The organism is Hymenobacter ginkgonis, from assembly GCF_009755225.1.
Lineage (GTDB): Bacteria > Bacteroidota > Bacteroidia > Cytophagales > Hymenobacteraceae > Hymenobacter > Hymenobacter ginkgonis.
The window spans coordinates 576,716-634,386 of sequence record NZ_WQKZ01000001.1 but is presented as its reverse complement, the minus strand read 5'-3'; the positions used below and the strand labels follow the sequence as shown (position 1 = coordinate 634,386).

Here is a 57,671-nt window from a genome sequence, read left to right as displayed (position 1 = left end):
TCATCTAAGCTTAGCTGTACAGAGGAGATGGTAGCTTGAGAAGTGATGCCCTGTCGCATCTTAACTAGGCCAGGCGCTGAAGTCTAGGTATCCTGCCTCTTAGTCGAGGTTATCAGGGCGTACGCCCGGAAGTTTGTAAAGCCACTCAGTTGCGGCCGGGGGTTTGCATAAGATGAGGCAAGCAGCAGTAGTCACTGCGCTCCACTTTGCTTCACTATATCCCATGAAAACTTTCCTGTTTGCCACAATCGCCGCCGCCTTACTTACCACTACTAGCGCCTTCGCTGCGCCTATCGCCAGTCAAGACGGCCGCGGTTACCCGCCGGTCGAGCGCGGCCGCGATACTCGGAATGACTACGGCCGTGAATATCGCCCCGACTTTCGGGAGCGGGACCGCCGCCCTGAGGGCCGCCGCTACGACCGGCAGCCGAACTACAGTTACAACCAGGGCCCGAGCTACGGTTACGAGCAGCCGCAACCAGTGATTTTACAGCCCCGCCGGCCCGTCGGCATCTCCATCAACGTGCAGTTGTAGTTGATTGATATCGATGCTTTATGAAGGCTAAGCCTGCAAGAGCAGTTGCAGAAGACTGCTAGAGAAATAGCCCGTCAAAAATAGTGTTACAAAAAAGCCTCGCCAGCATACTGCTAGCAAGGCTTTTTTGCGAGTATAGGAGCAAGAGTTAATGCTTGCCCACTACCCGGCCCTGGCGGTCGGTCTCCAGCGTTAGAGCACCTTGCAAACTGCGGCCACTGGCTGTAATCTCGACATAGTGCGTGTACACGGCTGGCGCCGCAGCAGTAGCCGCGGGAGCGAGAGTGGGGGTGAAGGAGCGCGGCGAGGAGACGGGCGTCGTATTCAAGCTGGTACCACCTGAGGAACTGCCAGCGCTACGAGAAGGCGAGGCCTGCGCACCAGCAAAGCCCCCTAGCGCGGTCAGGGCAGTGCCGGCTACCAGTTCCGCTAGGCCTTGGCCAATGTTGCCGAGCGCGATATCAGCCACGCCTTTAGCAATGACCATGTGACCATAGTCAGCTAAAAACTTAGCAAGCGTTTGCAGCAGGGCCTGACCGGCGGCCGCCAGCACATCGCCGCCACTGCCCAGGGCCTCCCCAATGCTGTAGCCAATGTTGGTGAGCGCCTCGGCGGGAAAGGCGGCCAGTAGCTCCGATAGGTTTTTATTGAAATCCTCTTGCGCCTGGCTCATGGCGTTCTGACCAGCCTGCTGCGCCGCTAAGCTCTTGTCATACTGCGCCGCGATGGTTTCGGCATCCGGGCTGAAGATGCCGTTCAGGTCGGGCTGCACGAACTCCGGCACCTTCTCCAGCTCAGGTACTTGCAGCTTGAACTCGGGCGTTTCGTTGGCCTTCTCCAGCCCTTTCACTGAGCGAGTAGGCAGTGTATCAATGGCCACGGCCAGGCTTTTCATATCGGCTACGAGCCCTTGCACCGTGGCGCCCATCGGGGCAAAGCCGGCCGCCACCAGCGACTTGATGCCGGCCTCCAGCACCTTGGCCCGGCCCCCGACATAATCGTACTCGGTGCCCAGCGCCCGGCTCAGGTTGTCGTTGAGTGCCAGCTCGGCCCGCAGCTTAGCCAGCGCATCCTGCATCTTAGTGCTGGCTTCGCTTACCACCTTCAGGCCGGCAAAATCCGTGAGTTGGTCGCTGAAATAATCGACTTCCTCGCCCGCCTGGTGCACGACCGGCGGAATGCCCTTGAGCTGGTCGATAAGCCCGCCTACCCCCCGCCGGGTGGCGTACAGGCTCTCCAGCTTGGCTTGCAGATTGGTGACTTCCTTGGCCGTTAGGGCGTAGTACTGACCGCCCTCGTCATCGCCACTGGCGACGAACTTGACGTGGTTGCCCTGCTTGTCCACCTTGTTGAGCTGGGCCAGGGTATTGGCAATTTGCCCCTCGAGCTTGCGGTACTCTTCCCGCTGCTTGGTCAGGTCTACCTTATTAACCTGCTCGGCAATCTCACGCTGCCGCTGGATATAGTCCCAAGCCTTGTCGGTGTTGATATCCAGCACCTTGCCGTAGGCATCGAACTGCGTGACGGTCGTGGGAATCTCAGTCCCAATTTTTTCGATGATGCTGCGCAACTCCTCCTGCTCAGCCGCCGTCAGGCTGCTTTTGGCCTTCAGTTCGTCGTAGCGGGCCAGCAAGGCAGAGTAGGTGTGTACGGCGGACTGCTGGGCCGTAAAGCGCTGGCTGACGTCTTCTACGCTTTCGGCGGCCTCGGCATTAGAGGCTACCAGCGCGGCAGCGCCCAGCGCCAGGGCCGTAAAGGCCGCGACCACGATACCCACGGGCCCGCTCAGCACCAGAAAGCCCGCCTCCAGCGCGGGCAGCGCCGCGCCCAGCGTGCCGACCGCTACCAGCACGGGGCCCGTGGCCGCGGCGATGCCGGCCAGCGCTACCCCGAACTGTAGGATGGCCGGGTCCGCCTGGGCCAGCTCACTGGCCAGGGCAGCTCCCTGCTGGGCTAGGCTGGTAGCAAAGTCCAGGATGCCGTTGTCGGCAATGGCCTGGCCCAGTCCCTCCACCGAGCTTTTGAAGGCCTCAAAAGAGCCGACAAACCCCTGGTTGAGAATCGCGCCCTGAGAAGCCGCATTGACCTTGGCAATGCTAACGGCCATTTGGTCAAAGCCCGCGACGCCTTCCTTGGCTAGCAGCAGGGCCGTGCGAATCGAGTCCGCCCCGAAAATCTGGGTGCCCAGTGTGTTTTTCTGCTGGTCCGAGAGGCCCTTGAACGCCTGTTGCAGCTGGCCGGCAATGTCGCGCAGGGGCCGCATCTTGCCCTGCGCATCGAAGAAGTTGAGCCCCAAATGCTGAATGGCGGCTTCCGCTTCCTTGCTCTGGGGCACCAGCCGCTGCAAAAAGGTTTTGAAGCTGGTGCCCGCATCGGAGCCTGACGAAAAGCCCGAGGAGGTAACGCCGAGCGCCGTATTGAAGTCCTCGAAGCTGACGCCTAGCTGGCCCGCCACGGCCCCTGCCTGGCCCAGCGCCTGCCGGTAGTCATCAATGGCAAACTTGCTGGCAATAGTGGTGCCTTAATTAGTCACCACTCAGGTACCCGCTACGCCACCTGTAATTCTTCCTCGCGGTAGCAATCCCAGTAGCCATCGTCTAACCGGTAGACGTTCACCCGCTGAACTAACCCGGTTACTGGGTGGCGCTCCTTCAACTGGCCCCGCCAAATAATGTGTGCGGGGCTACTTGTTAGCGGCTGCACGAGCCGGCCTACCTCATACCGATGCGACGCAGTAGGAGCATACAGCGGGCCCTCACTTGGCTCTTTGGGCGGCTCTTGCGCAAGGGTTCGATGCACGCCCACCAACGGCTCACAGGCTTGCTCATGCCACGCTAAGGGTTCTCCACAAGTCTGACAAACGGAAGTGTCCTCGTTGGTTTGCGTCTGGTCGTGATCGTCACTATAGGTGAACTCCTCGGCTGCTACGTCTTCAAGTTGCGACTCCTCAAAGAGCACTACGCGCGGGGCAGGTTTCGTCGTTGCCATTCGGATAAAGTTTAAGTATTAGCAAAATATACTACTAAACTACATAGCACCTTTCCACTTGCCAGCAACTACTTACCTACACTACGCCTTTTTCTATCCTACTAAGCATCGGTCAACTAAGAGTTAAAAACTAAACGCTAAAAAGATTTTAAGCTTGACAATCAGAACAAATTGCCAATAGCGTTAGCTTTGAAATAGACTAATTTGGTTGGCATGCGTTTACTTTGACACTTCGCTCTTCCTTTCGCCTTATGTACGACGTGCTTTTAATCCCTATTGCGGCGTCTCCGCGCCCCGCTTTTCTACCAGTCTTTAGCTGCTTGGTACCTGCGGGCTTCCCCTCCCCCGCCAACGACCATATCGATGGCCTTTTCGACTTGAATAGCTTGTTGTTTCGCCATCCCGACGCGACTTACTTAGTGCGGGTCACTGGGGAAAGTATGGCAGGCGCTGAGATCCACGCGGGAGACTTGCTCGCGGTTGATAAGCTGATGGAAGCCGACCACGGCCATATTGTAGTGGCAGTCGTGAAGGGCGATTGCACGGTGAAAAAACTAGAGCGCAAAGGGGAAACGTGGTGGCTCATACCAGCTAATCCCGCTTACCAGCCTTATGAAATTCAGGATACGGAAGACCTGCATATTTGGGGCGTCGTGACCCACGTCGTACATGAGTTAATACCGGGCAAGCTTAACGCTTTGCTCCACAGCCGCGATTAAGGATGTTTGGGCTGGTCGACTGCAACAATTTTTATGTGAGCTGCGAGCGGGTGTTCCAACCACGCTACGAGGGCCGGCCGGTGGTCGTGCTTTCTAATAACGACGGCTGCATCATCTCCCGCTCGGCCGAGGCGAAAGCATTGGGCCTGAAAATGGGCGACCCCTATTTTAAGGTGAAAGAGCGGCTGCGCCAGCACCAAGTGCAGGTCTTCAGTTCGAACTACGCCCTCTACGGCGACATGTCACGCCGGGTCATGTGGTACCTGAGCCAGGTCACGCCGGGGGTGGAAATCTACTCCATTGACGAAGCCTTCCTAGCCCTTGCCGGCTTACAAACACACCTAACCCCATACCTAGGCAGCCTGGAGAAGCTGGCCCACACGATTCGGGCGGGCGTAAAAACCCGTACGGGTATTCCTACCTGCGTAGGCATAGCGCCCACCAAAACACTAGCTAAACTCGCCAATCGGATAGCCAAGAAAGACCCTACACTGGGCGGTGTGCTGTATTTGGATTCGACTGAGCGCCGAACCTAGGCCCTAAAGCAAGTGGCGGTGGGGGACGTGTGGGGCATTGGCCGGCAGTATGCCCAGAAGCTGACCGCAACGGGCATCGATTCAGCGGGGGACTTGGCTCGAGTGTCGGACGCCTGGGCTCGCAAGCACCTGGGTGGCGTAGTCGGTGCGCGGCTCGTCCAAGAATTGCAGGGGCAGCCGTGTTCGGGCCTGCACCCTTCGGAGGATGGTACGCTTAGCCGGCAGAACATCAGTTGCTCGCGCACCTTTGGCCGGCCACTCACGGCTTTCGTCGATGTGCTGGCCGCGGTGACGACATTTCTGAGCCGCGCTGCTGAGAAATTACGGGCGCAGGGTGACCAGGCCTACGTGCTGACGGTGTATGTGCAAAAGAATCGCTTTGACCCGCGAGTGCCTCTCCCGTACTCCCGCTCGGCCACGCTTACACTACCTAGTGGACCCTCTGCTGATACGCTGACGCTAGCGCGGTATGCCGAGCGGCTACTAGCCCGCTTGTGGGAGACCGGTACCGTTTACCACAAAGCTGGGGTAGTGCTTGATGGGTTGGAGCCCCCGAGCACGGGGCAGCAACTAGGTTTATTTGAGAGTCCCGCTATGCAGCCATCTGTCATCACGCCTGCAGCAGCCGAGCGGCATGAATTAATGAGTAAGCTAGATTTGCTCAACCAGCGCTTCGGCCGCGGTACCGTACGGTTGGCGAGCGCTGTGCCTTCTCCGGCTGTGATGGTTGACCAGAAACGCGCACCCTGGCAGGGACAGTCACAATGGCAATCACCACGCGGCTGGAGGATTTGTTAATTGTGAACTAAATCATCCAAATAGATCTACTGTCCCCCATACCGTCCCCTCAAAACGAAAAAAGCCCCTTCCGGGGCTTTCAAGGGGCTTTTTAGTGGCCCCAATTGGATTCGAACCAATGACCGGCTACTTAGAAGGTAGCTGCTCTATCCAGCTGAGCTATGGGGTCAAATCCATGGGGAAACGTGTCGGGGTGGCAGGATTCGAACCTGCGGCCTCCTGCTCCCAAAGCAGGCGCGATACCGGGCTACGCTACACCCCGAAGTGTATTTATGCATTAGGATGTAGAAAATACCTGACGGCAACTTCTACATCCTAATTCAAAGTATGCGGAGAAGGGGGGATTCGAACCCCCGGTAACCTTTAGAGCTACGGCAGTTTAGCAAACTACTGGTTTCAGCCACTCACCCACTTCTCCGTACAAGTGGCTTGCTAGGTCCCTGTTGGTCTTAGCGGCTGCAAATATACGACGGCAAGTGGGAACTCTACAGGTTTTTACTGAAATTTTTACCTGCAAAACTGCAACTAGCTGCTGTGGAACCAGCTGCGTTGCTGTCTTGCAACCCGGATTCCTAGTTTTGCGGCCCGCTATCCGTCATTTGCGTCATGTTCACTTGGGCATATCCCGATTTTTTGCTGGCAGCGGCCGGGCTCGCCCTGCTCGCATTGCTATTGCTGCTTTACACCCGCCGCACGGCGCGGCTGGGGCAGCGGCTGGGCCTGGGGGTAGGCCGCCTAGCCTGGAAGCTGCCGCTACGGTTGGCCGTTGGGGCACTGCTGCTACTGGCGTGGCTAGGGCCGGCACTGGGCGTGCGGCAACAAGCCGTGCGCACCAGCGGCCAAGATGTGTGGCTGCTCGTAGATGTGTCGCGCTCGATGGATGCCGCCGACGTGGTGCCTACTCGCTTGCTGCGGGCGCAGGCCGCGCTTAATGAGCTAGTAGCTGCTTTTCCGGCCGACCGCCTGGGGCTTATCGTATTCGGGTCGGAAGCCTATGTGCAGTGCCCCCTTACGTACGACCAACCGGCGTTGCAGGTATTTTTGAACACTTTGAATACCAAATTGGTACCACCTGGCCCTACCACCCTGCGCGCCCCGCTCGACTTGCTGCTAACGCGCCTGGGGGCTGCGACACCGGCGGGCGCGGGGGTAGCAGCTACTCCGCCCCGCGCCGTAGCCGCTGTGGTGGTAAGCGACGGCGAAGACTTTGGCGAGAACCTGGAGCCGGTGTTGCGAGCACTGGGCCGCACCGGCGCCCGCATCTATACCATGGGGGTAGGCACCGCCATTGGGGCACCGGTGCCCGCACCGGGCGCCAAGGTGGGCCTGCGTGATGCCCAGGGCCGCCCGGTCGTCAGCCGGCTGCGGGAGGCTCCATTGCTCCAAGTAGCGGCCCAAACTGGTGGCCAGTACATCGCCCTCAACGACCGGGAAAATGGCCTGCCTACCCTGCTTGCGGGCTTACGGAGCCTGCCACTACCTGCCAGCGGGGCCACGGCCCATACAGTGGCAGTGGCCGACAATCGCTACCGCTATCCGCTGGGATTCGCGCTGACTCTCCTCTTGATTGACAGTCTCATAACCGTGCGCGTGCTGCGCCTCGACCAATGAAAAGCTGGTTCTTGCTGCTCTTGCTCTTGGGCACCAGTCTACCCGGCTGGCGCTGGCTGACGCGCGTGCAGGAGCACAACACCGCACAGGCGCAGGGCCAGGCCGCAGCCACCTGGGGCCGCGCGGCCGAAGCGGTTTACTACTACCAGCAGGCGGTAGCGCTGGCCGGGCGCGCGGGGCCGAGTCCCGGGCTACTCCTCGACCTAGCGCAGGCCCAAACCCAGGCCGGCCAGGCCGAGGCGGCGCGGGGTACGTATGCTCAGCTGCTAGGCCCGGCCGTACCAACGGGCATTGGCAGCACGGCGCGGCAGCAGCTGGCACTGCTACTAGCCCAGCAGCGCCAATTTGCGCAGGCTATCAGCCTGCTGCGCCAAGCCCTGAAGCTAAACCCAGCCAACGCCGCCGCTCGCTACAACTACGAAATACTGAGTCAGTACTTGGCCACGCAACGCCCCGCTAATCCGCCACTGGCTAGTAGCTCCCCTACTCCTACCTCCCCTTCCAAGCCCAAGCCTACCCCTCGCGATACGGCAGCGGGCAAATCGGGCCAAGCTAAGCGCCCCACCGAGCAGCCCGGTACCGCTCGCCCCGGCGAGGTCCCCGACCCTAGCCAACCAGCGCCCTCCACTGGCTCGCCGCCTGCCCCGGGCCGCCCCGATGCCGCAGGCCAAGCTGACCGCCAACGCCCTACCCCCTCCGCTGGCAGCAACGCGGCGGGTGGCTTCCGGCCGGGCCAGGGCGAAACGCGGCCCCTACCCACCGGTACTGCACCCGGCCGCCAGCACGGCCTTGATGGCGCTGGCAGTGCAGCGGCAAGCACGCCCAGCTTAGCAGGCCGCAGCCCGCGCCCCGGCACCGAGGCAGCCACCGATGCCGACCAGCAACTGCACACCCAGCGCGAACGCCTCAAAGCCATGAACCTTACCCCCGCCCAGGCCCAGCAGTTGCTCGATGCCCTGCGCGAGAGCGAGCAGCAGTATTTGCAGCAGCGCCCACGGCAGCGGCAGGGTGCGGCGCCCACCGCGGGCCAGCCTACCTGGTAGCTGGCTGCGCCGGCCGGCGTACTTTTGGGAGAACAAACGAAGGTTAGTTAGTTTTTGCTGGGTAGGCGCCTGGTTTGTTGCCAAGCACAGGCCCGTAACTTACTCAAAAGGCTAGCAATTACCCGCGTTTCTTTATTCCCACCCTCCCCTTATATGCAAGTAAAAGAAGTAGTTATCGTAGCCGCCGTGCGTACGCCGATTGGCTCATTTGGCGGGGCGCTGGCCTCGCTCACGGCCGTTGAGCTGGGCGCTATCGCCCTCAAAGGTGCCCTGGACAAGGCCGGCGTAGCACCCGAATTAGTCGAGCAGGTTATCATGGGCAATGTGATTTCGGCCAACTTGGGCCAGGCTCCGGCTCGGCAAGCGGCCCGCAAAGCCGGCTTGCCCGATACCGTGGAGTGCACAACCGTGAACAAGGTATGCGCTTCGGGCTCCAAGGCTATTATGTATGGAGCTCAAGCTATTATGCTGGGGCAAGCTGACGTAATTTTGGCCGGCGGCATGGAGAGCATGAGCAACGTGCCCTACTACCTCGACAAGGCACGCTTTGGAGCTAAGTATGGTAATGGCCAGATGATTGACGGCCTGATGAAGGACGGCCTCTGGGACCCTTACCACGACTACGCCATGGGCAATGCGGCCGATGCCACGGCCCAGCACTACGGCATCACCCGCGAGGAGCAGGATGCTTTTGCCCGCCAGAGCTACGAGCGCAGCGCCGCCGCTGCCCAGGCCGGCAAAAAAGCCAACGAGATTGTGCCCGTGACCATCGAGAGCCGCGGCAAAATGACCGTTGTGAGCGACGACGAGGAGTACACCAAGGTGCAATTCGAGAAATTTGCGGGCCTGAAAGCAGCATTCACCAAAGAAGGCACCGTGACGGCTGCCAACGCCTCGACCCTCAACGATGGCGCTGCCGCCGTGCTGCTTATGAGCCGCGAAAAGGCCGACGAACTGGGCCTCCAGCCGCTGGCGCGCATCTTGGGCTTTGCCGATGCCGAGCAGGCGCCGGAGTGGTTCACGACTACCCCTTCGCTGGCGATTCCGAAGGCGCTGAAGCACGCTGGTGTGGACGCGAAGGACGTAGACTTCTACGAAATCAACGAGGCTTTCTCCGTAGTTTCGTTGGCTAACAACAAGCTGCTCAACCTCGAAGGCACCAAGGTAAACGTGTACGGCGGGGCCGTGAGCCTGGGCCACCCGCTGGGTGCTTCGGGCGCGCGCATTGTTACTACACTGCTGAGCGTATTGGCCCAGGAAGGCGGTAAAATCGGCGTGACTGGCATCTGCAACGGGGGCGGCGGCGCTAGCTCCATCGTGCTCGAAAAGCTATAGCCCGGTGCGTGCGCTGTCAGCCTTAGTCACTATTCCATAGCATATTATGCTGACGAAGGAAGCATTTCTACCGTTTCATTCAACGAGGCGGTAGCGATGCTTCCTTCGTCAGCACGACGTTCTATACAGATTCTCGTGCAGAATATCAGGGAGGTTTCGCCAGGTTTTCGGACCCAGCGAAACCTCCTTTTTTATGGTATAAAGCTGAGGAAATTTTTTATTATTTGATAAATCATGAGTAGGTTGGCGGCCTCATTCACCTTCTTCTCTGCTGCTTATGAAACACGCCGTTCTTTCTTTTAATAATTCCTGGTGGCCCGTCGTTTCGGCAGCCTTGCTGCTGGGTGCGTGCAGCCCCAAAGCAGGCTCGGTCGTGACAGCGCCACCGGCTAGCGCGGCCCCGGTGGCAACGGCCCCGGCTCCGCCGGCGGCCCCAGCTTTCCAGATTCCGGTCGAGTACTATACCCTGCCCAACGGGCTGCGGGTAGTGCTCTCGCCCGACCACACGGCGCCCACGGCCACGGTGGCGGCGTACTACAACGTGGGATTTCGCAACGAGCCGCGCAACCGCACCGGCTACGCGCATTTGTTTGAGCACCTGATGTTTCAGGGCTCGCAAAACCTGGGCAAGATGGAGTTTATCAGCCTTGTGCAGAAGAACGGCGGCATCATGAACGGCTCGACGCGCTTCGATTTTACCAACTACTTTGAGGTGGTACCGACCCACAAGCTCGAAACCATTTTGTGGGCCGAGGCCGACCGGATGCGCGGCACGGCCCTCACGCCCGCGAGCTTGGCCAACCAGCAGGGGGTAGTAAAAAGCGAGGTGCGCGTGAACGTGCTCAACCAGCCCTATGGTGGCTTTCCGTGGCTCGATATGCCCCAGAAAGCCAATAAGAACTGGAACAACGCGCACAATTTTTACGGCGATTTGAAGGACCTCGACGCGGCTACGCTGCCCGATGCGCAGGCGTTTTTCAAAACGTATTACTCGCCCGCCAATGCCGTGCTGGCGGTGGTGGGCGACTTCGAGCCCGCGCAGGCCAAGGCCTGGGTGGAGAAATACTACGCCACTATTCCGAGCGCGCCGCGCCCGCCCAAACCCGACCTCACCGAGCCGCGCCAGGAACAGGAGCAGCGCTTTACGCAGGATGATAAGCTGGCTACCAAACCCGCGCTGGCCTTCGCCTACCATATGCCCGAGCGCAACACACCGGAGTATTACGCCTTGATTTTGCTCGACCAAATCTTGCTGCAAGGCAAAGACAGCCGCCTTTACCAGGCAATGGTGCAGCGGCGCGGCCTGACTGACAACGTGAGCGGCGGCATCAATTACTTAGGTAACGCCTTCAATTACAGCGGCCCCATGCTGTGGATGGGCGACCTGACCTACGACCAGTCCATGAAGGCCGACTCGGTGGTGGGCGTGCTCGACCAGGAAATTGGCCGCTTGGCCAAAGGCGGCGTGAGCCAGGCTACCCTCGACCTGGCCGTGGTGAAGCTGCGCAGCTCGCTCTACGACCAGCTCAGCGGCTCCGACAACTTTGGGCGGGCCGATATGCTGGCGGCGTTCGCGCTGTTCGACAACGACCCCAGCCGTATTAATCGCCTGGAAGCTGAGTTTCGGAAAGTAACGCCCGAGCTAATGCAGCAAACCATCCGGGACTATCTGCGGCCCACCAACCGCACCATCATTGTTGTTAACCCCTTGGCTAAGAGCTAATATTGCCCATGAAAACGCTACCTATTGGGCTGCTCGGCGCCGCCTGTTTTTCGCTACTCGCCCTGCCGCCCGCACTGGCCCAAACTGCCAAGCGCCCCGCGCCAAAAACCGCGGCTAAGGCGCCCGTGGCCCCTACCCCCCCCAAGGAAACGCCGCCGCCTGGCTCGGCCCCGCGCGACTTTAAGCTGCCACCCCGCGAAGATTTTACCCTGCCTAATGGCTTGCAAGCCCGGCTGGTGCCGTTTGGGGAAGTGCCCAAGATGTCGGTGCTCATCACTATTCAGGCCGGCAACGTGCACGAGCCCGACGGGCAAGTGGGCATTTCGGACCTGCTCTCGCGGCTGCTGAAGGAAGGCACCACTACCCGGCCGGCGGCCGCGCTGGCCGAGGAAGTAGCCCGCATGGGCGGCTCGCTCAGCATCAGCAATGGCTCGGACGAAACCTACGTGCGCGCCGACTGCCTCAGCGAGTTTGCGCCGCAGCTGCTGACGCTGCTGGCCGATGTGGTGCAACACCCTACCCTACCCGCTAGCGAGCTGCCCCGCCTCAAGGCCGATTTTAAGCGGCAGTTGAACTTGCTGCGGGCCCGGCCCAGCTTCCAGGCCGAGATGAAAATGCGCGAGGCCGTGTACGCTGGCCACCCCTACGGCCGGCCGCTGCCCACCGATGCCCAAATCGATGCCCTGACGCTGGAGCAGGTTAAAGCTTTCTACGCGAAGGAGTATGGCGCCCAGCGCACGGCTATTTTTGCGGCTGGCAAGTTTGATGTGCCGGCATTGCGCCAGGCCATTACGGCGGCGTGGGGCGAGTGGCCCACGGGCCCGGTGCCGCACATCATCGCGGCTAAGGCGCTCACCAAGCCGGCCGTGCTCACCCAGGACCGGCCCAGCGCGCCGCAGTCCACCATCGTGATTGGCCTACCCGTCATCGACCCGACCAACCCCGACTACATGCGCCTGCGCGTGACGAATTCACTGCTCGGCGGCTCGTTCGGCTCGCGCATTACACGCAACATTCGGGAGGACAAGGGCTACACGTACTCACCTTACAGCTACATCGACACCAATTACCACTCGGGCCTGTGGATGGAATCGGCGGACGTGACCACCAAGGACACGTATAATTCGCTAAAAGAGATTGTGAAGGAAATTGAGCTACTGCAAAAAACTCCGCCGTCGGCCGAGGAGTTGAAGGGCATCCAGAATTACGAAACGGGCCTGTTTGTATTGCGCAACTCCACGCCGGGCAGCATCATCAACCAGCTCAGCAACATGCACTTGCAGGGCTTACCCGACTCGTACCTCACGGAACAGGTGCAAAATATTAACGCCGTAACGCCGGAGCAGGTAAGCGCCACCGCCCGTAAATACGTGCGCCCCGAGGCCATGACCACCGTAGTGGTGGGCGACCAAAAGGTGATTGCGCCGCAGCTCAAGCAGTACAAGGATTCGCAGAAGAAAGCGCTGTAGAGCAGTTGTGTAAGGATAGGGCGCACAAGCGCAACCCTTCTACAGAATAAGATAAGTAAAAAGAACGTCATGCTGACGTAAGGAAGCATCTCTACCGCGCCATCGGGGTAATCCAACGGTGTGGTGGAGATGCTTCCTTGCGTCAGCATGACGTTCTTTTGGTTTTGATTAGGTTCAGGCTCGCAAAACGTGCTGTTGAATAAAAACCGGCTTCCTGACGTTCTTGCGCTTATGACCCGTTTTTTGTTTTTGCTACTGCTACTGCCGCTGGCTGCGCAAGCGCAACGCTCCCAGCGCATTATCGTTTATTTTGATTCGACTAAAACACACCCGCGCGAGATTTTTCGGGCCCTGGTAGCTGCCGATACCGTGATGCAGGGCCCGTACAAGCGCTTTTACCCCAATGGCCGCCTCGAAGCCCAAACCCGCTACACCGACGGCAAGCGCGATTCGCTCTACGTAGAGTTTCATGCCAACGGGCAGCGCCGCTTAGAGGCTACCTACCAAGCAGGTGTGCGCCAGGGGCCATTCAAGACTTACTACCCCGGCGGCAAGGTGGCGCAGGAAGGCTCGTTCTTGGATGACGAGCCCAGCGGCACGCTCACGACCTACCACCCTACTGGCCAAATTAAGCTGCAAACCACGCTCACCAAGGGCCAGCCCAATGGCACCGTGCGCGAGCTATATACCAGCGGCCAGCCCGCCGCCGAGGTCACGTACGCCAACGGCCAGCCCAACGGCGCGGTCAAGTTCTTCTACCCCAGCGGCAAAGTGCAGAGCGAAGGCACGCTACGCAACGGCTTGCTGGCCAGCTCTTACAAAACGTATTACGAAACCGGCCAGCTCGAAAGCGAAACCGTGATGGACGAAAAAACTGGCAAGGGCAGCTACCATTCGTACTACCCCACCGGCCAGGTGCAAACCGAAGGCACCTACGCGCCCAACGCCATCCGCGAGCGGGCCGTGAAAAACCCGCTTGGCGACGACCTCACCAAGCGTGTGGCGCCGCGCACCGGCACGGCTGCGCTCGACGGGCCGGCGACTTCCTACTTCGTGAGCGGCAAGGTAAAAAGCAAAACCACCTACCGCCTGGGCGTGCCCGTAGGCCGCGCCACCGAGTACTTCGAGAGTGGCCAGGTGCACGAAGAAACCGACTACACCAACCTGGGCCGCGACCGCAAAGTACTGCGCTACTACGACGCCCCTACCCAGCGCCGCCAGGCCGAGGAGCAGTTTAAAAACAACCACCCGGCCGGCACCTGGCGGCAGTATTATCCCGATGGCATCACCTCGCGCCAAACCGAAACCTACGGCCCTACCGGCAAACTCACCGGCGAGCGCCTCACGTATTTCGACACCGGCAAGGTGCAAACCCGCCAGCAGTTTGATATCAATGGCCTGCAAACTGGCGTTGGCCAGGAATACTACGCCAGCGGCCAGCCGCGCAAGGAAGCTAATTACCTGAAAGGCTTGCTGGCCGGCGCTTTCCAGGAATTTCACGAAGACGGCACGCCGGCCGTAACCGGGCAGTACAAAAACGGCAAGCAAAGCGGCGAGTGGACGTATTACAAAGCCAACGGCCAAGTCATTGAGCGCCAAGTAACCTACCGCGACGGCAAGCCCCAGGGCGCCGCTACCCGCACCAAGCTCAACGGCAAGCCCTACGTAGCGCCAAAGCCAGCCAAGAAGTGAGGGGACAGGCATTTTTGAAAAGTCAGATTTTCAGCCCTTTTACCTGCTGGAAATCTGACTTTTACCTATCGTAAAGGATGGTTTTGCGCATCAGTTTATGGATGAAATAAAGGAGCCCGCTGCCTAGTGCTCCGCGTAGCTTCGCTGGCGCAGCGGCCATTCGGGCAGCGCGCTAGCTACCCGGCACATGGCCCTACTTTACTCGCCACCCGCTTCGCACGGGCATTTTTATTACGAAACGGCGCAAGTGGCCGCTTTTGCGGTATACGTGGCCTTGTTGCTGGGCCAGGGCTATCGGCGCGGCTACCCTTGGCGCAATTGGCTGCCCTTGGTGGCCGCGGCAACGCTGGCGTTGCTGGTGGGCTGCCAACTCGTATGCCTACCCCCTGCCGCGTGGCTGAGCTGGCTGCGCAGCGAGGTGGCCACCCAGCCAGGCATGGTGGGCGGGCCGCGCTCCGTGGTAGGTGGGGCGGCGGCTAGCTTGCTGGCCGTGCTGGCGTTGCGGCGGGCCCTGGGCTTCCGAGGCTGGGCGGTGCTCGATGCTTTTGCCGGGCCGTTGTGCTGGGCGCTGGCGGTGCAGTGCGTGGGGTGCCTGCTAGTAGGCTGCTGCTGGGGCGAAGTGGCTGCACTGGGCAGCCCAGGCTTGCGCTATGGGCCGGGCACGCTGCCCTACTTAGCACAGCAGGCCCACGGGCTTTTGCCCGCCGGGGTTAGCTATGCGCTGCCGGTGGTGCCTACACAGCTGTACCAATTGTTGCTGTGCGCGGGAGCAGGCGTGGTGCTACACATGGGGCGGCGGGCGGCCTGGCCAGGCGGCAGCCGCTACCTGCTGGCGATGGGCCTGCTGTGCCTGGGGCGCTTCTTCATCGAGTTTTGGCGCGACCCAGCCGGCGAGCCTTTGCTGGCGGCCCCGCTGGCGCTGGCGGGCATGCAGCTGCTGGGGCTGCAATGGCTGCTGCTAGCCGAGTCCCTAGCCCTGCTTGGCAGCTGGGGGTGGCTGGTGGCCCGGCAGGTAGCGCCCGCCGCGGCGGCTCCAATAGTAGCCACGTTGGGCTACCCGGCCCTGGTGGGGGTAGGGCTGCTGGCAGCTACCGCACGGCTGGCCCCGGCCTCGCTCAACCGGCCCGAGACGCTGGTGCTGCAAGGCTTGCTGCTGGCCGTGCTAGTCGCTGAAGGCCACTCCGCCTGGGCCAAGTTGAGCCGCTGGGCCCCGCGCTTGGTGGGCTTGCCGCTGAGCTTGCTGCTGAGCGGCGCGCTGCTGCTGAGTACCGCCCAGGCACCGGCCCCGCAGCAAGCGGCTTCGGCCACTCCACCCCCTAGCAAAACACTCATTCTTAGCGGCGGCGTGCTCGGCAATAGCCACGATGCGGAAGAAGACATTCTGGCCAACAGCAGCGGCTGCAGTGGCAGCCAGCCTCTGCGGCTGCACCAGCAGGTGCGCGCGGGCGGCGGAGAAATCGCGGTCGAAAAAGCGTATGCTACTGGCCAGACTAGCACCTGGGGCGGCGGTCTGTGGGTGGGCCAGCAGCAGGTAGCCATCCAGACGCTGCCAACCTCCCACTACCAATTTATCGCCCACGATACCACGCTGCGCTATCTGTTGGCCGACATCCACCTGTACCGGGAAATCCACACCGGCCAAGCTTGGTCCTCCTTCGGCTTTCGGGGTGGCCTGCACCTGGGCAGCCTAGGCTACTACAGCTATTTTGACAATGGCAACACCCGCAACTCCGCCTGGCTCCTGCCCGAACTCATGCTCAGCTATGGCAACCCGCGCCTGCTCTATGGCCAGGCCGACTTTTGCTACGGCGCCGAAAACACGCTCGGCGCCTACACCGGCCGGCTGGCGCTGGGTTCGGGCCTTGGGCAGGCAGGCGGCAGCCAGGTGCTGGCCGGCTATGCGCACTCGCCGCACCGCCCTACCCCTAGCATGGGCTTTGTGAGCGCCACGCTGCGCTTGCCCGGCGGCACTGGCCTGAGCGCCCTTAGCTTGGAGCCGTACTTCGCCACCGACTTTGGGGAGCACCAGCAGTTCAGCCTCAAGCTCAACTACCGGCTGGCCCGCTAGCTTTTTACCCAAACACCGGTACCACGCGGCCTTCGTCTACCTTCAGCGCCGCGTCGTACTTCTTGCCAGTTTTGGCCGAGAGGAAGCCTTTGATAACGCCCGTTTCGCCGCGGCGCAGTAATTGGCGCAGTTGGGTGTCGGTCAGCTTCTTACCCCCCCACTCGAAGGGCACCCGAAATTGGCAATCTTCGCGGAAACGCGAGCAGCCAAAGGCGCTGCTGCCCTTGAGCATGGTGCCGAGCTTGCACACCGGGCACGGAATCTGGCCGGGGTCGGTGGCGGTGGTGGGCTTGCTTTCGGCGGCGGGTAGCAGTTCCAGTTGGTAGTTTGCGTCGAGGGTCAGCGCGCCGTCGAGCTTCTCGCCCGCGCCCGTCATGAAGCCTTTGATGAGTTGCGTACGCCCCTTGGCTAACAAGCTCTTTACCTGCGAATCGCTCAGCTTTTTGCCCAAAATTTCGGCGGGCAGCCGGAACTGGCAGCCCTCCCGGAAGCGGGCGCAGCCAAACGCCGTTTTACCGCGCAGAATGTGACCGGTTTTACAAGCCGGACAGGCGCCTAAGCCATTAGCTGCCGGTTGGCTGCTGGCTTTAGGCGCCGTAGCGGCCACCTTGGGCGCCGAACCATTGGCCGCGGCGCTACCCCCGCCCCCCGCCGCGGGGGGGGTAGGGTTGCCCGCCGATACGGCCCGGCCGCTCCTATCGGTTTTTACTTCCTGCACCATCTCGCGCACCAACCCTTTTAGCTCTTCCAAGAACTGGTCGGGCGGCAGCTCGTTGCGCTCAATCTGGCGCAGCTTCTGCTCCCATTGGCCGGTTAATTCCGCCGATTTCAGGGTCGGGTTGCGGATGAGGCCAATCAGCTCGACGCCCGTGGGGGTGGGTAGGAGGCGCTTCTTCTCGCGCCGGATGTAGTTGCGCTTAAACAGCGTTTCGATGATGGCGGCGCGGGTGCTGGGGCGGCCGATGCCGCTCTCCTTCATGGCCAGGCGCAGCTCCTCGTCGTCGATGTTGCGGCCCGCCGTTTCCATGCCGCGCAGCAGGCTGGCCTCGGTATAGTCTTTAGGCGGCTGGGTCATTTTGCTTTCGAGGCGCGGCTGGTGCGGGCCGCTTTCCCCCTTGGTGAAGCTGGGCAATACCGTGCTCACCACATCGTCGTCCTCGGCGCCAGTGGCGGCCTTCTCGCCGGCGGGGGGGGTAGGCTTGGGGGCCGTTTGCTGATTGGGGTCGCCGTACACCACGCGCCAGCCGGGGTTCAAAATCTGCCGGCCCCGCACCCGAAATAGGAACGCCGCCGCTTCGGCCAGCACGGTCGTATTGCTGACTTCACAGTCGGGGTAGAACGCCGCAATGAAGCGCCGCACGATGATGTCGTACACGCTGCTTTCCATGCCGCCACCGGGCCCGCCACTACCCGTCGGAATAATGGCGTGGTGGTCAGTTACCTTGTTGTTATTGAATACCTTAGTGGTTTTCGGAATCTTATTGGCCAGCAGTGGGCCGGTGAGATTTTGGTACCCGATTCCCTGTAAAATACCCGGAATTTTGGGGTAAATATCATCGGGCAAAAACGTAGTATCGACCCGCGGGTAACTCACGGCTTTCTTCTCGTACAAGGCCTGCACAATCTTGAGCGTGTCCTCGGCCGAGAGGCCCAACTGGTTGTTGCACTGCACTTGCAGCGACGTCAGGTCGAACAAGCGCGGCGGCGATTCGCGGCCCTTCTTAATCTCGACGTTCGTGACGGTGAGCGGCGCGGGGCGCACCGTTTCGAGGGCAGCTTTGGCTTCGTCTTCCTTCACGAAATAGCCCAGCGCCCGCAGGCGCGACTGCTCATCGGGGGCGTCCTGGGCTTCTTTTTGCTCGGCCTCGGTGTTGATGCGCGTGAAGGTGGTGTCGCGGTACTGCGTCTTCAGCACCCAATAAGGCTCGGGCTTGAAGTTGGCAATTTCGTGGTGGCGGTCCACGAGCAGGGCCAAGGTAGGCGTTTGCACCCGGCCAATGCTCAGGAGCTGCTTGTCTTGGTAGCTGGTGTACTTGAGGGTGAAGAGGCGGGTAGCGTTCAGGCCCAGCAGCCAGTCGCCCACGGCGCGGCTGCGGCCCGCCTGGTACAGCGAGTCGAACTCCTTGCCATCGCGCAGGTTGTTGAAGCCCTGGCGAATAGCTTCCTCGGTGAGCGACGAAATCCAGAGGCGCTTCACTGGCTTGCGGCACTTAGCTTCGTGAATCACCCAGCGCTGAATGACCTCGCCCTCCTGCCCGGCGTCGCCACAATTGATGACTTCGGTGGCCTCGTCGAGCAGGCGCTTTATCGTGTTGAACTGCTTCACTACCCCGTCGTCGCGGCGCATGAGCTTGATGCCGAACGAGTCCGGAATCATGGGCAAGTCGTGCAGGCTCCAGCGCTTCCACTCGGGGCGGTAGTCGTCGGGCTCCTTCAATTGGCAGAAGTGGCCGAACGTCCACGTCACCTGGTAGCCGTTGCCCTCGTAGTAGCCATCCATGCGGCGGTTGGCCCCGATAACCTGGGCAATTTCGCGGGCAACGCTGGGCTTTTCGGCAAGGCAAACTTTCATTTAATCGCAGATTTACGCTGATTTTGCAGCTGCCGCAGCTGAAGGCGGCGCATGCGCTAATCAACAAAAATACGGCGTAAAAAGGTCGGCTGGGGCTGCCCGCGGTGCTTTAGCGGGGCCTACCCCCCGTGGGGGGCCGACTGCGGGAGTTCCTGAAAATACGCGGGCTTGAGCCTGCGCTTTAAGTAGCGTGGCACCTTATGCGCCTGGAAATCTTCCACCGCTTGCCGCTCGCTTTTTTTGTTGTAGTTCAGCGCAGTAATTGTTTCTGCTGTGAGGGCGGGCAGGCCTACGAAGGCAATAATAACTGCCCCAAGTGCGGCTTGGGCCAGCCCATCCCAACTCGACGACGCAGTCCCTATCACTACCCCCCCCACCGCGATGACGCCTACTGTGCCGACAAAAAAGTGGCTGTTCCTTTTACGCTTGGCGGCAAATAGCCGGTGAATAGCCGCCACGGTATCGGGCGCTGGCGCCACCAGGGCTACCGAATCGGCGGGGGTAGGGTGCGGCGTAGCTTGGGCAAAAACCGAGCTGCCGCTCAGCAGCAAAATCAGCAGGAGTAGAGTAGCACGCATGGCGTAAGTAGTAAGTTGACGGGGCGAAGTAAGCAGCCGCTTCGTGCACTACCTAGCGTTCACCAACCGAATCAAAATCCTTTTTTACCAAACATAACCAATTAATCTTCAACGATTAACTACCAATACTCCGCTTTGGCATTGCATCGCCAAAAGTCAGATAGTGTAAACATTATAATCCGGCGCAGCCTGGGCCCTACCCCTCCTTTTTTTGCTGAGTAGTGAGGAGCACCACCGACGCCACAATGACGGCCGCGCCGGCCAGCATCTGGCCAGTGAGGGCTTCGCCCAGCACGGCCCAACCCAGCAGCACCGCCACCACGGGGTTGACGTAGGCGTAGGTAGCCACCCGCGCCGGCGGCGCGTGCTGCAACAGCCAGCTATATGCCGTGAACGCCACCAGCGAGCCGCCAATAACCAGGTAGGCAAAGCCGAGCCACGAGGCCGTACTCACGCGGGCCAGGCTGAAGCCGCGCCACTCGCCCAGCACCGTGCCCACCAGCACCAGCAGCGCCCCGCCGGCCAGCATTTGCAGGGCCGAGGCCAGCACTGCCGACTTGGGTGTAGGCGCGCGCAGGCCGTAGATGGAGCCCGCCGCCCAGCAAAACGCCGCGCCAATCACGAGCCCTACCCCCCCTAGTTGTGCCGAGCCAGCACCAGTTCGTAACTGCTCGCCCACCAGCAAATACACGCCGCCAAAGCCCAGCAGTAACCCCAGTGCTACCTTCCAGCTTGGGCGCTCGCCGCGCAGCCAGAGCCAGCCCAGCACCACAATCCAGAAGGGCTCGGTGGCAACCAGCAGCGCCGCCAGGCTCGACGGCAGGTGGCGCTCGGCCAGCACCACGCCGCCGTTGCCGCACACCAGCAGCAGGCCACCTACCACAAAGCTCGTTTTCCAATGCGCCAGGGTCGGCTTTTCGTAGTCGGCCGCTAGGCGGCCGACCACCGCCATAATGCTGCCCGCTAGCAAGAAGCGGGCGCCCGCCATCAGCAGCGGCGGCATAGTGGCGATGGCGTATTTGATAGCCAGATACGTGGAGCCCCACACCAAATACACCGCCGCGAAAGCCGCGATGAGCAGGAGCGGCCGGGCGGGGGGCAGGGCTGGTTTTTTCATGAGTTTGAGGGGAGGGCTGATAATGCGGAAAATCTAAACTGCTGAGTAAATGCGGATAAATAAGAACGTCAGGCTGAGCTTGTTGAAACAACTCGCTCGAATCGCAAGGGGTAGTAACCTAGCGGCGCGAGCGAGCTGCTTCGACAAGCTCAGCCTGACGTTCTTAATTTAAATGTTTTATGTGTCAAACCCTACTTGCGCAGCGCTACGCGCACGCCACCCATGAGCCAGCGCGTGGGCATTTGGGCGCCCAGCAAGTCGGCATATTTGGCATTGAATAGGTTCTGCACCTGCCCCGTGAGCCAGAGGCGCTCGGGCAGCAGCGCCAAGTCGAGGCGCGCATTGAAGACGGCGTAGCTCGGCGTGAGCTCGCGGCTAATGGCGGTGGCCGCCTGCGCGTCGCGCTTTTTGTAGAGCCCTCCCAACGTGGCCGTGAAGCGGCGGTGCGTGAGGCTAAGGCTGCCCGCCACCAAGTGCCGGGCCACGTTGGCCAGGTACTGCGAGGCAACGTTGCCCTCCGTGTTGAGGTGTATCCAGGTGTAGCCCACGCTGCCGTCGAGGCGCAGGCCGGCGCCGAGTTGGGCGCGGGTCGTTACTTCGGTTTCGATGCCCTGGGTAGTAACGGCAAACAGGTTTTGGGCAAAACGATACGTGGCGTTGGCGTTGAGGTTGGTGAAGCCAGTGGCTTCAATCACCTGGCTGCCCGACTGGTTGACGTAGTCAATCAGGTTGCGGCCGTAGCGGTTGAAGTACGTGCTGCGCACCGTGAGCGCCCGCCAGGGCTGGTAGTCGAGGCCCGCTTCGTAATTGATGGTGTGCTCGGCTTGCAGGCCAGGGTTACCTACATTGAAGCCAGTGGGCACGATGCCGGGGCGCACATTGCTGGTGTAGCGTTCGGTAAAATCGGCGGCCCGGATGGCCCGGCCCACGGCGGCGCGCACGGTCAGCTTGTCGCCCACTTGCTGGCTGGCGTTGAGCTGCGGCACCAGCTCGGTGCCGTAGGCTTGGTCGTGGTCGAGGCGCAAGGCACCGGTGAGGTTGAGGCCGGGGGTAGGCGCCACGGCCGCCACCGCAAACGCGCCGGCGTGCCAGGTTTGGTGGTTGCCGCGGTCGTTGCTCTGGATGGCGCGGCGGTCTACCTGCCCACCCAGCGTAGCCCGAATTTTACCCGACACCTGCAACTGGTGCTGGCCCTGTATATTGAGGTAGTGCGTGAGGTGGTCGCTAGGCACCGAAGTCGGCGTAAACACGTACAAATCAGTGCTCGACGTGCCCACAATTTGTAGTTCGGTGCGGGCGCGCTCGTTCCAGTCGTAGCGCAGCTGGCCCTGGTACCAGTCGCGGTTGGTGGTTTCGCGGGCCTGGTCGGTGAGGTTGGTGGTGTAGAAATACTGCGCGTTGAAGTCGCGCCTATCGAAGCTGGCGCGGGCGGCGGCGCTGAACTTCTTGCTAATCTGGTACGCGCCCGAGAGCGAGTAGGTGTTCAGCTTCACGTCGTTGCGTTGGCCGTTGCTGGGCGCATCGCGCAGCTGCCCGCTGGCCGTGTTGTTAAGGATTCCGCCTGCCAGCTTTAGCCCCTTATCCTGCCCATAGAAGCCGGCGTTGGTGCTTTTCAGGCCGTATTCGCCGGCCATGAAGGTGCCGGCTAGCTCAGTGCCGTCGGGGCGATGGGTGGCGGCAAACGTCTTGGTAACGATGTTAATAAAGCCTCCCACCGCGTCGGGGCCGTAGAGCGCCGCGCCGGGCCCGCGCACGATTTCAATCTGCTCAATTTCGGCCGGTGTAATGGGCAGGTAGCCCGCAAAGTGGCCCGTAAGCGGGTCGTTGAGCCGCATACCATCCAGCAGCATCAGCACTTGGTTGAAGGTGCTGCCGCGCAGCGTAATATCAGCCTGGGCGCCGAAGCTGCCGCGGCTCTGCACTTCGAGGGCGGGTAGCAGGCGCAGCAGGTCGTCAATCGACGTGACGGGGTAGCGGCTGAGCGCCGCGCCGGGCACCACGGTTACGTAGCGGCCGGTTTGGCCGGCCAGTTGGCCGAGTCGAGTTGCGTACACCGTCACTTCGCTGAGTTGGCGGGCGCTGTCGGCGGGCGTGGTAAGGCGTTGGGCCTGAGCGGCCAGCGGCAGAGCTAGTAAAATACTGGCCGTAACCGGTAAAATTCGGGACATAAACAGACGGTAAAAATGGCCGCAAAGGTAGGAAGATGCCATGCGCGCACCGCAGCTATTCCTGTTTTACAAGGTGGCGTAGGCAATTCCGATTTTTTCAATACATTTGTGTAAGTACTTACCTAAAATTCCGATGGACTTTTTGCAGCAGCTTGGGCCAGTGGCCCTAGGTAGCCGCCTGCGGCGGCTCAGCGAATACCTAACGGGGGAGGCAGCCGGTATTTATGCCGATTATGGGTTGAGTTTTCAGCCGCGCTGGTACCCGGTGTTTTACCTGGTAGCCCACCAGCCGGGCATTGCCAGCAACGAGGTGGCCGAGCAAATTGGCCATACCCACGCATCGGTGAGCCAGATAGTGAAGGAGTTGGTGCGGCACGACCTGCTGGCGATGACGCCCGATGCGCACGACCAGCGCCGCCGCCTGCTGGCCCTCACGCCGCACGGCCACGAGGTGCTGCCCCAGCTGCGCGCCCAAACCGACGACGTGCGGCGCAGTATGCAGGCCCTACTGGCCGAAAACGAGGCCAACCTCTGGCAAGCGCTGGAAAGCTTTGAACAGCAATTGCAGCGGCAGCCCCTCCGCAGCCGGGTAGCGGTGGCCCGCGCCCAACGCCAGGCCGCGCCGGTGCGCCTGCGCGATTTTCGGCCCGGCGACCAGCCCGCGTTTCGGCAGTTGAACGTGGACTGGATAGCGCGCTATTTTCAGCTCGAGCCCGCCGACCTCAAAGCCCTGGACCATCCCGAGGAATACATCTTGGAACCCGGAGGGTGCATTTTGCTGGCCGAGGTGGCGGGGCAGGTAGTGGGCACTTGCGCGCTGCTGAAGATGGAAAATGACAGCTACGAGCTGGCTAAAATGGCGGTTTCGCCGGCTGTGCAGGGGCAAAACATTGGCTATCAGCTGGGCCAAGCGGCTGTGCAGCGCGTGCGCGAGCTAGGCGGGCGGCGGGTGTACCTGGAAAGCAACTCGAAGCTGGCGCCCGCCCTGAGCCTCTACCGCAAGCTTGGGTTTCAGCCCCTGGCGCAGCCCCTACCCTCCCCCTACGCGCGGGCCGATGTGCAAATGGAGCTGCTGCTGGCGTAAGCATTAGCGCCGAGTGCCCTACCCCTGCTTAGAGCTAGGGGGGTAACTTTTACTTAGCGCCCCGCGTTCTGACTGCCACAATCGGCGGCGGCTTCGCCTTTAGGGCGGCGGGGCCGTATAAGCTGGCCACTGCCCGCGTTTGCTAGCTAAGTTTTTCCGTGTCCGATACCATCCTTTATTCGCAGCCGTACGGCGGCATGCTGTTTGCGCCCGAGGTGCCATGTTTCATTGTGGCTTGGTATGGCTTTGCCAACAGCGAGCAGTTTCGGGCGCTCATGGACCACGGCTTGGAGCTGTATCAGGCAGAAGCTCAGCGCACCCAGCCTTTAGGCTGGCTCGCCGACACGCGTAGCTTAGTCGCCATCCGGACCGCCGACCAGCAGTGGCTAGAAGCCGACTGGAACCGGCGCGCTTACGCGGCGGGTATTCGGCACGTCACCTTTGTAGTGCCCGAGAGCGTGTTTGGCCAAATGACGGTGAACACGTATTCCAGCAATGCCAGCGCCAGCGATGCCTATACCATCACTTTCAGCCAGCACCGCACCCTGGCCGAAGCTAAGGCCCGCCTGGGCCAGGAGCTGCACGCTGCTTAGCCCTACCCCCTTCTTTAGTAGCAGGGGGTAGGGCTGGTTTGCAGTGGCAACAACGCCCCAAAAAGGGGCTACGGCGCTTGGCGCCGCAGTCCCTTTTTGGGGCGCAGATTCATTTTTTATACTCAGCAGTGTTAGGCTGGCTGGTCGGTAGCCGGGTCGTGCTCGGGGCCATCGTAGGTGGCGCTGTCCTTGTCGGGGTGAGCCGCGGCCTCAGTGCCGTAGATGTGCTCCAGCTCCTCCATTACTTCCTGGCCATTCACGTTCAAATCTTTGAGCACGCCGTCGGCGATGTCGTAGACGAGGCCGTGCAGGCGCGGGGGCTTGTCGGTGCGCATGGCGTTCTGGATGATGTTGGTTTTGGCCAGGTTATGCACCTGCTCGATTACGTTCAGCTCCACGAGCCGACGCAGGCGCTGCTTCTCCTCGCTGATGCGCAGCAGCTCCGTCTCGTGCAGGCGCACCACGTCGCGGATGTTGACCAGCCAGTTGTCAATCAGCCCGTACTGCTTGTTGGCCGCTGCTGCCGCCACGCCCCCGCAGCCATAGTGGCCCACCACCAGAATGTCTTGCACACCAAGCACTTCCACCGCGTACTGGAGCACGCTCAGCAGGTTCATGTCGGAGTGCACCACCAGGTTGGCGATGTTGCGGTGCACAAACATCTCGCCCGGTCCCGTGCCCGTGATGCCCGAGGCCGGCACCCGCGAGTCGGAGCAGCCGATGAAGAGGTAGCGCGGGGTTTGCCCGTTGGCCAGGCGCTGGAAAAACGCCGGGTCCTCGGCATTCTTGGTGGCTACCCACTGCTTGTTATTCTCTAGGATGTCCTCGATACCTGCCATATAATTTGCGTTGGTAAGGGGAGTATTACGCCCCGGTTCTGAAATAACTTCATTTAATTTTCATGCAAAAATAGCGTCAGCGGGCCGCAACAGCTTTTCGGGCTCTGCTGCCGCCAGGGCTAGCCCTACGCGTAGCGCATACCGTGTCCGTAGGGCTATACGAAACGCCGAAGCCTCGGTATGCTCCTATTCGCTGCGCAATGCTACGGCTCAGGCGAGCATATAGTACCTCGATTGGCCGAAGCCACACCAGCTGGTCGCGAAGCGCTCGATAGTGCCACCCTGTTTCGAGGTGCCGGCCCTACCCCCTACTTCTTGGGCCGCCAGGTAATGGTGAGGCCGGGCGTGCTGCCGTAGAAGGTGGGCGCAAACCCAATGTCGCGGCCAATGGCCTTGCGGCCCCAGCGGTTGCGGTGCGTAAGGTAGGCCAGGTGAGCCGACAAGATGCCGAAGCCCGCGCCCGCCACCACGTCGCTCTGCCAATGCTTGTCCACAATCATGCGCAGGCCCGCCACGCTGGTCGCAATCGCGTAAGCCCCAATGCCATACCACTGGCTTTTGTCCCGAAACTCGGTGTGCACGATGCTGGCCGCCAGAAACGCCTGCGCCGTGTGCCCCGACGGAAACGAAAGATTGTCCGACCCATCGGGCCGCTCCTCGTGGCTGAGCGCCTTCACCACAAAGGTGCTAGAGAGCATGATGGCCTCGCTCTTGGCGATGATGAGCAAGACGTTGAGGCGGTCGTTGCGCGACTCAACCCCCGCCAGCGTCACGGCGCCCAGCTCTAGGTAGGGCGCAAAAATCAGGTAGTCGGCAATGCGGCTTTTCGACGAAGGAAAGAGGCGGTGGATATCGCGCTGCGCATCTTGGTTGGTATAGAAGCCGCCGCCATTGAACGTATACGCCCCATAGCCGATGAGCACGGCTGGCACAATGGCCGCCTTAAAAACCTTGCTTTTGAAGAACGGCTTCTTGACGACGGTCGGCACCCCGGTGGGGTTTTCGTACTTGTGGGTAGTGTCGGCCGCGGCGGGGGTGGTAGGGTTGAGCGGCACCTGGGCTAGGGCGGGGGTGGCCGTAGCTAGGGCCAGTAGCAGCGTGGCGCGGTGGGTAAGTAGGCGAAGCTTCATCTTGGGCGGCGTGGTTCTTAACAATAAGATAAAAACTCCTCTACGCAACTTGGCGTCTTGGTGCCGAGCCCAAATTGCCCTTTTGGCAATTCTGACGAAAATCTGAAGCAGCTAGTAGCCTCTCAAAGCATTTGGATTTAAGTAAAGTAGGGCACCGCACTTCTTTCAAAAACCATACTTTCTGTAGGTTATTTTTTTAGGAGTTGCCCACGGGTAGATAGTCGGTACCCCCCTTTTGGCGGCATCCCTACCCCCTCTATGCGGCTTCGGCAACGTTACCGGTAACGATAACGCAAGTATTTATGGCGGCTTGCTTGTGTAAGCAGCCGCACGGGGTTAGTATTCGGGTGCTGAAATGCTGTTCGGTCCGGCTTGCCATCGCCGAATTGTTTCATTTAGCCTTTCTTTACTCCCTACCCCACCCGCGCGTTCTACCCTACATGAAGCAACTGCTCACTCTCTCGGGAGCCCTCCTGGCCTTGGCTGCGCTGCAACCAGCCTGGAGCCAGGCCAGCCGCCCGGCCCAGCCCGTGGCGATGCCTATCCTACCTGCCGTGCGGCAGGTGCAGTTCAAGGCTGACACGTTTGACCTGCGCAAGTACGGCGCCGTGGCCGACGGCCAAACCCTTAATACACAAGCCTTTCAGAAAGCTATTGCGGCCTGCGCCCAGGGCGGGGGCGGCACGGTGCTGGTGCCCACCGGGCTGTGGCTAACCGGGCCCATAGTGCTGCAAAACAACGTGAACCTGCACTTGGCCACTGGCGCGCTGGTGCAGTTCACGGCCGACCACAGCCAGTATCCGCTCGTGAAAACGACTTGGGAAGGCGAGGACGCCATTCGCAGCCAAGCGCCACTTTCGGCCACGGACGCGCGCAACATTGCCATCACTGGCAAAGGCACGTTTGATGGCGCCGGCGATACCTGGCGGCCCGTCAAGAAGAGCAAGCTCAACGAGGGCGAGTGGAAAAAGCTAGTGGCTTCGGGCGGTGTGCTCAACGATAAAAAGGACTACTGGTACCCGTCGGCCGGCTCGCTCAAGGGCAATACGCTGGCCGCGGCGGGCACGCCGCGCAAGAGCATGAACCCCGGCGACTTCGACGACATGCGCGATTTCCTGCGGCCCAATATGCTGAGCCTCACACGCTGCCACCAGATATTATTAGAGGACTTTACCATCCAGAACTCGCCGGCCTGGACTATTCACCCGTTGCTGTGCGAGGACATTACGGTGCGCCGCGTCACGGCCCGCAACCCGTGGTACGGCCAAAACACTGACGCCATCGACCTCGAATCGTGCCGCAACGGCCTGGTGGATGGCTGCACCTTTGACGTGGGCGACGATGGCCTGTGCATCAAGAGCGGCCGCGACGCCGAGGGCCGCAAGCGCGGCGTGCCCACCGAAAACTTCCTCATTCAAAACTGCAAAGTCTACCACGCCCACGGCGGCTTTGTGATTGGCTCGGAAATGTCGGGCGGCGTGCGCAACATGATAGTGCGCAACTGCTCGTTTCAGGGTACCGATGTGGGCCTGCGCTTCAAGACGGCGCGCGGCCGTGGCGGCATGGTTGAGAATATCTTCGTTGATGGCATCACCATGACGGATATTGCCGGGCAGGCCATCTTGTTCGACATGTACTACATGGCCAAAGACCCGGTGCCGCAGGCCGGCGAGTCGAGCGCGCCGCCCGTCATTGCGGCACAGCCGCTGAATGAGGGCACGCCGCAGTTCCAGCATTTCTACATCAAAAATGTGGTGTGCAAGGGCGCCGAAACCGGCGTTTTGGTGCGTGGCCTACCCGAGATGAGCATCAAGGATATTAGCCTCGAAAACGTCTTTATCGAAGCCAACAAAGGCCTGCTGTGCCAGGAAGCCGAGAATATTCGTTTCAAAAATGTGACGCTGCTCTCGACGGACACCCAGCCGGTGCTGGAGGTGCAGAACAGCAAGAATATCAGCCTCGACAACATCCACTACACCAACGGCGCCACCCTGCTGCTGCGCGTGAGCGGCGACCGCACCCAGGATATTCGCCTCACCAACACCAACACCAAGCTGGCCAAGAAATCGGTAGAGCTCGGTGATAAAGTGAGCAAGAAAACGGTGCAGGTAGCGGTTAATTAAACCCTCTTCTTGCGCCGAGGGGGTAAGGCAGCCCTCAGAGGAACCATAACTAGCGCTTTCTACATGAAATTTCCCACCCTCCTCCTTTCGGCTGCCCTAGCGGCGCCACTCCTTGCACCAGCCCAAAACGCGCCAGCCGCCATGTCGCAGCGCATGGCCGATGCCTTTATTGCGCAAAACCCGGACTCTATTGTAATCGGCAACCGCAAAACTGCGCGCTGGGACTACGAGCAAGGGCTGATGATGAAGGCGTTGGAGCGGGTGTGGGAGCGCACGGGGGATGGCCGCTACTTCACCTACATCCAGAAGGATGTGGACCAGTTTGTGCAAAAGGATGGCACCATCCGCACCTATAAGGCCGACGATTTCACGCTGGATAATATTGCCACCGGTCCTACCCTGCTGCTACTGAGCCAGGTGTCGCTGCCCGGCAACGAGAAATACCGCCTGGCCGCCGCCAACCTACGCAAGCAGTTGGCCAACCAGCCGCGCACCAAAGAAGGTGGTTTTTGGCATAAGAAAGTGTACCCCAACCAGATGTGGCTCGATGGCCTCTACATGGCCGAGCCCTTCTACGCCGAATACAGCGCACTGACCAACGACGCAGCCGGCCTCGACGACGTAGCCAAGCAGTTTGCGCTCATCGAAAAACACCTCGCCGACCCCAAAACCGGCCTGCTCTACCACGGCTACGACGAAAGCCGCGAGCAAAAATGGGCCAACAAAGCCACCGGCCTTTCGCCCAACATCTGGGACCGCGCCGTGGGTTGGTACGCCATGGCCCTAGTGGATGTGCTTGATTATATGCCAGCTGGCAATGCGCACCGGGCCGAGCTTATCAAGGATTTGCAGCGCCTGGCACCCGCGCTGGCCAAGTACCAAGATGCCAAAACCGGCACTTGGAGCCTCGTGATGGGCCACGAAACCGAGAAGGGCAACTACGCCGAAGCGTCGGGCAGCAGCATGTTTGTGTATGCCTTGGCCAAGGGCGTGCGCCTCGGCTACCTCGATAAAAAGTACGCTGCCGTGGCCCGCAAGGGCTACGATGGCTTGCTCAAGACGTTCATTAGCACCGAAAATGGCGCGCTGGCGCTCAACGGCACGGTGAGCGTAGGTGGCTTGGGCGGCAACCCGTACCGCGACGGCTCTTACCAGTATTACCTCAGCGAGCCGCTGCGCAAGAACGATTTGAAGGGAGTAGGGCCCTTCATTTTGGCTAGTGTGGAGATGGAAATCGCCGCTGAGAACGCCTTAGGTCAGGGCAAAACGGTGGGCCTGGACTACTATTTCAACCACGAAACCCGCAAGAATACCTTCACCGGCCAGCCCGAGCAGTGGCACTACACTTGGGAAGAGCGCACGCACGGCGGCTTCTGGCTGTGGGGCACCCAGCTGCGCGAGCTGGGCGCCCGCACGGTAGCCGTGCCCACGGCCCCTACCCCTGCCAGCCTCAAAGGGCTGAATGTGTACGTGATAGTAGACCCCGATTCAAAGAAGGAATCGCCCGCGCCCAACTATATCTCGCCCGCCGACAGCAAGGCCGTTACCGACTGGGTGCGCGCCGGCGGCACGCTGGTGCTGCTGGCTAACGATACGGCCAACTGTGAAATCCGCCACTTCAACGAACTGGCCAAAAACTTTGGCGTGCACTTCACCGACCAGAGCGTGAACATGGTGCAGGGCAGCCAGTTTGAGCAGGGCCGGGTAGATTTGGCGAGCGGCGCGGCCGTTTTTAAGCAGGCCAAAACGGCGTATATCAAGGAGCTATCGGTGCTGGCTTTGCAGGCGCCGGCCCAGCCACTGGTGACGAACAACGGCAAGGTGATAATGGCTACGGCTGTGCTTGGCAAGGGCCGCGTATTCGTGCTCGGCGACCCGTGGCTGTACAACGAGTACACCGACGGCCGCAAGATACCGGCCGTGTATGAGAACTTCCAGGCCGGCAAAGACTTGGGGCGTTGGCTGCTGAAGTAATGGCGCTTACCCCCTTGTTTATGCGCCAGCTTGGCTTCTTACTAGTGGCACTTTTGGGGCTGGCCACCGCCCGCCCTGCCCTGGCCCAGCGGCGCCAGCTGGTGGTAGCCCAGGATGGCAGCGGCGATTTCCGAACGGTGCAGGCGGCCTTCGATGCAGTGCCCGACAACAACACAACCCCGGTGACTATCACGGTCAAGAAGGGCACGTACAAAGAAAAGCTGACCCTGGCGCTGGGCAAAAACCTGGTGCGCCTGGTGGGCCAGGACGCCCGCCAAACGGTGCTGACCTTCGACAATTACCACCAGCGCATCGACCCGGCCACGGGCAAAGAATTCGGCACCACGGGCTCGGCCAGCATCCATATTTATGGAAATGATTTCGCGGCCCGCAACATCACATTTGCCAACTCGGCCGGGCCGGTAGGGCAGGCGGTGGCGGCCTGGGTGAGCGGCGACCGCGCCAGCTTCATCGACTGCCGCTTCCTGGGTTTTCAGGATACGCTGTACACGTTCGGCTACGGCAGCCGCCAGCTGTACGAGCGCTGCTACATCGAGGGCACAGTCGATTTCATTTTCGGCTCTAGCACGGCGTGGTTTGAGGACTGCACGATTATCTGCAAAACGAATGGCTTTGTTACGGCTGCCTCTACCCCCGACACTACGCGCTACGGCTACGTGTTTCGGCACTGCAAAATTGGCGGCGATGCGCCAGCGGGCTCGTTCTACCTCGGCCGGCCCTGGCGGCCGTATGCCAAAGTTGTGTACTTGAACTGCGAATTGGGCGCCGTTATCACGCCCGCGGGCTGGGACGAGTGGGGCAAGGAAAGCAACAAGCAGAGCGCCTACTACGCCGAGTACCAGTCCACGGGCCCCGGCGCCAATGCCGCAGCGCGGGTGCCGTGGTCGCACCAGCTCACGGCCGCAGAGGCCCAGCAGTACACCCGCGCCAGGGTGCTGCGCGGGTGGCAGCCAGGCAAGTAGTCATTTTTTTGTCTGCCCTACCCCTCTCCAAATGAGCATGACTGCCTCATTGAATAGATTCTGATAGTAGTCAGTTTTAGCTTTTCCTATGAAGTCCCTACCCCTGCTAGTAGCTGGCAGCTTGCTTCTGCCTTGCGCGCCGGCATTGGCCCAGGTGCCTACCCCCCCGCCGGCCGATAAGCTGGGGATGCCGCCGGCCCGGCCCACGCCGCCGCAGGTGCTCTTTATTAAGGTGGCGCAGGATGGCAGTGGCGACTACAAAACCATTCAGGAAGCGGTGCAGGCCTCGCGCGACTTGTCGCAGGTGATGGTCACGATTCAAATTAAAAACGGCATTTACCACGAAAAGCTGGTGGTGCCCTCGCACAAAACCCACGTAAAATTGGTGGGCGAAAGCGCGGCTGGCACCGTCATCAGCTGGGGCGACCACACCGGCGACGCGGCCGGCCACAACACGTATTCGTCGCACACAGTGCTGGTGCAGGCCAATGATTTCACGGCCGAAGATATCACCTTCGAAAACGCGGCTGGGCCGGTGGGCCAAGCGGTGGCGCTGCACGTAGAGGGCGACCGCGCCATCTTTCGCCACTGCCGGATGCTGGGCAACCAAGACACGCTGTTTCCGGCGGTGGAGAACAGCCGGCAGTACTACCAAGACTGCTACATTGAGGGTACGACAGACTTTATTTTCGGCACGGCCACGGCAGTTTTTGAGGGCTGTGAAATTCGCAGCAAGCGCAATTCCTACATTGCCGCGGCGGCCACAACCGAGCGCGAAGCCTACGGCTTTGTGTTTAAGAACTGCCGCCTCACCGCCGACACGGCCGCCCACAAAGTGTACTTGGCCCGCCCCTGGCGGCCGCACTCGCGCACGGTGTACCTCAACTGTACGCTGGGCGCGCACATTCTACCCGCTGGCTGGGACAACTGGCGCGACGCGGCCAACGAGAAAACCGCTTACTACGCCGAGTACAACTCTACCGGCCCCGGCGCCAACCCCGGCGCCCGCGCCAAGTGGTCGCATCAGCTCACGGCTAAGGAGGCAAAGCAGTACACGCTGCAGAATATCTTCGGCGGCGCGGCGGGCTGGCTGCCTCAGCCATAGCTCGTTGAGACGGCCCTACCCCTACTCCTAGCTAGCAGGCAGCACTTCGTAGCGCAACCATAAAATATCGTGCGCTAGCTGTTGCACGCCCAGCAGGCGAAAGCGCGTGGCGGGCCCCGGCGCCGGGCCTTGCTCAAAAACCGTGGCCGAAGTGGCCGCGCCATCAACCACGGGGTAGTGCAACAGGCTCAGCTCATCCACCAGCCCAGCTTTGAGCAGCGAGCCATTGAGGTGGCCACCGCCTTCGAGCAAGATGGTTTGGATGGGAAACAAGCGGCCCAACTTGTCGAGCACGTGGGCAAAGTCTAGCTCCTGCGCGCCGCCAAACACGTAGGATATGCCCAAGCCGCGCAGATAAGTCAGGTATTCGTCGGGCACTTGCTCGGTGAGCACGGCAATAAGGTGGTCGTCGTCGATGTAGGCCGACTCCCAGCCCAATTTGCCGTGCGCATCTACCGCAATGGCGAACGAAGCCGCCTGATGGTCGGCCACGAAGTCGGTGCGGTCGAGGGGGGTAGGCGCGGGCTGCAGGTCTGGCTGGCGGCCTTTGGTGAAGTCCTTTTCCATCGTCACGCGCCCGCACAACCAGGCTTGGGCGTCGAAGGTGGCGGCGGTGGTTTCGTAGGCTTGCCGGCCGGGCACGTCGCGGCCCCAGCGCTGCAAGATAGTGCGCCCATCGAGCGAGTTCATCATGTGGCAAATTACCCGGGGCTTGGTCAGAGGCGGCATTTAAGTACACTAATTAAGCGAAAAAGAGGCATCGACACGTAGTACGCAGCAATGGGCGCAAAAGCTACTTTACTTAGCAGGCCACGTGGTAGGCTAAGCGCGCACGCTCCTGCGGCCGGCTGAAGCAAGCGACCTTATATATCTGACAAGCAGATATTTACCCTCCCTACCCCCTTAAACTTCCTCAAACCTCCCCACGGCCAGCTGCGACGATTCGCGTAGCACCATAGTGGTAGGAATGGTGATGGTAGTGGGCGGCGCGGCGCGGTGTTTGAGCTCGATGAGGTCGAGCAAGCGCGAGACGGCTTCCTGGCCGATTTCCATGGCGGGCTGCACCACCGTGCTTAGCGAAGGCGATAGCATATCGGCCACCGTGAGGTTGGTGAAGCCAACCAGCGATACCTCCTCGGGGATGGCGATGCGGCGCTGGCGCAACGCGGCCAGGCAGCCCAGCGCCAGGCGGTCGCTGGCCGTAAAAAAGGCGTCGGGGCGCGGCGTCAGGGCCATCAGCTCATCTACTAGCGGGCCCACCTCGTCGGGCCCAAAGGTGCCGAAGCGCACCAGGCTTTCGTCGTAGGGCAGGCCATTCTGCTCCAGCGCGGCGCGGTAGCCGGCCAGCCGCTCCTGCGTGATGCTGAGCCAGGGCTGAATGGTGAGGTGGGCAATGCGCCGCCGGCCCGTTTTAATCAAATGGTCGGTGGCGGCAAAGGCCCCGCCGAAGTTGTCGGCCACCACGCGGGGCGTATTCAACTCGCCCGATACACGGTCGAACTGCACAATGGGCATGCCGTGCTGCTGCAACTCCTGCAAGTGCGATGTGTCCGACGTTTCGCTGCTCAGCGAGATGAGCACGCCATCGACGCGGCGGGCCACAGCCTGGCGCAGGTTGGCCACTTCGCGCTCGTAGGTTTCGTGGGTTTGGAAGATGAGCACGTCGTAACCGCGCCGGTTAGCTACCTCCTCGATGCCGTTGATGGCCTGCGAAAAGTAATAATTGGCAATCTGGGGCACTACTACCGCGATGGCTTTGCTGCTGCTCCCCTTCAGGCTAAGGGCGATGGGGTTGGGTCGGTAGTGCAGGCGGGCGGCGCATTCCATCACCAGCCGCTTGGTTTCGGCATTAATCTCGTAGCTATCGCGCAAGGCCCGCGACACGGTCGAGACCGAGATATTCAGTTCGCGGGCAATGTCTTTGAGAGTGGCGGCTTCCAAGCTAATTCCAATTAAAGTGCAATCGCCGGCTGAAGTATCTCCGCTGGCTGTTGCGGTTAAAGATAAAGGTTAAATGAACGTTGCCGGCTCATGTGTCGGCCAACTCCTCGGGTTTGGCGGCAAGTGGCAACGTTCCCGACAACGTTTGCGCAAATAAAAACGGTCCCGGCCTTACTTCCCGTCCGATTGTTGGCTAAACTTCGAGACTGTTGTGCTGCCTGCCCTTGTGGCAAAGCGACACTTGCCCTTCTTAAAAACCAACTCCCACCCCCGGCCCATGAGTTTTCCCGCGTCTTTTAGTTTGGTTGGCCAGCGGGCCCTCATCACGGGTGCCGACCGGGGCATTGGCCAGGCCATCGCCATTGGGCTGGCCGAAGCCGGGGCCGATATCATTGCCGTGTCGCGAAGCCTACCCCCCGGCGGCGACACCGAGCAAGCCGTGGTAGCACTAGGCCGCGCGTTTACAGGCTACCGCGCCGACCTGGGCCAGCGCGACGCGCTGCAATCCTTCATCCAGCAAGTTCAGGCCGATTTCCCGGTCATTGATATCCTGGTAAACAACGCGGGCATTATTCGCCGGGCGCCGGCCGCCGAGCACTCCGACGCGGATTGGGATGAGGTGCTGGCCGTGAATCTGGACGCGCCCTTCCGCCTGGCGCGGGCGCTAGGCGGGCCCATGCTGGAGCGTGGCCGCGGCAAAATCATCTTCACGGCCTCGCTACTGACTTTTCAGGGCGGCATCACGGTGCCGGGCTACGCGGCCAGCAAGGGCGCCATCGGCTCGCTGACCAAGGCCCTGGCCAACGAATGGGGGGGTAGGGGCGTGAACGTGAACGCCATCGCCCCCGGCTACGTGGCCACCGACAACACGGCCGCCCTGCGCCAAGACGCCGAGCGCTCGGCTAGCATCCTGAGCCGCATCCCGGCCGGCCGCTGGGCCCTGCCTGACGACTTTAAAGGCCCCGCCGTGTTTCTGGCTTCCCAGGCCAGTGCCTACGTGCACGGCACCATCCTCACCGTTGATGGCGGCTGGATGGGCCGCTAAATCTTAGAGCGCAGTGTGCCGGGAGCAGGAAACAACTTCCCCTTTGCACGCCCTGCGCCTTGTCAACTGCTTACTGTTTACTGAATAATGACTACCCGCTTTGCCCTTGGTCCCCGCGAAACTGCCAGCCTTCATACGGCCGGCTTGCGTGAGCACTTCCTTATCGAGAACATCTTCACGCCCGGCGCTATTGAGCTGACCTACACCCATTACGACCGCATGCTAGTGGGCGGGGCCATGCCCACCGAGGTGGCCCTGCCCCTGCCCAACCCCGCGAGCCTCAAGGCCCAGTACTTTCTGGAGCGCCGCGAGCTGGGCGCCCTCAACGTGGGCGGGCCAGGCCACATCGTGGTCGATGACACCAGTTATGAGTTGGGCTACCAGGACTGCTTGTATATCGGCAAGGGCAGCCAGCAGGTCGAGTTCCGCAGCCTGGAGGCAGCCAACCCGGCCAAGTTCTACCTGCTCTCGGCCCCGGCCCATAAAGAATATCCTACCGCCCGGCGCACCCAGGCCGAGGCCACGCCCGTGGAAATGGGGGCCCTGGAAACGGCCAACCAGCGCACCATCTACAAGTACATCTTCTCCGAGGGCCTGCCCAGCTGCCAGCTCGTCATGGGCCTGACCCAGCTCAAGGAAGGCAGCGTGTGGAACACCATGCCGGCGCACGTGCACGACCGGCGCATGGAGGCCTACCTCTACTTCAACCTGCCCCCCGGCCAGCGCGTGCTGCACCTGCTGGGCGAGCCCCAAGAAACCCGCCCGCTGTGGGTGAGCACCGAGCAGGCCATCCTCTCCCCACCCTGGTCCATCCACACCGGCTGCGGCACCAGCGCCTACGCTTTCATCTGGGGCATGGCCGGCGAAAACCTCGAATACACCGATATGGACCCCGTCGCCCTGGCCGACCTCCGCTAAAATTCATTTTTTTCTGTTTCCCACCCTTCTGCTTTTCGTGTTTTTATGAAGAAACATCTTCTCATGCTTTGGCTCGTGCTCTGCAGCAGCATTGGCTTGGCTTTCGCTCAAACCCGCCAGCTATCGGGCGTGGTTAAGGGCTCGGATGGTGACGCCCTCCCTGGCGTAACGGTGCTGCTGAAAGGCACCACCAACGGCGTTTCGACTGGTGCCGATGGCACCTACACCATTGCCGTGCCCCAGGGCAGCAAGTCGGCTACTTTGCGGTTTAGCTTCGTGGGCTTTGTGAGCCAGGAAGTAGCGGTGGGCGAAAAAACGGCCATCAACGTAACGCTGGTGTCGGATGTGCAATCGCTCGACGACGTGGTGGTTATCGGCTACCAGGAAGTGCGCCGCGGCGACGTCACAGGCTCCGTGTCGTCGGTGAGCGCGCAGCAGCTCAAGGACATCCCCGTAAACTCGGCCGCTGAGGCCCTCACCGGCCGCCTGGCTGGCGTGCAGCTAACTTCTTCGGAAGGCACGCCCGGCAACAACAACGTGCAGGTGCGCGTGCGCGGCGGTGGCTCCATCACCCAGGATAACTCGCCGCTGTACGTGGTCGATGGCATTCAGATTGAAAACGCGTTGTCGGTGATTGCGCCGCAGGATATTGCCTCGGTTGACGTACTAAAAGACGCTTCTTCGACGGCTATCTACGGCGCGCGCGGCGCCAACGGCGTCGTGATTATCACCACTAAGAGTGGCCGCAATGGCCGCACTTCGGTCACTTACAACGGCTTTGCCGGCTTCCGCACCATCACCAAGAAATTGAGCGTGATGGGCCCTGCCGACTACCTCGACTGGGAATATGAGCGCGCGCAGCTTACGGGTTCGGGCTCGGGCGTATCGGGCGGCACCAGCACTTTCAAGAGCGTATTTGGCTCGCTCAATTTCACGGGCGATACCCTGAATCGCCTGCGGGCCCTACCCTTCCAAAACTGGCAGGACCAGGTATTTGGTCGCAAGGCTTTCCAGCAAACCCACAACGTATCGGTGAGCGGGGGCAACCAAAACACCACCTACGCCCTGAGCCTGACTAGCAACAAGGAAGACGGCATTCAGCTGGGCTCGAACTACGACCGCAAGCTGGTCAACTTCCGCCTCGACACCAAGGCCAGCGAGAAGCTGCACTTGTTCTTCAACGCCCGTTTTAACGACCAGGCCAACTACGGTGCGGGCACCGGCGCGGCACTGGGCACCGCCACCACCGGCCAAACCGTGAACACGGGTTCGAGCGTGACGTCGCGCCTGCGCAACTCGGTGCAGTACCTGCCCTTCAACCTGCCATCGGCCAACGGGGGGGTAGGGATTGACCCGACCACCAACTTCGACCCCGATTTCTTCAACAACTCGAGCTTGGTGAACCCGGTGCTGGCCATCAACAACGAGTACCGGGGCGACAAGCGCCGCACGTTTAACATGAGCGGCACGGGCGCCTTCAACATCTTACCCTCGCTGGTGTTCCGCTCGACGGGCGGTTTCGACATCACGTATTCTGATTTGAGCACGTTCAACGGCTTGTACTCGCCGACCATCCGCCAGGCGGCTGGCGGCTACCAGAACCTGCCCTTCGTGACCATTACCACGGGCACGACGACGACCATCAACAACTCGAACGTGCTCGACTACACCTATAAAAAGGAGAAGCACACCCTGAACGCCCTGCTGGGGGAGGAGATTTACCAGCAGCGCAGCACCGTGCAATCGACGCAGGTGAACTTCCTACCCGCCGACATCACGGCCGAGCGCGCCCTGGCCAACATCAACCAGGCCGTGCTGCCCACGGGCACCGTGGCCCAGCCCGTGCTGCCCACTACCGGCGTGCCGGTTGACTACCGCCTGCTGTCGGGCTTTGGCCGCCTCAACTACGACTACGACGGCAAATACCTGGTAACGGCCTCGGCCCGCCTCGATGGCTCGTCGAAGTTCTTGCCCGGCAACCGCAGCCGCGTATTCCCCGGCCTGTCGGCCGCGTGGCGCCTCTCGCAGGAAGACTTTTTCAAGAACTACACCACCAAGGTGTCGGACCTGAAAGTGCGCCTGAGCTTCGGCCAGGCCGGCAACAACCGCATTGCCGACTTCCTGACCAACCAGCTGTTTCAGCCCGGCAACGTGTCGTACGTGCTCAACCACGTGACCATCCCGGCTTCGTCGGCCACCAACCTGGCTAACCCCAACCTGAAGTGGGAAGTGACTACTACCCGCAACGTGGGCCTCGACGTGGGCTTGTTCAACAACCGGGTGCAGTTTACGGCCGATGCCTACTACAACACCACCAAAGACCTGCTCGTGAACGTGCCGGTACCGGGCTTCACGGGTTATACCTCGCAGCTGCAAAACATCGGTTCGACCTCCAACAAAGGCCTCGAATTGCAGCTGAGCGGCACGGTCATCCAGACCGAGAAATTCACCTGGTCGGCCACGGCCAACGCCTCGTTCAACCGCAACCGCATCGAGTCGCTGGGCAGCGTGTCCGAGATTCAGAGCATCCAGTCGGGCTGGGCGGGTAGCGCCCTGTCGGGCTCCGACTTCGTGGCCCGCGTGGGCTCGCCAGTCGGCCAGATGTACGGCTACGTGACGGACGGCTTCTACACCATCAACGACTTCAAGAGCTACAACTATGCTACCCGTACCGGCGTGCTGAACGACGGCGTGGCTAGCGACGCCAGCGTGACGGGCGTGGCCGTGAGCCTGGGCACCATCAAGCTGAAGGATACCAACGGCGACGGCACCGTAACGGAAAGCGACAAGACGGTAATCGGCAACGCCAACCCCAAAGTAAGCGGCGGCCTCAACCAGCAGTTCACCTACAAAGGCTTCGACGCCAGCGTGTTCCTGAACTTTGTGCTGGGCAACGACATCTACAACGCCAACAAGATTGAGTTCACGAGCAGCACTGCCAACACCTCGTACGCCAACTTGCTGAGCGAGATGACCAACCGCGTGCGCAACATCGACGAGAACGGCGCGCTCATCACCGACGCGGCCACCTTCAACCGGGTGAATGCCAATGCGACCATCTGGAGCCCGGTGCGCGGCAACTACTTCCTGCACTCGTACGCGGTGGAGAACGGCTCGTTCCTGCGCGTCAACAACATCACTCTCGGCTACTCGCTGCCCAAGGCCCTCATCAGCCGGGCCAAGCTCCAGCAGCTGCGCTTCTACGTGACGCTCAACAACCTGTACACCTTCACCAAGTACTCGGGCTACGACCCAGAGGTGAACACGCGCCGTGCTACCCCCCTCACGCCGGGTGTCGACTACGCCGCCTACCCCCGCAGCCGCGCCTTCCTGTTTGGCGTGAACCTGGGCTTGTAATCCTTCCTCCCACTCGACTTTTAGCTAGTACCTAGCCCTATGAAATTTTTCTCTTTATCTCATCGGTCCTCGGCCGCCGCACTGCTGCTGGCGGGCACGGCCGGGTTGGTTTCTTCTTGCAAGAACTACCTCGACGTGGAGCCCATTACCCTGAGCAGCACCGAGGCCACCTTTAGTACCGTGAGTGGCGCCACCAGCGCCGTGCTTGGTGCCTACGACCCGCTGTCGGGCGATAATACCTACGGCACGCGCCTGAGCATGTACTTCCCGTACGATACCGACGAGTCGATTGGCTCGTCGGGCACCTTCGACACGGGCCGCCGGGGCATTGCGCGCTACAAAGCCTTTGCCAGCAACACGGAGGTTATCAACCCCTGGAACAACCTCTACCAGGGGGTAGAGCGCGCCAATATCTGCATCAAGAATATTCCGCAGATGGCCCTCTACACCAGCGGCGCGGCGGCCGACACGGCGGCCTTGCACCGCCTCTACGGCGAGGCCTTGACGCTGCGCGCCCAGTACTACTACGAGCTGATTCGCAACTGGGGCGACGTACCGGTGCAGTTTGACCCCTCGGCCCCCGGCCAGGACTTCAACCTGCCCAACGCCGACCGCGACCAAACCCTGACCCGCCTCGTGGCCGACCTGGCCACCGCCGAAAAACTGGTACCCTACCGCACCGGCGCCGGCATCGTGAACGAGCGCATCACCAAAGGGGCCGTGAAGGCCCTGCGGGCGCGCATTGCGCTGCAGCGCGGTGGCTACTCGCTGCACGGCGCCGCCATGACGCGCCCCGCCGACTACCTCGATTACTACCGCATTGCCCGCCAAGAGTGCCTGGAGCTGATGGCCCGCCGCGGCGAGCACACCCTGAACCCGAGCTACTCGGACCTGTGGCTCGGCGTGAACCAGCAGCGCCACGACGCCAACAACGAGATTATTTTTGAGGTTGGCATGGCCGGTTCTACCGCCACCGGCGACTCGAAGCTCGGCTACTACAACGGCCCACGCCTGAACGCCTCGACCGTTTACGGTTCGACGCAGGGCGCCGTGACCATCGTACCAACCTACTTCTACGCCTTCGACTCTACCGATGTGCGCCGCGACATTACGGTGGCGCCGTACCAGATTCCGGCCAATAACAACCAGGCCGGCGTGGCCCTGAACACCATCTACGACGGCAAGTTTCGGCGCGACTGGCACAACCCGCCCCTGCCCGGCACCAACAACTACCTGGGTTACAACTGGCCAATTATCCGCTTTGCCGACGTGCTGCTGATGTATGCCGAAACTGATAACGAGCTGAACGGCCCCACTACCACTGGCCGCGCGGCGCTGCTGGAGGTGCGTACCCGCGGCTTTGGCGGCAACGCTACCCGCGCTGCGGCGGGCTTGGTTACGACCTCGAAAGATGCCATGTTCAATGCTATTGTGAACGAGCGCTTGTTGGAATTTGGCTCCGAAGGCATTCGCAAGTATGACTTGCTGCGCTGGAACCTGCTGGCCGACCGCCTCACCTCCACCAAAGCCAACCTGGCCTTGCTGCAAGCGGCGGCGGCGCCCTACCAGAACGTGCCGCAGTACCAGTACTACCGCGTTGTGAACGGCGCAATTCAGTGGACGCGCTCGTTCTACCGGCCTTCCCCAACCAACACGACGGCCCCCACTGGCACTACCCGCGTGAACTGGCGCCAGAGCATCGACGCTACTTACGTAGCTAACCTACGGCCCAATGGCACGGCTGTGGGCACCATCACGAGCACCGGCACGGGCATGGCCGCCGAGTACCTGCCCGGCCAGGGCAAGGAGCTGCTGCCGATTCCGCAGACGACCCTCGACACTGACCCAGCCCTGAAGCAAAACTTCGGCTACTAACCCTGGCGCCCCCGCTAGCGTCCCACGGGCTGCCAGCGGGGGCTTGCCTACCCCCCTTCCTTTTCCAATGAAGTACCCGTTGCTACTTGCGGCCCTGAGCCTGGCAGTGCCCGGCGCCCACGCGCTGGGCCGGCCGGCGGCGCGCGTGGCCCTACCCCCCTCCGCGGTGGCCCAGGACACGACGGCCGAAAAAATGCTGGCTTTCCAGCGCAGCAGCGGCGGCTGGCCCAAGGCAGTGAACGAGGTGAAGGTGGACTATCGCCACCGTATGAGCGCCAGCGACTTGCAAGCTGCGCGGCACGATGCGGGCCAGCAGGACGGCACCATCGACAACAACGCTACTACCCGCGAAATCACTTACCTGGTTTCGGCTTTCAAAAGCACCAGCAACCCCGCCTACCGCCAAGCCGCGGAGAACGGCATCCGCTACCTGCTCAAGATGCAGCAGCCCAGCGGCGGCTTCCCGCAGTACTACCCCGACGCCCGCTTCTACCGCGCCCAGATAACGTACAACGACAACGCCATGATAAAGGCGCTGCAAGTGCTGCAAGCGGTGGCCGATAAGAAGGGGGACTTTGCCCTCGTGGACCCCACCCTCGTGGCGCCGGCCCAGCGCGCGGTAACCCAGGGTGTGCAGTGCATTTTGAAAACGCAGTACGTGCGCCAGGGCCAGCCCACGGCCTGGTGCGCCCAGCACGACCGCACCACGCTGCTGCCCTGCAACGCCCGCGCCTTCGAGCTGGCCTCGCTGAGCGGCGACGAGTCGGTCGGCATTACCGAATTTTTACTGAGCCTCGACCAGCCCACGCCCGAAGTGCGCCGCGCCATTAAGGCAGCCATTGCGTGGTTTGAGGCGTCAAAAATCTCGAACATGACCGTGCAAGACATCGCCGCTACGCAGCAGCCCAAGGGCCGCGACCGGGTGCTGGTGCCTACCCCCGGCAGCACGCTGTGGGCGCGTTTTTATGACCTTGCCACCAACCAGCCCATCTACGTGGGCCGCGATGGGGTGAAGCACGCGCAGCTAGCCGACATCGAAGTGGAGCGGCGCACCGGCTACGTGTATGCCGGCACCTGGCCCGAAAAACTGCTCACCCGCGAGTACCCTAAGTGGCAGCAGAAGTGGGGGCCCTAACAAAGCAGGTGAGCCCATGACGCGGCCCCGGTTTGGCAGCCGTTGCTTCGGGCCACTTAGCCAGTTGGCGGCGCCCTACCCCTCTCATTTTGCCCCAAACTCTAGCGCTTATCTCCGTTATGACCGTTCTATCCCAACGCCTGGTGCAAGCTATTGGCACTAGCCCAGCGGTAGCCCTACCCCCCCCGGCGCTAGTGCAGCTACCCGAAAAAGTATTGCAGTTTGGCACCGGCGTATTGCTGCGCGGCCTGCCCGATTTTGTGATTGACCAGGCCAACCGCCAGGGCATCTTCAACGGCCGGGTGGTGGTGGTGAAAAGCACCGATGGCGGCGATGCCACCGCTTTCGCCCGCCAAGACAACCTATACACGGTGTGCGTGCGCGGCGTCGAAGACGAGCAGCAAATCAGCGAAAACGTAGTGTGCGCCAGCATCAGCCGCGTGCTGTCGGCCCGCAGCCAGTGGGCCGACATTCTGGCTTTCGCCGCCAGCCCCGACTTGCAGGTGGTGCTTTCTAACACCACTGAAGTCGGCATTGTGCTCGACGAAACCGACGACGTGCGCGCCACCCCACCGCGCTCGTTCCCCGGCAAGCTGCTGGCCGTACTGCTGGCCCGCTACGAAGCTTTTAGCGGCGCCCTCGACAAGGGCCTGGTGATTGTGCCTACCGAGCTCATTGCCGACAACGGCACCAAGCTGCGCGGTATTCTGCGCGCGCTGGCCGAGCGGCAAGGCCTAGAGGCGGCTTTTATCGCGTGGCTCGAAACGGCTAACACCGTGTGCAATTCGCTGGTTGACCGCATTGTGCCGGGCCGGCCCGACGCGGCCGCCTGCGCCGAGCTGGCGCAGGAATTGGGTTATGAGGACGAGCTACTTACCATGTCGGAAGCTTACCTGCTCTGGGCCATTGAGGGCGACGAGCGGGTGCGCGACGTGCTGAGTTTTCAGCAAGTGCACTCCGGCGTAATTGTGCAGCCCGACATCAACCAGTTCCGGGAGCTCAAGATGCGCTTGCTCAACGGCACGCATTCGCTAAGCTGTGGCCTAGCGCACTTGTGCAATGTGCCCACCGTGCGCGGTGCCATGGACGATGCCTGCCTCTCGACCTACATCCGCAACCTGATGCTGGCCGATTTGCTGCCCGGCATCCCCTACCCCATCGACGAGAAGGTGGGCCAGCGTTTCGGCATGCAAGTGCTCGACCGCTTCCGCAACCCCGCCGTGGAGCACCGGTGGCTGGCCATCACGCTCAACTACTCGGCCAAGCTGCGCATGCGCGTGCTGCCCGATTTGCTGCACTATTACCAGCGCTTTGGCGCGGTGCCGCAGTACGTGGCACTGGGCTTTGCGGCCTACCTGCTCTTTATGCACGGCACCCGCCAGGAGGGCGGCGCGTGGCTGGGCGAAGCCAACGGCCAGCCCTACCCCATTCAGGATGAGCAAGCTGGCTACTTCGCCGACCTCTGGCAGCGCCTACCGGCTGTGGAGTTGGTGCCGGCGGCCCTTAGCAACCAGGCCCTGTGGGGCACCGACCTAACCACCCTGCCCGGCTTCGCCGAGGCCGTGGCCCGCTACCTGCTGCAGATGCAACAAGCGGGCGCCGCTGCTACCTTGGCCGCTAAATTAAATAAAACGCAACGCGCCGCTGTTTAAGAGAAGTATTCTATGAACGGATTTGGCACGAGGAGGCAAAATGTTGTTTTACCTCCTCATGCCAAACGCTAATCAGCAAGCACTTATGAAGCATTTAGTTGCTAAAATCCACCCCGCCGATAACGTGCTCGTCGCCCTCACCGACCTGCCCATCGGCACGCCCGTAACCTGGGATGGGGCGACCGTAACGACCACCGAGAAGATACCCGCTAAGCACAAGCTGGCCATGCAGCCCCTCGCCCCCGGCGACGAGGTAACCATGTACGGCGTGCTAGTGGGCAAAATGGCGGCGCCCGTGGGCCAGGGCGGCCTGCTGACGACGGCCAACATCAAGCACGCCACCGACTCGTACCAGGAAGGCCAGCACCCCCACAGCTGGGCCCAGCCTAATGTGACCCGGTTTGAGGGCCGCACTTTTATGGGCTACCACCGCCCCGATGGCCGGGTAGGCACGGCCAATTACTGGCTGGTTATTCCGCTGGTGTTCTGTGAGAACCGCAACATTCAAGTCCTCGAAGAAGCCCTAGTAAACGACCTCGGCTACGCCCGCCGCAAAAGCTACCAGCCCCAAACCCAAGCCCTACTAGAACTGATGCAGGCCGGCAAGTCGGTCGAAGAAATACTGGCCACCGACCTGCGCTCGGCCGAAATCAGCCACCAGAAAACCAAGCCATTTCCCAACGTGGACGGCATCCGGTTTCTGAGCCACGAGGGCGGCTGCGGCGGCATCCGGCAGGATGCGCAGTCGCTATGTGGCCTGTTGGCTGGCTACATCACCCATCCCAACGTGGCCGGCGCCACGGTGCTTAGCCTGGGCTGCCAAAACGCGCAGGCCAGCATGTTGCAAGACGAAATTGCGAAGCGCGACCCGCACTTCAGCAAGCCGCTTTTCATCCTGGACCAGCAGGCCATTGGCACCGAGGAAGCGCTCGTGAGCACGGCCTTGCGCCAAACCTTCGCCGGCCTCATGCAGGCCAACCAGCAGCAGCGCCAGCCCGCGCCGCTTAGCAAGCTAACCATCGGCCTAGAGTGCGGGGGTAGCGACGGCTTCTCGGGCATTTCGGCCAACCCGGCGGTGGGCCACGTGTCCGATTTGCTAGTAGCGCTCGGCGGCTCAGTTATCCTAGCCGAGTTCCCGGAATTGTGCGGCGTGGAGCAGGAAATCGTGAACCGCTCCGTTGACCACGAAACGGCCCAGCGCTTCACCTCGCTCATGAAAGCCTACGGCGATAGCGCCGTGGCCGTGGGCTCGGGCTTCGACATGAACCCCTCGCCCGGCAACATTCGCGACGGCCTCATCACCGACGCTATGAAGTCGGCCGGCGCGGCCCGCAAGGGCGGCTCGTCGCCGGTAGTGGCCGTGCTCGACTACCCGGAGCTAGTCACCAAACCTGGCCTAAACTTGCTCTGCACGCCCGGCAACGACGTAGAAAGCACGACCGCCGAAGTGGGCTCGGGCGCCAACGTGGTGCTCTTCACCACTGGCCTGGGCACGCCCACCGGCAACCCTATTGCGCCGGTCGTCAAAATCAGCTCCAACACCAAGCTGGCCCTGCGCATGCCCGACATCATCGACTTGAACACCGGCACCGTCATCGACGGCGAAGAAACCATCGAGCAAGCTGGCGAACGCATTCTGGACTACGTTATTCAAGTAGCCAGCGGCCTAGAAGTAAGCGCCGTACGCCACGGCCAAACCGATTTCATTCCGTGGAAGCGCGGTGTTTCTTTGTAATTATTAGAGATTAAAAGAACGTCATGCTGAACGCAGTGAAGCATCTCGCTCGAACTGTTGAACGATTAAATTAGCACTGCACGCGAGATGCTTCACTGCGTTCAGCATGACGTTCTTTTTGCCCTCTGTAACAACTACTAACTCATAATTCCCTAATTATGACTCCTTTCCTCTCCGACGACTTCCTGCTTCAGACGGAAGCTGCGCGTACGCTCTACCACGAGCACGCGGCGCCGCAGCCCATTATTGACTACCACTGCCACCTGCCGCCCGACCAGATTGCTCAAAACCGGCAGTTTGAGAACATCACGCAAATTTGGCTCTATGGCGACCATTATAAGTGGCGCGCCATGCGGGCCAATGGTGTGAACGAGCGCTATGTGACGGGCGACGCCTCGGACTGGGAGAAGTTTGAGAAATGGGCCGAAACGGTGCCCTATACCATGCGCAACCCCTTGTACCACTGGACGCACCTGGAGCTGCGCCGCTACTTCGGCGTCACCGAGCTGCTGAATAAGGATAGCGCGCGCCGCATCTACGACCAGTGCAATGCGCTGCTCCAAACGCCCGAATTCTCGGTGCAGAGCCTGCTGCGCAAGATGAAAGTAGAGGCCGTATGCACCACCGACGACCCCGCCGACTCGCTGGAGCACCACCAGGCGCTGGCTGGCCACGGCTTCGGTACGCGCGTCCTACCCACCTTCCGCCCCGATAAGGCCATGACGCCCGAGGCCACCGACTACCGCGCTTACCTCGACCGCTTGGGCGCCGCGGCGGGGGTAGCCATTAAGACCTACGCCGACCTGCAAGCAGCCTTGCGCCAGCGCCACGATTTCTTTGCGGCTCAGGGTTGCCGGTTGTCTGACCACGGCTTGGAGCAGATTTATGCGGCCGATTACACCAACGAGGAAATTGAGGCCATCTTTGCTCAAGCCCTGGCCGGCGCTATTTTGAGCGACCAGGACATCACCCAGTTTAAGTCGGCCATGCTGATTTTCCTGGCTGAGTTGGACTGGGAAAAGGGCTGGACGCAGCAGTTCCACTTGGGCGCCCTGCGCAACAACAATACCCGCGCCCTGCGCCAGCTTGGCCCCGACACGGGCTGGGACTCGATTGGCGATTTTACGCAGGGTAAGGCGCTTTCGCGCTTCCTCGACCGGCTCGACAACCAGGATAAGCTCGCCAAAACCATCCTCTACAACCTCAATCCTTCCGACAACGACCTGTTTGCCACCATGACGGGCAACTTTCAGGATGGCTCGGTGGCTGGCAAAATTCAATTTGGCTCGGGCTGGTGGTTCCTAGACCAGAAGGATGGCATGGAAAAACAAATCAATGCGCTCAGCAACATGGGTTTGCTCAGCCGTTTCGTGGGCATGCTCACCGACTCGCGCAGCTTCCTGTCGTTTCCGCGCCACGAGTATTTCCGGCGCATTCTGTGCAACCTGCTGGGCCGCGATGTAGAGAACGGCGAACTACCCGCCGAGGAGATGCCTTGGCTGGGTCAGCTGGTCGAAAATATCAGCTACGGCAACGCTAAAACGTATTTTGGCTTCGAAAAAACGCTGGCCCCGGTGAGTTCAGGAGAGTTGGTGAATAGCTAACTACTTCCTTTGCCCATATCCCATTTTTTGACTTCGGGAAAAGTAGGCTACCGAAAACGTTTGCGTTAATAAAGATGGCGTCCGCGCTTTCAGTCGCCAATTCAGTAGCCTACCTTTCAAGTCCTATTCTTCCTGCTCACCGTCCAGTTTGCCCACGTGGCGCCGGTGCGCAGGTTCTGGTTCCTACCCCATGAAGCAAGTCGTAACCTTCGGCGAAGTGATGATGCGGCTCTCGCCGCCGCTGAATTATCGGCTTCCGCAGACCGCTACCCTCGAAATAACCTACGGCGGCGGCGACGCCAACGTAGCCGCTGCCCTCGCCCAAATGGGCGTGCCCGCGGCCCACGTCAGCGCTTTTCCGGCCAACGAACTGGGCCACGCAGCGGCCAACCACCTGCGCCGCTACGGGGTCGATACCACCCACTGCCTATTTACCGAAGGCCACCGGCTGGGGCTGTACTTTCTAGAAGTGGGCGCGTCGCTGCGGCCCAGCCGCATTGTGTACGACCGCGCCGAGTCGGCGTTTGCGCACCTCGACCCGGCCGCTTTCGATTGGGACACGATTTTGAAAGATGCCGGCTGGCTGCACTGGACGGGCATTACGCCCGCCATTTCGGCCGCCGCCGCCCAGGCTACGGCCGACGCCATTGCGGCGGCGCGGCGCTTGGGCCTCACCGTATCGGCCGATGTGAACTACCGCCGCAACCTGTGGCAGTACGGCCAGAAAGCGCAGGATGTGATGCCGGCCCTGGTAGCTGGCTGCGACCTGGTAGTATGCACCGAAGGCGACGCCGAAGACCTGTTTGGTATTCAGGCCGAAGCGGGTACCGACAACGGTTTTATCTCGATGTGCGAGCAGTTGACGCAGCGCTTTCCGCAAATAAAGCGCGTCATTGCTACCCGCCGCCAAACGCAAAGTGCCTCGCACGAGCGCATTTGCGGGCTGCTCTGGGATGCGGGCGAATTTTTTGAAACGCCCTTCTACGACATTTCCCCGGTGGTGGACCGCATTGGCGGGGGCGATTCGTTTATCTCGGGCTTCATCTACGGCTCGGGCACGTACGAGCGCCGCGAAGACGCCCTTTCGTTTGCCACCATCGCCTCAGCGCTGAAACACACCATCCACGGCGACATCAACCTGGTGACGCCGGCCGAAGTTGAGCACCTCATGCAGGGCAACCTGACGGGGCGCCTGCTGCGGTAGCCCTACCCCCTGCTTATCGGGCAGGGGCTTATTTTTTACTTTACGCCTTGTCTGGCCCCGCTGCCTACCTTTTGGGTAGCGGCGGGGGGTAGGGCTTTACTTATGTTCCGCCTTTCTTCTTCCGATGTTCTCGCTCGCGTGCTGCAAGCGCCGCTGGTGCCGGTCTTTTACCATGCCGATGCAGCTTACGCACAAGCCATTGTGCGGGCCTGCTACGCGGGCGGCGTCCGGGTGTTTGAGTTTACCAATCGTGGAGCTAATGCCTTCGAGGTTTTCCAAGAACTGGCTAAGCTGACCACTACTGATTGCCCCGACCTGGTGCTCGGCATCGGCACCATCTACAACGCTGCCGATGCCGAGCGCTTCATTGCGGCCGGTGCGGCCTTTGTGGTGCAGCCCGTAACTACCGCCGACGTGGCCGCGGCCTGCCAGCGCCACGACGTGGCCTGGGTGCCGGGCGCTCAAACGCTCAACGAGATATACGCCGCTACGCAGCTTGGCGCGCAATTAGTAAAAATATTCCCTGGCAATGTGGTGGGGCCCAGCTACATCAAGGCTATCCGCGGGCCGCTGCCTAGCACCAAGCTCATGGTAACGGGCGGCGTCGAGCCCTCCGAAGCCAGCCTCACCGAGTGGCTGGAGGCGGGCATCAACGTGGTCGGCATTGGCTCACAGCTTTTTAAAGGTGCCAGCGATGCCGCTACTATTACGGGCCGGGTAGCGCCGCTCATGCAGTTTTTGCAAGCCCGAAAGTAGCGTGATTGTCCTTGCGCAGAGGAACGACGAAGCAATTTTCCTTAAAGCTTTACAAACGCTTACCGACGACTAGGAAAAATTGCTTCGTCGTTCTTCCTCGCAAGGACAGGCATTTTTCACTAAAATTCACTAGCTACCTCCTATGAATCCCACCCTTCGCAGCTCGCCGCCTGGCACCGACACGCCGGTCGTGGGCAAGTACCGCTGGACTATCTGTTCGCTGGTATTTTTTGCCACCACCATCAACTACCTCGACCGGGCAGTTATTTCGCTGCTGAAGCCGTACCTCGAAACCGCCTTCCACTGGAATTCGGGGGATTACGCCAACATTGAAATTGCCTTTAAGCTGGCTTATGCAGTGGGCATGCTTGGGGTAGGCCGCATCATTGATAAGCTGGGCACCAAGCTGGGCTACGCCCTCTCGACGGCCCTGTGGAGCGTAGCAGCTATGGGCCATGCGCTGGTTAGCAGCACGTTGGGCTTCGGCGTTGCGCGCGGCTTTTTGGGCATTACGGAGGCCGGCAACTTCCCGGCGGCTATTAAAACCACCGCCGAGTGGTTTCCGCAGCGCGAGCGGGCGTTGGCCACGGGCATCTTCAACTCGGGTTCTAACGTGGGAGCCATTGTGGCGCCGCTTACGGTGCCGCTCATCGCCGAAACCATTGGCTGGCAGTGGGCTTTCATCATCACCGGTGCTCTAGGCTTTGTGTGGCTACTGCTGTGGATGCTCGTTTACGAGACGCCTTCTAATAGCAAGCGCCTGAGTAAGGCCGAGTTTGACTACATCAACGCCGACATTCCGGCTGGCTTACCAGCCGAGAGCGTAGTGGAGGAAAAACCTAAAACCTCTTGGGCTACGCTGCTGGGCTTCCGCCAAACCTGGGCTTTCGTGATGGGTAAGTTCATCACGGACCCCATCTGGTGGTTTTACCTGTTTTGGTTGCCCGACTTTTTGGGCAAGCAGTACCATCTCAAGGGCACGGCCATTGCCTTGCCGGTAGCGGCGGTGTACATTTTGTCGAGCGTGGGCAGCATCGGTGGCGGCTACTTGCCGCTGGGCTTTATCAAGCGCGGCATGCCGGCCTTCCAGGCGCGCAAAACGACCATGCTCATCATCGCGTTTTGTGTGTTTCCAATCGTGTTTGCGCAGTGGCTAGGCGGCATGAATATGTGGCTGGCCGTGCTGGTAATTGGTATTGCGGCCGCCGCGCACCAAGCGTGGAGCGCCAATATTTTCACCACGGTGTCGGATATGTTTCCGAAGCGGGCAGTGGCCTCGGTAACGGGCATTGGCGGCATGGCTGGCGGCCTAGGCGGCATTGCCCTCACGGCGCTGGTGCAGAAGCGCATGTTTGTGCACTACGAAAGCATTGGGCAGCTTGATAAGGCTTACTACATCATGTTTTTCATCTGCGGCGCGGCCTATTTGGTGGCTTGGGTGCTGATGTTCACGCTGGTGCCGCGCATGGAGCCCATTCAGCTCGACGATAATACGCCGTCTACCCCCGTTTCCTAACCCCACCCCCTGCATGAAACGACTGACCCCGCTAGCCTTTTTACTGGCCCTACCCCTGCTCACTTTTGCCCAGGCAGCGCCGAAAGCGGCTCGCCACAATACGGCCCTACTGCCGGCCCAAAGCAGCAGCCCCGCTCAGCGCAATGCTGCCGCGGCTAAAGAAGTGGAGCAATTGGAGCGCCAGCGCTTCGCCGCCCAGGTAAGCAAGGATTTTACGTTCCTAGAAAAAGCCTTCGCCGACGACCTCATCTATACGCACTCCAACGGCAAGCAAAACGACAAAACCGAGTATTTGCAGAGCATCCGCGAGGGTAAAAGCGTGTACGATAAGATTGAGGTGGAAAACCTGAACGTGCGGGCGTACAACAATGGCATGGCCGCCGCCGTGAATGGCCAAATTATCATTTACCAGCCTAATAAGCCCGACGGCACGCCCAACGTGGCGCATCTCAAGTACGTGACCGTGCAGATTAAAGACCCCCAAAAGGGCTGGCAAGTCGTGCTCTGGCAGTCGCAGAAGCAACCGGAGGCGGCCAAATAACATTTAGGAACAACTGTCCCTGCCTATCATTTTAGTGCTTCGAGTTACTCGTAACGAAATGATAGGCAGGGGTAATGCTACCTTAACTCACAACTGATTGCTATGTCTGCACCCGCTACTATCCCGCCCTCCCACGACGATATTGCTACCCCCGTCGGCACCACGCTCGAGCGCTACATCATGCGCAAGCAGGCCGAATTCCCATTTGCCACCGGCGAGTTGTCGCAACTGCTGCGCGATATTGCCTTGGCTAGCAAGATAATGGTGCGCGAAGTGAGCCGCGCTGGTCTCAATGGCATTGCGGCCGTGGTGGGCCCCGAAGGCGAGCAAACTGCCCCGCGCCACCGCTTAGGCGAGGAAGCACACATCCGCTTCGTGCGGGCGCTCACCAATGGGCGCGAGTGCTGCGCAGTGCTGTCCGAAGCCCGGGCCGACATCATCGACACGGGCAACCACGACGGCAAGTATGTGGTGGCTCTCAACCCGCTGAACGGGTCGGTGAGCCTCGATTTTAACGTGAGCACGGGCACTATTTTCAGCATTTACCGGCGCGTGAGCCGCTACGGTGGGCCCGCGCGGGCCGAAGATTTTACCCAGGGCGGGCGGGCGCAGGTGGCCGCGGGCTACATCCTCTACGGCTCTAGCACCATGCTCGTGTACACGACCGGGCACGGGGTGGCGGGCTTTACATATGAGCCGAGCTTGGGCGAGTTTTTCCTTTCGCATCCCCGCCTGACGATGCCGACGCGGGGCGAGGTTTTCTCCTGCAACGAAGGCAACTGGTTTGATTTTCCGGAGTTTGCGCGCACCTTCCTCACCACGTGCAAGGAGCGCCGCATGAGCGCCCGCTACGTGGGCTCGCTCGCGGCCGACTACCACCGCAATCTCTTCACGGGCGGCATTTACCTCTACCCCCCCACCGGCCAGTGGCCCAGCGGCAAGCTGCGCCTGCTCTACGAATGCTACCCCATTGCCTTTGTGAGCGAACAAGCCGGCGGCGTGGCGGTTACTGGAGCCGATGAAGTGCTCGACGTGCCGCCCACCGCCGACCTGCACCAGCGCGTGCCGCTGTTTGTGGGCTCGGCCGAGCTGGTGCGCGAGCTGCAAGTCGTAGCGGCCGAGTAGCTCCGTGGCACTAAACTTGGCCCAGTGCCAAGGTGCCGCGGCCCTACCCCTGCTTTTTCTCCTCATCGCGCTATTCTCTTCACCGACCCGCGAAGCGGAAGCTTCGCGCCCTTCACATGCCTAAAATCGTTTCGCCGCAGGTGGAATTCAGCGCATTGCTGAGTGAAATCAAGCAGGCTACCCCCGAAATATTTGCCGCCAACGGTGGCTACCTCAACTTGCTTGAAGGCCGCTGGCAGGAGCCCGGCGAGCCCCGGGCGTTTCACTCGCCCATCGACGGCTCTGAGATTGGGTCGCTGCCCATGCTCAAGCACGACGAGGCCCTGCGCGCCGTGCGCGCTGCCAAGGCCGAAGCCGCTGCCTGGGGCGCTACTGATTTGCAGGAGCGGCGCCGCCGCGTGCAGGACTGCCTCAACCAGCTGCGCCCGCACGTAGAGCTGGTGGGCAAGCTGCTCATCTGGGAGATTGGCAAAACTTACAAGCTCGGTTTTACGGATATCGACCGTGCTATTGAGGGCGTGCAGTGGTACATCGACAATATGGAAGGCCTACTCGGCGACCGCAAGCCGCTGGGTTTGGTGAGCAACATTGCGTCGTGGAATTACCCCATGTCGGTGCTGTTGCACGCGGTGCTAGTGCAAGTGCTGGCCGGCAACTCGGTGATTGCCAAGACTCCTACTGATGGCGGCTTCATCTCTTTAAGCCTCACCTTTGCCATTGCCCGCCGCTGCGGCCTGCCCGTGACGCTGGTGAGCGGCCCCGGCGGCGAGCTGAGCGATGTGCTGGTGAAAGACCCCGCCGTGGATTGCCTGAGCTTTGTGGGCGGGCGCTACAACGGCCGCAACATCGCCGATGCGCTTTCGCAAAACGACAAGCGCTACATGCTCGAAATGGAAGGCGTGAATACCTACGGCATCTGGGATTATTCGCAGTGGGACTCGCTGGCCGACCAACTCAAAAAGGGCTACGACTACGGCAAGCAGCGCTGCACGGCCTACGTGCGCTGGGTGGTAGAGCGCCGGCTGTTTCCGGAGTTTTTGGAAACGTACACCAAGGCCATTGGCAGCCTCAAAATCGGTAACCCTACCCTGGTTGACCAGGCCGGCGACCCGCTGCCCGACCTGGCATTTGGGCCCGTCATTAATGCCCGCCAGGCGGAGGATTTGGACCGGCTGTTTGAAAACGCCAGCAAAACCGGCGCCATTCCCTTCTACCAAGGCAAGCTCGACGACAGCCTGTTTCTACCCGGCCAAGACCGCTCGGCTTACCGCGCCCCGCGTGCGCTGGTGGGCCTGCCCCGCCAAAGCGAGCTGTACTTTAAGGAGCCTTTTGGCCCGATTGACAGCGTAGTGCTTGTAGACCGCGTGGAGGAATTGGTGGGGGAGATGAACATCTCGAACGGCGCCCTGGTAACAGCCCTGGGCTCGGACGATGAGAAGTGGGCCAACCGTACCAGCAAAGAGCTACGCGCCTTCAAAGTGGGTATCAATAAATTGCGCTCGCGCGGCGACCGGGAGGAAGTATTCGGTGGCCTGGGCGAGTCGTGGAAAGGTGCCTTTGTGGGTGGTAAGCTGCTGGTGGAAGCCGTGACGCAGGGCTCGCCCGGGCAGCCGGTACTCGGCAACTACCCCGACGCCGTGCTGCTGCCAGAGCACGCCTAGCCCAGTACCTAGGCGAGGTACGAAATACGTTACGCGGGGCCGTTTTCCACTAGGAAGGCGGCCCCAACTTATTGCCTATCTGCTCTTTATTCATGCATAAAATTCTGATTGTCGCGCTGGTATTGCTGCGGTTGGGCGCTGCTGCGCAGGCTATACCCGGTAAGCTCCCTACCCCCGTCATCGACTGGAAGGCACCCGCGACGCTGCCCACCTACCTGCTGCAACAGGTGCACCAGCAGTATGCACCGCGGCGGGCCGAGTTGGATAAGAGTCTAACTTCGGCAGCAGGCACGCAGGCGTACCGCGACTCGGCGCGGGCGCGGTTCAGGAGGGTGCTGGGGCCGCTGCCAACGCGCACGCCCCTGCGGGCACGCGTGATGGGCACGGTAGCGCAGGCCGGTTTTCGGATTGAGAAAATTAGCTATGAAAGCACGCCGCACCACCACGTAACGGCCAATTTGTACCTGCCCGAGGGCAAGGGCCGCAGGCCGGCGGCGCTGCTTTTTTGTGGGCACGAGAACACGAGCAAGGCTACCCCCTCGTACCAGCAGACGGCCCGGCTGTTTGCCCGCAACGGCTTTGTGGTGCTGGTGATTGACCCTATTTCGCAGGGCGAGCGCATGCAGCTGACCGATGCGGCCGGCCAGCCCCTAACGCGCGGCGGCACCACCGAGCACACCTTGCTCAACGCGGAAGCAGCGCTGCTGGGCCGCTCGCTCCCCGCCGAAGAACTGTGGGACAACGTGCGGGGCCTCGACTACCTGTTGACGCGGCCCGAAGTGGATGCCGCCCGCGTAGGCTGCCTCGGCAATTCGGGCGGGGCCACCCAAACGGCCTACTTCATGGGTTACGACGACCGGGTGCAGGTAGCAGCCCTGTGCAGCTACGTAGCCAGCGGCGAGCGCAACCTTACCCTCACCGGCCCGGCCGATGGCTGCGTGCAGCTCCCCGGCGCCGGGGCGGCCGGCCTCGATGTAGCCGACTGGCCCATCATGTTTGCCCCCAAGCCATTGTTGTTACTCACAGGCCGCTACGACTTTGTGGACCAGACAGACATGGAAGCCACCTTTGCCGATACCCGCCGTGCCTACGCGGCGCTGGGCCAGCCCGACAAAGCAGCGATTTTTACCTACGACGATGGCCACGGCATTTCGGCGCCGAAGCGGGCGGCGGCGGTGGCGTGGTTTCGGCAATGGCTGGGAGTAGGTGGGGCACTGGTGCTTGAGGAGCCTACCCCCCTCTCCTTGCCCGAGGCCACCTTGCGCTGCACCACTACGGGGCAGGTGAGCACCAGCTTTAAAGACGAGGAAAGCCTGGCCGCTACCCACCTCGCGGCGGCGCGGTCGCTGACCCAGCACCGGCCCGCCTACTCGCCCGAGGCGCTGGCGGCAGTGCTGCTGCGCCAGTTGAATATTACCAGCAAGAGCGGCGTCACGACGACCACTGCCGTGCGCGACACCCTGCGCCTGCCCAATGGCCAAGTCTGGCAGGGGATACTCCTTCGCCAACAAGGCGAGCCACCGCTGGCGGCCCGGCTACTGCTGCCCACCGGCCCTACCCCCCCTACCCGCCTTGTGCTGTGGCTACCCGGCCAGGGCTTGGCCGCCACCCTACGCGATAGCGCGGCCCGCCTAGCGGCCTACCAGCGCCAGGGGGCAGCCGTGCTCCTTGCCGACTTGCGCGGCTTGGGCGAAACCACCGACCCAGCGGCCTTCAACGACCCCAAGTATTACAACCAAGAATACCGCACGGCACTTTTGGCGCTGCACAGCGGACGCCCGCTACTGGCGCAGCGTGTGACCGATGTGCAGGTATTACTTGGCTTTATTGGCAACGATAACCGGCTGTGGCAGCTGCCACTACTGCTGCGGGCCGATGGCCCGGCGGCGCTGGTAGCGCTGCATGCGGCCGTGCTAAGCCCACGGGTGACCAAAAAGCCCTATACCCTGGTTGCTGATGCGCCGCAGCCGCCCGGCACTGCCCCCGTATTCGTCCCTCAGATTGAGCAGGTGCAGGTGAGTGGCGGGCCGCCTTCATTCACTTATTTCCTGGAAAATCCGGCCGCCAAAGATGCTTATTCCTCGGTGCTGCCGGGCGTGCTGCTGCACTACGACGTAGCCGACCTGCGCCGGGCGCTGGGCTCCCGGCTGCTGCCGTAGCGCCGATAGCTACTTAGCCTCCTCGGGCTGCACCACGGTAGCCAGTTGGCTATCGAGCGCAATTTCAAACCGGTCCAGCTCTAGTTCGACTTGGCGGATGGCCTCTTCGCTGAACGAAGCAGTGCGGTGCAGTTTTACTAGCATGCGGCGCTGGTGCTCCGTCACGTCGAGGCGGCAGCGCAATAAGCCCTCGAACGAAGCGGCCGCTTCGGTTTCAGCCGCCGAAGGCGTATCCAGGTCGGTGGCTTCGTTGGCGGCAAAGGTGCCGTGCAGGCGGCGGGCCTGGCGGCGCATCACCTCGCGCAGCGTCAGCAGACTCGGGTCGGGCGCGGCGGGGGCAGTGCTGGTAATTTGACCTTCGATATAAGCCAGAGAATCCTTGGTAAGGGCTAGCCGGAGCTCCTGCTCCTCAGCCGCGCGCTGGGCCGGCGACTCCTGCACGCCCAGGCGGCGCACCAGCCAGGGCAGGCTCAGGCCCTGCACCACCAGTGTTACCAAAATAACAGTGAAGGTGATAGATAACAGCACATTGCGTTGTGGAAATGGCTGCCCCCCGCGCACTACCAGGGGTAGGGCCAGCGCCGTAGCCAACGACACTACCCCGCGCATACCCGCCCAGGAAGTGATGAACAGATTGCGCCGCGGAGCCGGCGTTTCTTGCCGG

At 61.4% G+C, this 57,671-nt stretch carries 42 protein-coding genes and 3 tRNA genes (1 of these 45 cut by a window edge); 32 read left to right on the top strand and 13 right to left on the bottom strand.

Annotation, left to right across the window (positions count from 1 at the left end):
• Window positions 1–223 precede the first annotated feature (223 nt).
• A complete protein-coding gene (locus GO988_RS02435) occupies window positions 224–535 on the top strand; it encodes a hypothetical protein (protein ID WP_157561936.1) in 312 nt (103 codons plus the stop codon).
• A gap of 148 nt (window positions 536–683) precedes the next feature.
• Here the strand turns inward: GO988_RS02435 and GO988_RS02430 are convergent, their stop codons facing one another.
• Window positions 684–3,047: a phage tail tape measure protein gene (locus tag GO988_RS02430; protein ID WP_317164796.1), complete on the bottom strand. Its 2,364-nt coding sequence runs from the start codon at window positions 3,045–3,047 to the stop codon at window positions 684–686.
• Window positions 3,048–3,774: 727 nt separating this feature from the next.
• Between GO988_RS02430 and GO988_RS02425 the strand changes: the two genes are divergently transcribed.
• The 3 genes from GO988_RS02425 to GO988_RS24015 are packed head-to-tail and all read left to right on the top strand — an operon-like array spanning window position 3,775 to window position 5,576.
• Entirely contained in the window at window positions 3,775–4,242 is a 468-nt protein-coding gene (locus tag GO988_RS02425) for a LexA family protein (RefSeq protein WP_157561934.1), read from the top strand.
• Window positions 4,243–4,244: 2 nt separating this feature from the next.
• Complete coding sequence (locus tag GO988_RS24020) at window positions 4,245–4,778, top strand: Y-family DNA polymerase (protein ID WP_232341337.1); 534 nt, start codon at window positions 4,245–4,247, stop codon at window positions 4,776–4,778.
• A gap of 12 nt (window positions 4,779–4,790) precedes the next feature.
• Window positions 4,791–5,576: a DinB/UmuC family translesion DNA polymerase gene (locus tag GO988_RS24015; protein ID WP_317164764.1), complete on the top strand. Its 786-nt coding sequence runs from the start codon at window positions 4,791–4,793 to the stop codon at window positions 5,574–5,576.
• Between the two features lie 95 nt (window positions 5,577–5,671).
• Here the strand turns inward: GO988_RS24015 and GO988_RS02415 are convergent.
• From GO988_RS02415 to GO988_RS02405, 3 genes are all read right to left on the bottom strand, one after another.
• Window positions 5,672–5,745, bottom strand: a tRNA-Arg gene (locus GO988_RS02415).
• A gap of 19 nt (window positions 5,746–5,764) precedes the next feature.
• Window positions 5,765–5,838: transfer RNA gene (locus GO988_RS02410), tRNA-Pro, on the bottom strand.
• A 68-nt stretch (window positions 5,839–5,906) separates the two neighbouring features.
• Window positions 5,907–5,994, bottom strand: a tRNA-Ser gene (locus GO988_RS02405).
• A gap of 188 nt (window positions 5,995–6,182) precedes the next feature.
• On the opposite strand from GO988_RS02405, the gene GO988_RS02400 reads away from it, so the two are divergent.
• From GO988_RS02400 to GO988_RS02370, 7 genes are all read left to right on the top strand, one after another.
• Window positions 6,183–7,187, top strand: a complete 1,005-nt coding sequence (locus GO988_RS02400) for a VWA domain-containing protein (RefSeq protein WP_157561933.1) — start codon at window positions 6,183–6,185, stop codon at window positions 7,185–7,187.
• A complete protein-coding gene (locus GO988_RS02395) occupies window positions 7,184–8,230 on the top strand; it encodes a tetratricopeptide repeat protein (RefSeq protein ID WP_157561932.1) in 1,047 nt (348 codons plus the stop codon). Before GO988_RS02400 ends, GO988_RS02395 begins: the two co-directional genes overlap by 4 nt.
• A gap of 153 nt (window positions 8,231–8,383) precedes the next feature.
• Window positions 8,384–9,565 carry an acetyl-CoA C-acyltransferase gene (locus tag GO988_RS02390; RefSeq protein WP_157561931.1) on the top strand — a complete coding sequence of 394 codons (1,182 nt, stop codon included), beginning with the start codon at window positions 8,384–8,386 and terminating at the stop codon, window positions 9,563–9,565.
• 277 nt (window positions 9,566–9,842) lie between these two features.
• Entirely contained in the window at window positions 9,843–11,288 is a 1,446-nt protein-coding gene (locus tag GO988_RS02385; protein WP_157561930.1) for a M16 family metallopeptidase, read from the top strand.
• An 8-nt stretch (window positions 11,289–11,296) separates the two neighbouring features.
• A complete protein-coding gene (locus GO988_RS02380; RefSeq protein WP_157561929.1) occupies window positions 11,297–12,757 on the top strand; it encodes a M16 family metallopeptidase in 1,461 nt (486 codons plus the stop codon).
• Between the two features lie 231 nt (window positions 12,758–12,988).
• Window positions 12,989–14,449, top strand: coding sequence for a toxin-antitoxin system YwqK family antitoxin (locus GO988_RS02375; RefSeq protein ID WP_157561928.1), 1,461 nt, complete (start codon window positions 12,989–12,991; stop codon window positions 14,447–14,449).
• Between the two features lie 187 nt (window positions 14,450–14,636).
• Window positions 14,637–16,517, top strand: a complete 1,881-nt coding sequence (locus GO988_RS02370; protein ID WP_157561927.1) for a prolipoprotein diacylglyceryl transferase family protein — start codon at window positions 14,637–14,639, stop codon at window positions 16,515–16,517.
• Between the two features lie 4 nt (window positions 16,518–16,521).
• Here GO988_RS02370 and GO988_RS02365 read toward each other — a convergent pair whose 3' ends face one another.
• The 4 genes from GO988_RS02365 to GO988_RS02350 all read right to left on the bottom strand — a co-directional run bounded on the left by GO988_RS02365 (window position 16,522) and on the right by GO988_RS02350 (window position 22,952).
• Window positions 16,522–19,089: a type IA DNA topoisomerase gene (locus GO988_RS02365; protein WP_157561926.1), complete on the bottom strand. Its 2,568-nt coding sequence runs from the start codon at window positions 19,087–19,089 to the stop codon at window positions 16,522–16,524.
• 119 nt (window positions 19,090–19,208) lie between these two features.
• On the bottom strand, window positions 19,209–19,667 hold the full coding sequence (locus GO988_RS02360; RefSeq protein WP_157561925.1) for a hypothetical protein: 459 nt from the start codon (window positions 19,665–19,667) through the stop codon (window positions 19,209–19,211).
• Between the two features lie 196 nt (window positions 19,668–19,863).
• Window positions 19,864–20,784 carry an EamA family transporter gene (locus GO988_RS02355; RefSeq protein ID WP_157561924.1) on the bottom strand — a complete coding sequence of 307 codons (921 nt, stop codon included), beginning with the start codon at window positions 20,782–20,784 and terminating at the stop codon, window positions 19,864–19,866.
• Window positions 20,785–20,975: 191 nt separating this feature from the next.
• Complete coding sequence (locus GO988_RS02350) at window positions 20,976–22,952, bottom strand: TonB-dependent receptor plug domain-containing protein (protein WP_198172473.1); 1,977 nt, start codon at window positions 22,950–22,952, stop codon at window positions 20,976–20,978.
• Between the two features lie 133 nt (window positions 22,953–23,085).
• Between GO988_RS02350 and GO988_RS02345 the strand changes: the two genes are divergently transcribed.
• Both GO988_RS02345 and GO988_RS02340 read left to right on the top strand, forming a co-directional pair.
• Entirely contained in the window at window positions 23,086–24,036 is a 951-nt protein-coding gene (locus GO988_RS02345; RefSeq protein ID WP_157561922.1) for a bifunctional helix-turn-helix transcriptional regulator/GNAT family N-acetyltransferase, read from the top strand.
• 158 nt (window positions 24,037–24,194) lie between these two features.
• Window positions 24,195–24,629 carry a hypothetical protein gene (locus GO988_RS02340; RefSeq protein WP_157561921.1) on the top strand — a complete coding sequence of 145 codons (435 nt, stop codon included), beginning with the start codon at window positions 24,195–24,197 and terminating at the stop codon, window positions 24,627–24,629.
• 131 nt (window positions 24,630–24,760) lie between these two features.
• Here GO988_RS02340 and GO988_RS02335 read toward each other — a convergent pair whose 3' ends face one another.
• Entirely contained in the window at window positions 24,761–25,468 is a 708-nt protein-coding gene (locus GO988_RS02335; RefSeq protein ID WP_157561920.1) for a carbonic anhydrase, read from the bottom strand.
• Window positions 25,469–25,776: 308 nt separating this feature from the next.
• Window positions 25,777–26,598 carry a phosphatase PAP2 family protein gene (locus GO988_RS02330; RefSeq protein ID WP_157561919.1) on the bottom strand — a complete coding sequence of 274 codons (822 nt, stop codon included), beginning with the start codon at window positions 26,596–26,598 and terminating at the stop codon, window positions 25,777–25,779.
• 440 nt (window positions 26,599–27,038) lie between these two features.
• Between GO988_RS02330 and GO988_RS02325 the strand changes: the two genes are divergently transcribed.
• The 4 genes from GO988_RS02325 to GO988_RS02310 all read left to right on the top strand — a co-directional run bounded on the left by GO988_RS02325 (window position 27,039) and on the right by GO988_RS02310 (window position 32,783).
• Complete coding sequence (locus GO988_RS02325; protein WP_157561918.1) at window positions 27,039–28,721, top strand: glycoside hydrolase family 28 protein; 1,683 nt, start codon at window positions 27,039–27,041, stop codon at window positions 28,719–28,721.
• 63 nt (window positions 28,722–28,784) lie between these two features.
• Window positions 28,785–30,695: a DUF4350 domain-containing protein gene (locus GO988_RS02320; protein WP_394351216.1), complete on the top strand. Its 1,911-nt coding sequence runs from the start codon at window positions 28,785–28,787 to the stop codon at window positions 30,693–30,695.
• Window positions 30,696–30,715: 20 nt separating this feature from the next.
• On the top strand, window positions 30,716–31,678 hold the full coding sequence (locus GO988_RS02315; RefSeq protein WP_157561917.1) for a pectinesterase family protein: 963 nt from the start codon (window positions 30,716–30,718) through the stop codon (window positions 31,676–31,678).
• An 88-nt stretch (window positions 31,679–31,766) separates the two neighbouring features.
• Window positions 31,767–32,783, top strand: a complete 1,017-nt coding sequence (locus tag GO988_RS02310; protein WP_232341336.1) for a pectinesterase family protein — start codon at window positions 31,767–31,769, stop codon at window positions 32,781–32,783.
• A gap of 27 nt (window positions 32,784–32,810) precedes the next feature.
• Here the strand turns inward: GO988_RS02310 and GO988_RS02305 are convergent, their stop codons facing one another.
• Window positions 32,811–33,512 carry a RibD family protein gene (locus GO988_RS02305; RefSeq protein ID WP_157561916.1) on the bottom strand — a complete coding sequence of 234 codons (702 nt, stop codon included), beginning with the start codon at window positions 33,510–33,512 and terminating at the stop codon, window positions 32,811–32,813.
• A gap of 174 nt (window positions 33,513–33,686) precedes the next feature.
• Entirely contained in the window at window positions 33,687–34,724 is a 1,038-nt protein-coding gene (locus GO988_RS02300; RefSeq protein ID WP_157561915.1) for a LacI family DNA-binding transcriptional regulator, read from the bottom strand.
• 277 nt (window positions 34,725–35,001) lie between these two features.
• Here GO988_RS02300 and GO988_RS02295 point away from each other — a divergent pair, with 277 nt between their 5' ends.
• From GO988_RS02295 to GO988_RS02225, 15 genes are all read left to right on the top strand, one after another.
• Window positions 35,002–35,769 (top strand): SDR family oxidoreductase, encoded by a 768-nt coding sequence (locus GO988_RS02295; RefSeq protein ID WP_157561914.1) that lies wholly within the window; start codon window positions 35,002–35,004, stop codon window positions 35,767–35,769.
• An 87-nt stretch (window positions 35,770–35,856) separates the two neighbouring features.
• Window positions 35,857–36,687, top strand: coding sequence for a 5-dehydro-4-deoxy-D-glucuronate isomerase (gene kduI, locus GO988_RS02290; protein WP_157561913.1), 831 nt, complete (start codon window positions 35,857–35,859; stop codon window positions 36,685–36,687).
• 45 nt (window positions 36,688–36,732) lie between these two features.
• The gene (locus tag GO988_RS02285; protein WP_157561912.1) at window positions 36,733–40,044 is read left to right on the top strand and encodes a SusC/RagA family TonB-linked outer membrane protein; all 3,312 of its coding nucleotides are present in this window, start codon (window positions 36,733–36,735) and stop codon (window positions 40,042–40,044) included.
• 39 nt (window positions 40,045–40,083) lie between these two features.
• Window positions 40,084–41,919, top strand: a complete 1,836-nt coding sequence (locus tag GO988_RS02280; protein ID WP_157561911.1) for a RagB/SusD family nutrient uptake outer membrane protein — start codon at window positions 40,084–40,086, stop codon at window positions 41,917–41,919.
• Between the two features lie 67 nt (window positions 41,920–41,986).
• A complete protein-coding gene (gene pelA, locus GO988_RS02275; protein WP_157561910.1) occupies window positions 41,987–43,054 on the top strand; it encodes a pectate lyase in 1,068 nt (355 codons plus the stop codon).
• A 119-nt stretch (window positions 43,055–43,173) separates the two neighbouring features.
• Window positions 43,174–44,706, top strand: coding sequence for a tagaturonate reductase (locus GO988_RS02270; protein WP_157561909.1), 1,533 nt, complete (start codon window positions 43,174–43,176; stop codon window positions 44,704–44,706).
• A gap of 85 nt (window positions 44,707–44,791) precedes the next feature.
• On the top strand, window positions 44,792–46,441 hold the full coding sequence (locus GO988_RS02265; RefSeq protein WP_157561908.1) for a UxaA family hydrolase: 1,650 nt from the start codon (window positions 44,792–44,794) through the stop codon (window positions 46,439–46,441).
• Between the two features lie 158 nt (window positions 46,442–46,599).
• Window positions 46,600–48,045, top strand: a complete 1,446-nt coding sequence (uxaC, locus tag GO988_RS02260; protein WP_157561907.1) for a glucuronate isomerase — start codon at window positions 46,600–46,602, stop codon at window positions 48,043–48,045.
• Window positions 48,046–48,235: 190 nt separating this feature from the next.
• Window positions 48,236–49,249, top strand: a complete 1,014-nt coding sequence (locus GO988_RS02255) for a sugar kinase (RefSeq protein WP_157561906.1) — start codon at window positions 48,236–48,238, stop codon at window positions 49,247–49,249.
• Window positions 49,250–49,351: 102 nt separating this feature from the next.
• Window positions 49,352–50,005, top strand: coding sequence for a beta/alpha barrel domain-containing protein (locus GO988_RS02250; protein ID WP_157561905.1), 654 nt, complete (start codon window positions 49,352–49,354; stop codon window positions 50,003–50,005).
• A 142-nt stretch (window positions 50,006–50,147) separates the two neighbouring features.
• The gene (locus tag GO988_RS02245; RefSeq protein WP_157561904.1) at window positions 50,148–51,521 is read left to right on the top strand and encodes an MFS transporter; all 1,374 of its coding nucleotides are present in this window, start codon (window positions 50,148–50,150) and stop codon (window positions 51,519–51,521) included.
• Window positions 51,522–51,534: 13 nt separating this feature from the next.
• Window positions 51,535–52,062, top strand: a complete 528-nt coding sequence (locus GO988_RS02240; RefSeq protein WP_157561903.1) for a nuclear transport factor 2 family protein — start codon at window positions 51,535–51,537, stop codon at window positions 52,060–52,062.
• A gap of 102 nt (window positions 52,063–52,164) precedes the next feature.
• Window positions 52,165–53,187, top strand: a complete 1,023-nt coding sequence (gene fbp, locus GO988_RS02235) for a class 1 fructose-bisphosphatase (protein ID WP_157561902.1) — start codon at window positions 52,165–52,167, stop codon at window positions 53,185–53,187.
• A 116-nt stretch (window positions 53,188–53,303) separates the two neighbouring features.
• Window positions 53,304–54,848, top strand: coding sequence for an aldehyde dehydrogenase family protein (locus GO988_RS02230; RefSeq protein ID WP_157561901.1), 1,545 nt, complete (start codon window positions 53,304–53,306; stop codon window positions 54,846–54,848).
• 92 nt (window positions 54,849–54,940) lie between these two features.
• Window positions 54,941–57,007, top strand: coding sequence for an alpha/beta hydrolase family protein (locus GO988_RS02225; RefSeq protein WP_157561900.1), 2,067 nt, complete (start codon window positions 54,941–54,943; stop codon window positions 57,005–57,007).
• Window positions 57,008–57,016: 9 nt separating this feature from the next.
• Here GO988_RS02225 and GO988_RS02220 read toward each other — a convergent pair whose 3' ends face one another.
• Window positions 57,017–57,671, bottom strand: the 3' portion of a protein-coding gene (locus GO988_RS02220) for a Na+/H+ antiporter (protein ID WP_198172471.1). It continues 1,001 nt past the right edge of the window; 655 of the gene's 1,656 nt are visible here — the last part of the coding sequence; its start codon lies beyond the right edge, outside the window; its stop codon occupies window positions 57,017–57,019.

Bases quoted from the DNA above. Each gene is read 5' to 3' on its own strand.
- GO988_RS02390 (WP_157561931.1), top strand. From the start codon at position 8,384: ATGCAAGTAAAAGAAGTAGTTATCGTAGCCGCCGTGCGTACGCCGATT.
- GO988_RS02285 (WP_157561912.1), top strand. From the start codon at position 36,733: ATGAAGAAACATCTTCTCATGCTTTGGCTCGTGCTCTGCAGCAGCATT.
- pelA (WP_157561910.1), top strand. From the start codon at position 41,987: ATGAAGTACCCGTTGCTACTTGCGGCCCTGAGCCTGGCAGTGCCCGGC.
- GO988_RS02255 (WP_157561906.1), top strand. From the start codon at position 48,236: ATGAAGCAAGTCGTAACCTTCGGCGAAGTGATGATGCGGCTCTCGCCG.
- GO988_RS02320 (WP_394351216.1), top strand. From the start codon at position 28,785: ATGAAATTTCCCACCCTCCTCCTTTCGGCTGCCCTAGCGGCGCCACTC.
- GO988_RS02230 (WP_157561901.1), top strand. From the start codon at position 53,304: ATGCCTAAAATCGTTTCGCCGCAGGTGGAATTCAGCGCATTGCTGAGT.
- GO988_RS02370 (WP_157561927.1), top strand. From the start codon at position 14,637: ATGGCCCTACTTTACTCGCCACCCGCTTCGCACGGGCATTTTTATTAC.
- GO988_RS02360 (WP_157561925.1), bottom strand. From the start codon at position 19,667: ATGCGTGCTACTCTACTCCTGCTGATTTTGCTGCTGAGCGGCAGCTCG.
- GO988_RS02270 (WP_157561909.1), top strand. From the start codon at position 43,174: ATGACCGTTCTATCCCAACGCCTGGTGCAAGCTATTGGCACTAGCCCA.
- GO988_RS02350 (WP_198172473.1), bottom strand. From the start codon at position 22,952: ATGTCCCGAATTTTACCGGTTACGGCCAGTATTTTACTAGCTCTGCCG.
- GO988_RS02225 (WP_157561900.1), top strand. From the start codon at position 54,941: ATGCATAAAATTCTGATTGTCGCGCTGGTATTGCTGCGGTTGGGCGCT.
- GO988_RS02395 (WP_157561932.1), top strand. From the start codon at position 7,184: ATGAAAAGCTGGTTCTTGCTGCTCTTGCTCTTGGGCACCAGTCTACCC.
- GO988_RS24020 (WP_232341337.1), top strand. From the start codon at position 4,245: ATGTTTGGGCTGGTCGACTGCAACAATTTTTATGTGAGCTGCGAGCGG.
- GO988_RS02435 (WP_157561936.1), top strand. From the start codon at position 224: ATGAAAACTTTCCTGTTTGCCACAATCGCCGCCGCCTTACTTACCACT.
- GO988_RS02265 (WP_157561908.1), top strand. From the start codon at position 44,792: ATGAAGCATTTAGTTGCTAAAATCCACCCCGCCGATAACGTGCTCGTC.
- GO988_RS02345 (WP_157561922.1), top strand. From the start codon at position 23,086: ATGGACTTTTTGCAGCAGCTTGGGCCAGTGGCCCTAGGTAGCCGCCTG.
- GO988_RS02365 (WP_157561926.1), bottom strand. From the start codon at position 19,089: ATGAAAGTTTGCCTTGCCGAAAAGCCCAGCGTTGCCCGCGAAATTGCC.
- GO988_RS02385 (WP_157561930.1), top strand. From the start codon at position 9,843: ATGAAACACGCCGTTCTTTCTTTTAATAATTCCTGGTGGCCCGTCGTT.
- GO988_RS02425 (WP_157561934.1), top strand. From the start codon at position 3,775: ATGTACGACGTGCTTTTAATCCCTATTGCGGCGTCTCCGCGCCCCGCT.
- GO988_RS02295 (WP_157561914.1), top strand. From the start codon at position 35,002: ATGAGTTTTCCCGCGTCTTTTAGTTTGGTTGGCCAGCGGGCCCTCATC.
- GO988_RS02305 (WP_157561916.1), bottom strand. From the start codon at position 33,512: ATGCCGCCTCTGACCAAGCCCCGGGTAATTTGCCACATGATGAACTCG.
- GO988_RS02240 (WP_157561903.1), top strand. From the start codon at position 51,535: ATGAAACGACTGACCCCGCTAGCCTTTTTACTGGCCCTACCCCTGCTC.
- GO988_RS02310 (WP_232341336.1), top strand. From the start codon at position 31,767: ATGAAGTCCCTACCCCTGCTAGTAGCTGGCAGCTTGCTTCTGCCTTGC.
- GO988_RS02400 (WP_157561933.1), top strand. From the start codon at position 6,183: ATGTTCACTTGGGCATATCCCGATTTTTTGCTGGCAGCGGCCGGGCTC.
- uxaC (WP_157561907.1), top strand. From the start codon at position 46,600: ATGACTCCTTTCCTCTCCGACGACTTCCTGCTTCAGACGGAAGCTGCG.
- GO988_RS02330 (WP_157561919.1), bottom strand. From the start codon at position 26,598: ATGAAGCTTCGCCTACTTACCCACCGCGCCACGCTGCTACTGGCCCTA.
- GO988_RS02245 (WP_157561904.1), top strand. From the start codon at position 50,148: ATGAATCCCACCCTTCGCAGCTCGCCGCCTGGCACCGACACGCCGGTC.
- GO988_RS02380 (WP_157561929.1), top strand. From the start codon at position 11,297: ATGAAAACGCTACCTATTGGGCTGCTCGGCGCCGCCTGTTTTTCGCTA.
- GO988_RS02355 (WP_157561924.1), bottom strand. From the start codon at position 20,784: ATGAAAAAACCAGCCCTGCCCCCCGCCCGGCCGCTCCTGCTCATCGCG.
- GO988_RS02335 (WP_157561920.1), bottom strand. From the start codon at position 25,468: ATGGCAGGTATCGAGGACATCCTAGAGAATAACAAGCAGTGGGTAGCC.
- fbp (WP_157561902.1), top strand. From the start codon at position 52,165: ATGTCTGCACCCGCTACTATCCCGCCCTCCCACGACGATATTGCTACC.
- GO988_RS02280 (WP_157561911.1), top strand. From the start codon at position 40,084: ATGAAATTTTTCTCTTTATCTCATCGGTCCTCGGCCGCCGCACTGCTG.
- GO988_RS02375 (WP_157561928.1), top strand. From the start codon at position 12,989: ATGACCCGTTTTTTGTTTTTGCTACTGCTACTGCCGCTGGCTGCGCAA.
- GO988_RS02315 (WP_157561917.1), top strand. From the start codon at position 30,716: ATGCGCCAGCTTGGCTTCTTACTAGTGGCACTTTTGGGGCTGGCCACC.
- kduI (WP_157561913.1), top strand. From the start codon at position 35,857: ATGACTACCCGCTTTGCCCTTGGTCCCCGCGAAACTGCCAGCCTTCAT.
- GO988_RS02325 (WP_157561918.1), top strand. From the start codon at position 27,039: ATGAAGCAACTGCTCACTCTCTCGGGAGCCCTCCTGGCCTTGGCTGCG.
- GO988_RS02250 (WP_157561905.1), top strand. From the start codon at position 49,352: ATGTTCCGCCTTTCTTCTTCCGATGTTCTCGCTCGCGTGCTGCAAGCG.